Annotated in this window: 55 protein-coding genes (2 of these 55 only partly in view); 18 read left to right on the top strand and 37 right to left on the bottom strand. The window is 63.0% G+C overall.

Going from position 1 to position 56,639, the window contains the following annotated elements; translation table 11 throughout:
• A protein-coding gene (gene xseA, locus QTL95_RS14020) for an exodeoxyribonuclease VII large subunit (RefSeq protein ID WP_289720569.1) crosses the window boundary here: on the bottom strand, positions 1–275 show its beginning. 1,330 nt of this gene lie to the left of the window's left edge; 275 of the gene's 1,605 nt are visible here — the first part of the coding sequence; the start codon lies at positions 273–275; its stop codon lies off the left edge, out of view.
• 220 nt (positions 276–495) lie between these two features.
• Between xseA and QTL95_RS14015 the strand changes: the two genes are divergently transcribed.
• Positions 496–759, top strand: coding sequence for a spike base protein, RCAP_Rcc01079 family (locus QTL95_RS14015; protein WP_289720568.1), 264 nt, complete (start codon positions 496–498; stop codon positions 757–759).
• 95 nt (positions 760–854) lie between these two features.
• On the top strand, positions 855–1,097 hold the full coding sequence (locus QTL95_RS14010) for a hypothetical protein (protein WP_289720567.1): 243 nt from the start codon (positions 855–857) through the stop codon (positions 1,095–1,097).
• 2 nt (positions 1,098–1,099) lie between these two features.
• On the opposite strand, the gene QTL95_RS14005 is transcribed toward QTL95_RS14010, so the two are convergent.
• Positions 1,100–2,941, bottom strand: a complete 1,842-nt coding sequence (locus tag QTL95_RS14005; RefSeq protein ID WP_442981293.1) for a hypothetical protein — start codon at positions 2,939–2,941, stop codon at positions 1,100–1,102.
• Between the two features lie 155 nt (positions 2,942–3,096).
• Between QTL95_RS14005 and QTL95_RS14000 the strand changes: the two genes are divergently transcribed.
• Entirely contained in the window at positions 3,097–4,107 is a 1,011-nt protein-coding gene (locus QTL95_RS14000) for a glycosyltransferase (RefSeq protein WP_289720565.1), read from the top strand.
• Entirely contained in the window at positions 4,104–4,481 is a 378-nt protein-coding gene (locus QTL95_RS13995) for a GtrA family protein (protein ID WP_289720564.1), read from the top strand. Before QTL95_RS14000 ends, QTL95_RS13995 begins: the two co-directional genes overlap by 4 nt.
• Before the next feature lie 3 nt (positions 4,482–4,484).
• Here the strand turns inward: QTL95_RS13995 and QTL95_RS13990 are convergent, their stop codons facing one another.
• Positions 4,485–5,471 carry a Gfo/Idh/MocA family protein gene (locus QTL95_RS13990; RefSeq protein ID WP_289720615.1) on the bottom strand — a complete coding sequence of 329 codons (987 nt, stop codon included), beginning with the start codon at positions 5,469–5,471 and terminating at the stop codon, positions 4,485–4,487.
• Between the two features lie 193 nt (positions 5,472–5,664).
• Here QTL95_RS13990 and QTL95_RS13985 point away from each other — a divergent pair, with 193 nt between their 5' ends.
• Together QTL95_RS13985 and QTL95_RS13980 are read left to right on the top strand one after the other, a co-directional pair.
• The gene (locus QTL95_RS13985; RefSeq protein WP_289720563.1) at positions 5,665–6,615 is read left to right on the top strand and encodes an aldo/keto reductase; all 951 of its coding nucleotides are present in this window, start codon (positions 5,665–5,667) and stop codon (positions 6,613–6,615) included.
• A gap of 14 nt (positions 6,616–6,629) precedes the next feature.
• Positions 6,630–7,073: a GNAT family N-acetyltransferase gene (locus tag QTL95_RS13980; protein ID WP_289720562.1), complete on the top strand. Its 444-nt coding sequence runs from the start codon at positions 6,630–6,632 to the stop codon at positions 7,071–7,073.
• Here QTL95_RS13980 and QTL95_RS13975 read toward each other — a convergent pair.
• On the bottom strand, positions 7,063–7,680 hold the full coding sequence (locus QTL95_RS13975; protein ID WP_289720561.1) for a hypothetical protein: 618 nt from the start codon (positions 7,678–7,680) through the stop codon (positions 7,063–7,065). The two genes, QTL95_RS13980 and QTL95_RS13975, sit on opposite strands and share 11 nt — an antisense overlap.
• 144 nt (positions 7,681–7,824) lie before the next feature.
• On the opposite strand from QTL95_RS13975, the gene QTL95_RS13970 reads away from it, so the two are divergent.
• Positions 7,825–8,319, top strand: a complete 495-nt coding sequence (locus QTL95_RS13970) for a YciE/YciF ferroxidase family protein (RefSeq protein WP_289720560.1) — start codon at positions 7,825–7,827, stop codon at positions 8,317–8,319.
• 39 nt (positions 8,320–8,358) lie between these two features.
• On the opposite strand, the gene QTL95_RS13965 is transcribed toward QTL95_RS13970, so the two are convergent.
• Positions 8,359–9,249 carry a LysR family transcriptional regulator gene (locus QTL95_RS13965; protein ID WP_289720559.1) on the bottom strand — a complete coding sequence of 297 codons (891 nt, stop codon included), beginning with the start codon at positions 9,247–9,249 and terminating at the stop codon, positions 8,359–8,361.
• 122 nt (positions 9,250–9,371) lie between these two features.
• On the opposite strand from QTL95_RS13965, the gene QTL95_RS13960 reads away from it, so the two are divergent.
• Together QTL95_RS13960 and QTL95_RS13955 are read left to right on the top strand one after the other, a co-directional pair.
• Positions 9,372–10,367, top strand: a complete 996-nt coding sequence (locus QTL95_RS13960; RefSeq protein WP_289720558.1) for an aldo/keto reductase — start codon at positions 9,372–9,374, stop codon at positions 10,365–10,367.
• Between the two features lie 111 nt (positions 10,368–10,478).
• Positions 10,479–10,838 (top strand): nuclear transport factor 2 family protein, encoded by a 360-nt coding sequence (locus QTL95_RS13955; protein ID WP_037188264.1) that lies wholly within the window; start codon positions 10,479–10,481, stop codon positions 10,836–10,838.
• Positions 10,839–10,915: 77 nt separating this feature from the next.
• On the opposite strand, the gene pheT is transcribed toward QTL95_RS13955, so the two are convergent.
• The 12 genes from pheT to infC all read right to left on the bottom strand — a co-directional run bounded on the left by pheT (position 10,916) and on the right by infC (position 21,142).
• Entirely contained in the window at positions 10,916–13,351 is a 2,436-nt protein-coding gene (gene pheT / locus QTL95_RS13950) for a phenylalanine--tRNA ligase subunit beta (protein ID WP_289720557.1), read from the bottom strand.
• 44 nt (positions 13,352–13,395) lie between these two features.
• On the bottom strand, positions 13,396–14,004 hold the full coding sequence (locus QTL95_RS28570) for a BrnA antitoxin family protein (RefSeq protein WP_336622280.1): 609 nt from the start codon (positions 14,002–14,004) through the stop codon (positions 13,396–13,398).
• Positions 13,955–14,236 (bottom strand): BrnT family toxin, encoded by a 282-nt coding sequence (locus tag QTL95_RS28760; RefSeq protein WP_442981292.1) that lies wholly within the window; start codon positions 14,234–14,236, stop codon positions 13,955–13,957. The genes QTL95_RS28570 and QTL95_RS28760 overlap by 50 nt, the downstream gene beginning before the upstream one ends.
• A gap of 36 nt (positions 14,237–14,272) precedes the next feature.
• Positions 14,273–15,355: a phenylalanine--tRNA ligase subunit alpha gene (pheS, locus tag QTL95_RS13935; RefSeq protein ID WP_289720556.1), complete on the bottom strand. Its 1,083-nt coding sequence runs from the start codon at positions 15,353–15,355 to the stop codon at positions 14,273–14,275.
• A gap of 37 nt (positions 15,356–15,392) precedes the next feature.
• On the bottom strand, positions 15,393–16,229 hold the full coding sequence (locus QTL95_RS13930; protein WP_289720555.1) for a serine/threonine protein phosphatase: 837 nt from the start codon (positions 16,227–16,229) through the stop codon (positions 15,393–15,395).
• 100 nt (positions 16,230–16,329) lie between these two features.
• The gene (gene rplT / locus QTL95_RS13925; RefSeq protein ID WP_018899276.1) at positions 16,330–16,734 is read right to left on the bottom strand and encodes a 50S ribosomal protein L20; all 405 of its coding nucleotides are present in this window, start codon (positions 16,732–16,734) and stop codon (positions 16,330–16,332) included.
• 38 nt (positions 16,735–16,772) lie between these two features.
• Complete coding sequence (gene rpmI, locus QTL95_RS13920) at positions 16,773–16,976, bottom strand: 50S ribosomal protein L35 (protein ID WP_007813308.1); 204 nt, start codon at positions 16,974–16,976, stop codon at positions 16,773–16,775.
• Between the two features lie 252 nt (positions 16,977–17,228).
• Entirely contained in the window at positions 17,229–18,557 is a 1,329-nt protein-coding gene (locus QTL95_RS13915) for an ATP-binding protein (RefSeq protein ID WP_289720554.1), read from the bottom strand.
• Complete coding sequence (locus QTL95_RS13910) at positions 18,554–19,222, bottom strand: response regulator transcription factor (protein WP_289720553.1); 669 nt, start codon at positions 19,220–19,222, stop codon at positions 18,554–18,556. The genes QTL95_RS13915 and QTL95_RS13910 overlap by 4 nt, the downstream gene beginning before the upstream one ends.
• Before the next feature lie 3 nt (positions 19,223–19,225).
• Positions 19,226–19,747 (bottom strand): PepSY domain-containing protein, encoded by a 522-nt coding sequence (locus tag QTL95_RS13905; protein WP_289720552.1) that lies wholly within the window; start codon positions 19,745–19,747, stop codon positions 19,226–19,228.
• 139 nt (positions 19,748–19,886) lie between these two features.
• A complete protein-coding gene (locus tag QTL95_RS13900; protein WP_289720551.1) occupies positions 19,887–20,441 on the bottom strand; it encodes a hypothetical protein in 555 nt (184 codons plus the stop codon).
• A 164-nt stretch (positions 20,442–20,605) separates the two neighbouring features.
• Entirely contained in the window at positions 20,606–21,142 is a 537-nt protein-coding gene (infC, locus tag QTL95_RS13895) for a translation initiation factor IF-3 (RefSeq protein WP_289720613.1), read from the bottom strand.
• Positions 21,143–21,318: 176 nt separating this feature from the next.
• On the opposite strand from infC, the gene QTL95_RS13890 reads away from it, so the two are divergent.
• Together QTL95_RS13890 and QTL95_RS13885 are read left to right on the top strand one after the other, a co-directional pair.
• Positions 21,319–22,131: an alpha/beta hydrolase gene (locus QTL95_RS13890; protein ID WP_289720550.1), complete on the top strand. Its 813-nt coding sequence runs from the start codon at positions 21,319–21,321 to the stop codon at positions 22,129–22,131.
• 230 nt (positions 22,132–22,361) lie between these two features.
• On the top strand, positions 22,362–22,967 hold the full coding sequence (locus tag QTL95_RS13885; RefSeq protein ID WP_289720612.1) for a transglutaminase-like cysteine peptidase: 606 nt from the start codon (positions 22,362–22,364) through the stop codon (positions 22,965–22,967).
• 60 nt (positions 22,968–23,027) lie between these two features.
• Here QTL95_RS13885 and mbfA read toward each other — a convergent pair whose 3' ends face one another.
• Positions 23,028–24,011: an iron exporter MbfA gene (gene mbfA, locus QTL95_RS13880; protein ID WP_289720549.1), complete on the bottom strand. Its 984-nt coding sequence runs from the start codon at positions 24,009–24,011 to the stop codon at positions 23,028–23,030.
• Between the two features lie 333 nt (positions 24,012–24,344).
• Here mbfA and QTL95_RS13875 point away from each other — a divergent pair, with 333 nt between their 5' ends.
• Positions 24,345–24,701 carry a helix-turn-helix domain-containing protein gene (locus tag QTL95_RS13875; protein ID WP_289720548.1) on the top strand — a complete coding sequence of 119 codons (357 nt, stop codon included), beginning with the start codon at positions 24,345–24,347 and terminating at the stop codon, positions 24,699–24,701.
• Positions 24,702–24,832: 131 nt separating this feature from the next.
• Here the strand turns inward: QTL95_RS13875 and QTL95_RS13870 are convergent, their stop codons facing one another.
• The 5 genes from QTL95_RS13870 to QTL95_RS13850 all read right to left on the bottom strand — a co-directional run bounded on the left by QTL95_RS13870 (position 24,833) and on the right by QTL95_RS13850 (position 33,105).
• On the bottom strand, positions 24,833–25,036 hold the full coding sequence (locus tag QTL95_RS13870; protein WP_289720611.1) for a hypothetical protein: 204 nt from the start codon (positions 25,034–25,036) through the stop codon (positions 24,833–24,835).
• 150 nt (positions 25,037–25,186) lie between these two features.
• Positions 25,187–27,019 (bottom strand): TPR end-of-group domain-containing protein, encoded by a 1,833-nt coding sequence (locus tag QTL95_RS13865; RefSeq protein WP_442981294.1) that lies wholly within the window; start codon positions 27,017–27,019, stop codon positions 25,187–25,189.
• A 268-nt stretch (positions 27,020–27,287) separates the two neighbouring features.
• Positions 27,288–28,415: a molecular chaperone DnaJ gene (gene dnaJ, locus QTL95_RS13860; protein WP_289720546.1), complete on the bottom strand. Its 1,128-nt coding sequence runs from the start codon at positions 28,413–28,415 to the stop codon at positions 27,288–27,290.
• A gap of 85 nt (positions 28,416–28,500) precedes the next feature.
• Positions 28,501–30,417, bottom strand: a complete 1,917-nt coding sequence (gene dnaK / locus QTL95_RS13855) for a molecular chaperone DnaK (protein WP_289720545.1) — start codon at positions 30,415–30,417, stop codon at positions 28,501–28,503.
• Positions 30,418–30,654: 237 nt separating this feature from the next.
• Entirely contained in the window at positions 30,655–33,105 is a 2,451-nt protein-coding gene (locus QTL95_RS13850; protein WP_289720544.1) for a PBP1A family penicillin-binding protein, read from the bottom strand.
• 273 nt (positions 33,106–33,378) lie between these two features.
• On the opposite strand from QTL95_RS13850, the gene QTL95_RS13845 reads away from it, so the two are divergent.
• Entirely contained in the window at positions 33,379–33,612 is a 234-nt protein-coding gene (locus tag QTL95_RS13845; RefSeq protein WP_289720543.1) for a hypothetical protein, read from the top strand.
• Positions 33,613–33,642: 30 nt separating this feature from the next.
• Here the strand turns inward: QTL95_RS13845 and QTL95_RS13840 are convergent, their stop codons facing one another.
• A complete protein-coding gene (locus tag QTL95_RS13840; RefSeq protein ID WP_289720542.1) occupies positions 33,643–33,825 on the bottom strand; it encodes a hypothetical protein in 183 nt (60 codons plus the stop codon).
• Positions 33,826–34,038: 213 nt separating this feature from the next.
• On the opposite strand from QTL95_RS13840, the gene QTL95_RS13835 reads away from it, so the two are divergent.
• On the top strand, positions 34,039–34,347 hold the full coding sequence (locus QTL95_RS13835; RefSeq protein WP_289720541.1) for a GCG_CRPN prefix-to-repeats domain-containing protein: 309 nt from the start codon (positions 34,039–34,041) through the stop codon (positions 34,345–34,347).
• A 356-nt stretch (positions 34,348–34,703) separates the two neighbouring features.
• On the opposite strand, the gene QTL95_RS13830 is transcribed toward QTL95_RS13835, so the two are convergent.
• Entirely contained in the window at positions 34,704–35,534 is an 831-nt protein-coding gene (locus tag QTL95_RS13830) for an SH3 domain-containing protein (protein ID WP_442981291.1), read from the bottom strand.
• A 440-nt stretch (positions 35,535–35,974) separates the two neighbouring features.
• Positions 35,975–37,363 (bottom strand): M20/M25/M40 family metallo-hydrolase, encoded by a 1,389-nt coding sequence (locus tag QTL95_RS13825; RefSeq protein WP_289720540.1) that lies wholly within the window; start codon positions 37,361–37,363, stop codon positions 35,975–35,977.
• 205 nt (positions 37,364–37,568) lie between these two features.
• On the opposite strand from QTL95_RS13825, the gene QTL95_RS13820 reads away from it, so the two are divergent.
• Complete coding sequence (locus QTL95_RS13820) at positions 37,569–39,956, top strand: bifunctional diguanylate cyclase/phosphodiesterase (protein WP_289720539.1); 2,388 nt, start codon at positions 37,569–37,571, stop codon at positions 39,954–39,956.
• Positions 39,957–39,984: 28 nt separating this feature from the next.
• Here the strand turns inward: QTL95_RS13820 and QTL95_RS13815 are convergent, their stop codons facing one another.
• Both QTL95_RS13815 and QTL95_RS13810 read right to left on the bottom strand, forming a co-directional pair.
• Positions 39,985–40,401: a MarR family winged helix-turn-helix transcriptional regulator gene (locus QTL95_RS13815; RefSeq protein ID WP_289720538.1), complete on the bottom strand. Its 417-nt coding sequence runs from the start codon at positions 40,399–40,401 to the stop codon at positions 39,985–39,987.
• Positions 40,402–40,769: 368 nt separating this feature from the next.
• Positions 40,770–41,252, bottom strand: a complete 483-nt coding sequence (locus QTL95_RS13810; protein WP_289720537.1) for a hypothetical protein — start codon at positions 41,250–41,252, stop codon at positions 40,770–40,772.
• Between the two features lie 180 nt (positions 41,253–41,432).
• Between QTL95_RS13810 and polA the strand changes: the two genes are divergently transcribed.
• Both polA and QTL95_RS13800 read left to right on the top strand, forming a co-directional pair.
• Positions 41,433–44,429: a DNA polymerase I gene (gene polA, locus QTL95_RS13805; RefSeq protein WP_289720536.1), complete on the top strand. Its 2,997-nt coding sequence runs from the start codon at positions 41,433–41,435 to the stop codon at positions 44,427–44,429.
• Between the two features lie 173 nt (positions 44,430–44,602).
• A complete protein-coding gene (locus QTL95_RS13800; protein ID WP_289720535.1) occupies positions 44,603–47,176 on the top strand; it encodes a DNA translocase FtsK in 2,574 nt (857 codons plus the stop codon).
• A gap of 36 nt (positions 47,177–47,212) precedes the next feature.
• Here QTL95_RS13800 and QTL95_RS13795 read toward each other — a convergent pair whose 3' ends face one another.
• Both QTL95_RS13795 and QTL95_RS13790 read right to left on the bottom strand, forming a co-directional pair.
• Positions 47,213–47,617, bottom strand: a complete 405-nt coding sequence (locus tag QTL95_RS13795) for a type II toxin-antitoxin system VapC family toxin (protein ID WP_289720534.1) — start codon at positions 47,615–47,617, stop codon at positions 47,213–47,215.
• Complete coding sequence (locus QTL95_RS13790) at positions 47,617–47,847, bottom strand: AbrB/MazE/SpoVT family DNA-binding domain-containing protein (protein ID WP_289720533.1); 231 nt, start codon at positions 47,845–47,847, stop codon at positions 47,617–47,619. Before QTL95_RS13790 ends, QTL95_RS13795 begins: the two co-directional genes overlap by 1 nt.
• A 383-nt stretch (positions 47,848–48,230) precedes the next feature.
• On the opposite strand from QTL95_RS13790, the gene QTL95_RS13785 reads away from it, so the two are divergent.
• Complete coding sequence (locus tag QTL95_RS13785; RefSeq protein ID WP_289720532.1) at positions 48,231–49,601, top strand: MATE family efflux transporter; 1,371 nt, start codon at positions 48,231–48,233, stop codon at positions 49,599–49,601.
• A gap of 453 nt (positions 49,602–50,054) precedes the next feature.
• Here the strand turns inward: QTL95_RS13785 and phnN are convergent, their stop codons facing one another.
• The 7 genes from phnN to phnC all read right to left on the bottom strand — a co-directional run.
• On the bottom strand, positions 50,055–50,687 hold the full coding sequence (gene phnN, locus QTL95_RS13780; RefSeq protein ID WP_289720531.1) for a phosphonate metabolism protein/1,5-bisphosphokinase (PRPP-forming) PhnN: 633 nt from the start codon (positions 50,685–50,687) through the stop codon (positions 50,055–50,057).
• Positions 50,684–51,823, bottom strand: a complete 1,140-nt coding sequence (locus QTL95_RS13775) for an alpha-D-ribose 1-methylphosphonate 5-triphosphate diphosphatase (protein ID WP_289720530.1) — start codon at positions 51,821–51,823, stop codon at positions 50,684–50,686. The genes phnN and QTL95_RS13775 overlap by 4 nt, the downstream gene beginning before the upstream one ends.
• A 14-nt stretch (positions 51,824–51,837) precedes the next feature.
• Positions 51,838–52,533: a DUF1045 domain-containing protein gene (locus QTL95_RS13770; RefSeq protein WP_289720529.1), complete on the bottom strand. Its 696-nt coding sequence runs from the start codon at positions 52,531–52,533 to the stop codon at positions 51,838–51,840.
• 120 nt (positions 52,534–52,653) lie between these two features.
• Positions 52,654–54,000, bottom strand: coding sequence for a phosphonate ABC transporter, permease protein PhnE (gene phnE / locus QTL95_RS13765; protein WP_289720528.1), 1,347 nt, complete (start codon positions 53,998–54,000; stop codon positions 52,654–52,656).
• Positions 54,000–54,980, bottom strand: coding sequence for a phosphonate ABC transporter, permease protein PhnE (gene phnE / locus QTL95_RS13760; protein ID WP_289720527.1), 981 nt, complete (start codon positions 54,978–54,980; stop codon positions 54,000–54,002). The genes phnE (QTL95_RS13765) and phnE (QTL95_RS13760) overlap by 1 nt, the downstream gene beginning before the upstream one ends.
• A 71-nt stretch (positions 54,981–55,051) precedes the next feature.
• A complete protein-coding gene (gene phnD, locus QTL95_RS13755; RefSeq protein ID WP_289720526.1) occupies positions 55,052–55,963 on the bottom strand; it encodes a phosphonate ABC transporter substrate-binding protein in 912 nt (303 codons plus the stop codon).
• A 101-nt stretch (positions 55,964–56,064) separates the two neighbouring features.
• On the bottom strand, positions 56,065–56,639 hold the 3' portion of the coding sequence (phnC, locus tag QTL95_RS13750; RefSeq protein ID WP_289720525.1) for a phosphonate ABC transporter ATP-binding protein. Its footprint extends 274 nt past the window's final position; the window shows 575 of its 849 coding nt (coding positions 275–849); its start codon lies beyond the right edge, outside the window; its stop codon occupies positions 56,065–56,067.

Raw genomic sequence — 56,639 nt, 5'->3', positions numbered from 1 at the left:
TTGCCGGTCGCGATCACCTCCATCCCCTCTTCCGGGCGGAAGCGCAGGCGGGAGAAGGTGCCTTTCCAGATGACGGCGTCGATGCGCGAACGGTCGTCCTTCAGCGAGAAATAGGCGTGTCCCGAGGAATGCGGGCCACGATAACCCGAGATCTCGCCGCGCACCCGCACCTGGTCGAAAGCGGTCTCCACGGTGCGTTTGATAGAACCGGACAGTTCCGACACCGAGTATTCGGTGAGATTGCTCGGCGAATCATTCTCGAAGACGTTGCTCATGCTCCTCTTCTAGCGGAAGACGCGACAAAGATCAGCCCCGGACGCGGGGACGTTTTTTCTCGCTCCGTGTCGCTGATCAATTCTAGACAAGTTCATTTCGTCAGCATTCTGAACCGCTTAACGACATGGAAACAGTAGCGACGCTCACAAGATGGCGCGACGATTTTCCCCGCGCCCGGCTTGGCCTCCATGATGAAGCCCAACCCCGAAGGAGCTTCCCATGTCCGACCGTTTCGCCTCTCACACCCCTTCCCTCACCGGGCCCGCCAGCGCCGCCTTTTCCATCACCCCCAGCGATAGCGCCGACCTGCCGGAGACGACGCGGGCGCTCTATGTCGGCATCGGCGGCGATCTCAGGGTTGCCATGGCCTCGGGGCAGGTCGTCACCTTCGAGGGCGTCCCCGACGGGTGCCTGCTGCCGATCCGCGCTGTCAGGGTGCACGCGGCGGGCACGAGCGCGGGCGGCATCATCGGCCTAGCGTGAGTTATACCCTCATCCAAAAGGAGGAGGTTAAGGATGCCTTAATTGTTCCAAAGTAGTGACTGATATACACTCAACAGCGAATCAGGAGGCATGAAATGATTCCACTGACTGCCACCGCAATTGGATTCGCGACCGCGCCGATGCGCTCGGTCGTTGCGATGGCTGCCGTTGGCATCATGATCTGCCTCGCCTATCTGGCGGCTGCCTTCGTCTCTCCCGGCCCGACATCGCTGATCGAACTTGTCGTCGCCATCATCTCCTATGACGGCGGCCTGATTGCCTGCCTGCTCGGCCTTCACGCCATCCACCGCATCCGCGCCCGCGCCCAGACCGCCTGAGTTTACGAGCCTGTCGGCACGTAGCGGAAGAACCGTACAGGCGCGCCCTCCGGCTGTGTGATCGGCTGCAGGTAATCCGGAATGATCCCTTTTTCCAACTGCGCATAAAGACCATCCGGCTTCATACGGGCCAGTTCCTGCGTCTGCGGATTGCCGGGGCAGAAGGCCAGCAAGTTCACGCCGGCACCTTTAAGAAATGCCTCGGCCTCGGCCGGCTGCGCCAGGCCGATATGCAGTTCCGTCAACATGCCGCCCTGGTTGCGGTGATAAGGCGCCGTCAGGATGCGGTTGTCCGTGAAGCGCAGCAGGAAGACGCCCATATCCGTTGGCGCCGCGACGAGGCCGGGCGGCTGCCCACGGAGCGGCGCCAGCGCCTCTTCCGAGCCGCAGGATTGCGACGCGACCGGCTCGTCATCGGCGACCGCCGAGCGGTTCACATGCGTGCCGATGAAATCGCCGCCCAGCCCCCAGACGGCCGCGACGCTCATCAGCACGGTCGCGAAGTAGCAGAGCGCCGCCGAAGGATCCTCGGTATCGCCTGTCGAGATGCGGCGGACGTCGATGATAAGCAGCGCCAGCGGCGGAATAGCGAGCAGGTTGGAGAACATGGCGCCGCGCACCTGGATGGCGGCAATCCCCCAACTGACCAGAAGCAGCGCCAGCAGCACCAGATGGATGCGGACGCGATCGCGATAGACGATCCGGAAGACACAGACGGCGATGGCGAACAGGCCGGTCGCGTAGAACAGGCCGAGCGTATAGGGGTCCTGGCGATCGGTGCCGAAGATCGACTGCGCCTCCTGCACGCGGCTCAGCCAAAGCTCCACCAGCATGGGATCGAGATCGGCCAGCGGATTGTGCAGGCATTGCGGGGCGATGACCACGGCGGTTGCGAGAACCACGGCGCCGATGCCCGCGAGTGCCGCGAAACGCACCGCCCTGCCGGCCCGGCTGGTGAAGGCGGCGACGAAGAGCAGCAGGCCGCCGCCGATCGCGGCCAGGCTGTAGTAGCCGAGCGAAAGGTTGTCGCAGGTGACCGTCGAATAGAGCCGCGGCGGCACCGTGCCGAAGAAGAAGAGGCTGACAGACAGTGCCAGCGACAGCCCGAAGGCCTTGGCGGCGGGGGCGAAGCGGACACCTTCCACGGCCCAGTTGATCGATACGACGAGGCAGACGGCGGCCACCAGCGGCGTGGTCTCGGCGCCGATCGCAATGGCGAGCGCGGCGGCAAAGCCTGCCACGGCATAGCTCGAGGGGTGGCTATCCTCATCGAGCAGCATCGCCGCCATGATGGCGACCAGGGCGATCTGGACGTTGTGGTGGTCGATCGCGCCGGGCAGGAAGCGGTTGCTGGTCACCAGCAGCATGGCCGTGAGACCAAGGACGACATGCATGCCGGCGACGCCGCCGATGCGAAGCCCCGCCAGCCCCATCCCCCACAGGACTGGCACGGTCAGCGCCAGGGGCCAGACGGTGAGCGCGATCGCCTCCGCTGTCTTCTCGCTTGCAAACAATTCGAAGAAGCGGATCAGGGCCGCGATCGGAAAGTCGATCAGCCGCGACCAGTGCATGAGAGTGCCGTCGCCCAGCCCCATGCGATACTGCTTGAGATCGAACCAGCCCTGGCCGTTCAGGAAATCGCGCACCTCGACCAGGCGCATGGTGTCGTCGTTGTCGGCGCCAACGTAATCCATGGCGCCGGGCAGCTTCAGCGCCAGGATCGCGGCAATCAGGATCGCGCTGTAAAGAAGAACGGCCGGCCAGAGCGTGAGCAAGCGCGAGCGCAGCACGCCGATCGATAGTTTCGTGGTTGAATTTTCGATCATCGGCGCGGCATTCGTCATTGACAGGTCTCACCGTTGCGAGCGGCAAAACTCTAAGCGGCGCATATCAAGAAACCGTAAAGCTCCGAATGGGACGTTATTTCACCCTGTTGCATAGCGAGTTGTTAACGGCCGGCCGCTACACTTGCCATGGTTTCCTAATCAAGGGTTCGATCATGACCGGATCGCGTGGCGACAAGCTGAACATTGCCGTCCTTCTGCCCTGCTACAACGAAGCGTCGACGATCGGCGCCGTGGTGCGCGGTTTCAAAGCCGCCTTGCCGGATGCCCAGATCCACGTCTACGACAACAATTCCACCGACGGCACGGCGTTGCAGGCGATGCTGGCTGGCGCGCGGGTGATGCGCGAGCGGCGGCAGGGCAAGGGCCACGTTGTGCGCCGCATGTTCGCCGACATCGACGCCGACATCTACATCATGGCCGACGGCGACGGTACCTATTCGCCCGAGGATGCCGAGGAACTGATCCGCACGCTTCTCACCGAACGCGCCGACATGGTGGTCGGCACGCGACGCGGCGTGCACGAGGATGCGGGGCGGAACGGCCACGCCTTCGGCAACAAGATCTTCAACATTCTCTATCGCGGCATCTTCGGCCCGGATTTTACCGATATCTTCTCCGGCTACCGGGTGTTCTCGCGCCGCTTCGTGAAGAGCTTTCCGGCGGTCTCCGGCGGCTTCGAGATCGAGACGGAAATGTCGGTGCATGCCTCGCGGCTGAAGCTGCCGGTGGTCGAGCTCGAGCTCGATTACGGTCGCCGGCCGGAAGGCTCTCACTCCAAGCTCTCCACCTTCCGCGACGGCGCCAAAATCCTCTGGATGTTCGCCATGCTGATGAAGGAAACACGGCCCTTCGCCTTTTTCGGCCTGATCAGCGGTGTCTTCATGGCGGTAAGCCTCGGCTTCATGGCGCCCGTGCTTACCGAATATTTCCAGACCGGCCTCGTCTCGCGCATGCCGACCTGGGTACTCTCCATGGCGCTGATGATGATCTCTTTCATGATGTTCACCGCCGGCGTCATCCTCGATTCCGTCTCGCGCGCTCGCGCCGAGCAGTTGCGTATCCACTATATGAGCGTGATCGCGCCGCGCCTGCACGAGGGGCTGCCTGTCGTCGTCGAGGATATCGAGATCCGCCAGCCGCAACCCAAGGCGGGTGCGGCGTGAAGAAGCTCATCCGCTTCGGCATCGCCGGCGGCCTCGGCTTTCTGATCGATGCGTCGGTCCTTGCAGCACTTCTGCATCTGACGCCACTCGGCCCGTTCGTCGCCCGCGTGATCGCCATCGCACTCGCCATGCTGGCGACGTGGCTCTTCAACCGTACCTTCACCTTCGATCGCTCGCCGCATTCGCTGGCGGCCGAGGGCTTTCGCTATGGTTCGGTCGGGATCACCTCGGCGCTCGTCAACTACGCGCTCTACGCGGCGTTGCTGATTGCCCTTCCGGCGTTGCAGCCGCTGGCGGCGCTGGTGTTTGCCACCGCCGCATCGATGTTCTTCAGCTTCTTCGGCTACTCTCGCTTCGTCTTCCGCGAGAAATAAGCCTCAGACGTTTTCCCAGCCGTCCTTTTCGCTCGCCCGGTAAATGGCGTCGATGAATTTCTGGCTGAGCCTGGAGCTTTCGAGCGTCACGATTTCCTGGTCCTCGCCGTTGGCGGCGCGCGCGAAGGCTTCGGCCTCGCGCTTGTACTGCCGGCTATCCGGGAAGCGGAAGGTGGTGGATTCGTTGTGGCTGCGGTTGCTGAGCTCGATCTCTTCGGCGCCCCAACGATCGGCGTTGAAGGGCGACTTCACCTCGATGAAGCCCTCGGTGCCGTGGAACACCATGACCTGGCGGTTGGCCATCTGGGTGGAGATATAGAAGCTGAGCTCGAAGCCGCCGAAATCGGCCTTGATGCTGGAATAGATGTCGGTGCCGAAATCAGGATCGCGGCGGGTGACGGCCTGGACGCGGCGCGGCTCCTCGCCGGTGACGAAGCGCGTGGTGATGGTCGGATAGACGCCGATATCCGGCAGCGCGCCACCGCCGAGCTCGGGGATGTTGCGCATGTTGCCGGGGTCGCGGTTGAAATAGGTGAACGCGCCCTGCACGTGCAGCAGCGTGCCGATGGCGCCGTCCTTGATCAGCTGGCGCACCTTCAGCCAGACCGGTGCGTAGGCAACCATGTAGGCCTCGGAGACCAGCACCTCGTTGCGGTCGCGCGCGGCGATCAGGCTGTCGATCTCATCGGCCTTGAGCGCGATCGGCTTTTCGCAGAGCACATGCTTGCCCGCGTCCGCCGCCTTGATCGTCCATTCGACGTGCTGCGAGGTCGGCAGCGGGATATAGACGGCATCGATCTTGTCGGACGCCAGCATCTCCTCGTAGGAACCGAAGGCGTGCGGCACCGAGAAACGATCGGCCATCGCGCGCGCCTTCGAAAGATCGCGGCTGGCGATTGCCGTGACGACGCAGTTTTCCGCATCCTGAATGGCGGGTACGACGAGTTCGCGGCCGATCTTGGCGGTGGACATGATACCGAAGCGCAGCATGGTCATTTCCTCTCCTGACTTGATTTTGAGGGCAGATTAGAGACGGCCGGTCCGGGGCGCAATGGCGCGATCACGATTTGCGGCGTCGGCCGGAGCGCAGGTTTTCATCCACCATGATGCGCACTAGGTTAGATCGCAGCGGTGTCCTGCCGCGGTCCGAATTTCAATAGATTGAAGATTTCAGGAGCATCTGATGGAATTGCGTCGCCTTGGAAAAACCGGCCTTTCGGTCGCGCCGATCGTGTTCGGCGGCAATGTGTTCGGCTGGACGGCGGATGAGAAGACCTCGTTCAGCATCCTCGACGCCTTCTTCGACGCCGGCTTCAACACCATCGACACGGCGGATGTCTATTCCGCCTGGGTGCCGGGCAACAAGGGCGGGGATAGCGAGGAGATCATCGGCAAGTGGCTGAAGCAGGGCAAGGTCGCCCGCGACAAGGCCCTCATCATCACCAAGGTCGGCTCGGAAATGGGTCCGGGCAAGAAGGGGCTGAAGGAGCAGTACATCCTTCAGGCGGTCGAGGCCTCGCTGAAGCGGCTGCAGACCGACTATATCGATCTCTACCTCTCGCACTGGCCGGATGGCGAGACCCCTTACGAAGAAACGCTCGGCGCCTTCGCCAAGCTGAAGCAGCAGGGCAAGATCCGCGCAATCGGCTGCTCCAACCTCGACGCCTCGCAGCTGCAATCCTCCTTCGACGCCGCCGAGAAGGCCGGCCTGCCGCGCTACGACGTGATCCAGCCGGAATACAATCTCTACGACCGCGCTTCGTTCGAAGGGCCGCTGGCCGACCTCTGCGTGAAGGAGGATATCGGCGTCATCACCTATTTCAGCCTGGCGGCCGGCTTCCTTTCCGGCAAGTACCGCAGCAAGGCCGATACCGAAGGCAAAGCGCGTGGCGGCAAGGCGGAAGGCTATCTCGACGACAAGGGGATGAAGATTCTTGCGGCGCTCGATACGGTGGCCAAGGAGACAGGCGCCAAGCCGGCCGAGATCGCGCTTGCCTGGCTGCTTGGAAAGAAGAGCGTCACCGCGCCGATCGCCAGCGCCACCAGCCTTTCGCAGCTCGAAAGCCTGACGAAATCGGCGACGCTTGCGCTCAGCGACGAGGCCATGGCGTTGCTCGACAAGGCTGGCGCCTGAGTGGCGAAATGGCGATGACCGTGACGATCCGTGACCCGAGACCCGATGACGAAGCCCGCTGGCGCGCGCTTTGGGACGGCTATCTCGCGTTCTACGAGGTGACGGTCGCGCCTGACATTACCGACAACACCTGGCGCCGGGTCTTCGATCCGGTGTCAGCGATCGCCATGCGCGTCGCCGAGGTGGACGGCACCCTCATGGGCTTCGCGCTCTATCTCACCCATGAAGGCACGTGGATATCAGGCAAGGACTGTTATCTGGAAGATCTTTATGTCGATGGCGGTGCGCGCGGGAAGGGGATCGGCCGGGCGCTGCTCGACGATCTGGTGGCGCTCTGCAAGACAGAGGGCTGGTCGCGGCTCTACTGGCACACCAGCGAAAGCAACAAGCGCGCTCAGGCGCTCTACGACAGCTACGTGAAGAGCGACGGACACATCCGCTACCGGATCAATTTCTGAGCGGCGGAAACCCCTCGTACCAATCCGGATGATCGCCCTCCCAGTTGGCCATGCCCGGCTTGGTCAGGATGCCGCGCGGGCTGACGTAGCTCTGGATCACCCTTCTCGGGCGCTCATGCCACTGGATGTTGAAGGCCCATAATTTCGGGAAGAAGCAGAGCGAGGCGTAGGGCAAATGGTCGTGGATCCACCAGGCGAGACGCCGCCAGTCCTCGATCTCATGATAACGATCGATGACCCAGGGGACGACGACGCAGGCCGCAGCACCCATGTAGCCGTCGGCGTCGCGCATGTCCCAGATGTGGTGGGCGGCCGTCGAGGCATTGGTGGAGCAGTTGAGCTTGTTCAGATTGCCGAAGCGGTTGACCTCGGGCGAGCGATAGCCGGAGCGGATGTGCAGCCGCCCGAAGGTCTCCTGCAACGGCTCCAGCAGGTCCTCGCACAGCCTTTTGCCGGTTTCGATCGCGAAATCAGGATCCTCGGGGATATTCGGGATGCGATGGAAGTCGGCGATCTCGGAATGCAGGAAATCACGCAGGAAGAAATTCTTTGAAAGCCGCGCCCGACCCAAATCCTCCAACGCCTTCATCGATCCGGGTTTCTTCATGCTCGACCTCCCCTTGCGTGAAGCGGAGTTTGCCGGATTTCTGCGAAAGCACCACCCGAAATGACGGGAACCTTTGGCACGAAACGAGCTTCTGTTGGGGCAACCGCCTCGCGCGGCGTCCTCACCAAAGAAGGGAATAGGGAAATGCCAAAGGAAAAGACACTCGACGATCTGTTCTACGATACGCTGAAGGACATCTACTACGCGGAAAAGCAGATCCTGCGGGCGCTGCCTAAGATGGCGCGCGCGGCGCAATCGGAAGAACTCAAGGCCGGCTTCACCAAGCACAAGGAGCAGACGGAGGGCCATGTCGACCGGCTGCAGCAGGTGTTCGAGCTGATCGGCAAGCGGGCGCAGGGCAAGACCTGCGAGGCGATCCAGGGGATCATCGCGGAAGGCGAAGAGATCATCGAGGAATTCAAGGGCTCTCCGGCAATCGATGCCGGGCTGATCTCCTCGGCGCAGGCTGTCGAGCACTACGAAATGGCCCGCTACGGCACGCTGAAGACCTGGGCGCAGACGCTCGGCAAGAAGGATGTCGCGACGCTGCTCGACCAGACGCTGCAGGAAGAGGCGGATACCGACAAGACATTGTCCAAGCTCGCCACAACGGCGGCCAACCAGAAGGCAGCCGCCTGACCGGCGGCATGGGCGGGAGCGTTAATAGACGCTCCCGTCTCAGTCCGTATACCGGAAGAAATCGATGAAGGCCCGTAGTGCCGGGCGCATCTGGCGGCGGCTCGGATAGTAGATAAATGGCCCCGGATAGGGCGCGCACCAGTCTTCCAGCACCCGCACCAGCTTGCCGCTTGCAAGCTCGTCCTCGACGCGCAGATCGAAGAGATAGGCGAGACCGGCGCCGTTCAGTGCCGCGATCAGCGCCAGCCTGTCCTCGCTGACGATCAACGGACCATCGACAGGAACCACCAGTTCGCGGCCATCCTTCTCGAACTCCCAGCGGTAGATCGTGCCGTTGGTGAAGCGTCGCTTGATGCAGCGGTGATGAACGAGGTCCGAAGGATGCAGCGGTTTGGGATGGCGCACGAAATAATCGGGCGAACCGGCGATCACGGTCGTCAGATTGGGAGAGGCCCTCACCGCGATCATATCAGCCTCCAAGCTCTCCTCCAGGCGAATGCCGGCATCGAAGCCCTCGCGGACGATGTCGATGAAGCCATCCTCATTGGCGATCTCAAGCGTGATATCGGGGTAACGGTTGAGGAATTCGCCGAGGCGGGGCGCCAGAAGTATATCGGAGGCGAAGCGCGGGGCCGTAACCCGCAGCGTCCCGGCCGGCCTGCCGCCGGCCTCGCTGACGGCTTCGAGCGCGATGCCGATCTCATCCAGCGCCGGCTTCAGCCGCTGCAGCAGCAGACGCCCCTCCTCCGTCGGCGCGACGCTGCGCGTCGTACGCGCCAGAAGCCGGATCCCCAGGCTCTCCTCGAGACTGGAGACGGCATGGCTGACGGCCGAGGGCGCGATCTCCAGCTCCTTGGCGGCGGCGCGGAAGCTACGTCGCTCGGCGACGGCTGCGAGAACGGCAAGTTGGGCGAGCTGGGTCCTGTTCATTGATCTATCTTTTAGAACAGCCCGTACCGCATTGCATGTATTTTTTGAAAGCTCCTGGCGCGTTAGGTTTGCCTCGTGCCACCGCAATGGCGGCCGGATTATTCGCTCGAAAGGAGCCAGACATGAAAACCCGCACACTCGGACAGGACCTCGAGGTCTCCGCCGTCGGCCTCGGCTGCATGGGCATGAGCTTCGCCTATGGCGCCAGCGACGAGAATGAATCGATCCGCACGCTTCACCGCGCCGTCGATCTCGGCATCACCTTCTTCGACACGGCCGAAATCTACGGTCCTTACACCAACGAGGAACTGATCGGCCGCGCCCTGAAGCCGGTACGCGACCGCGTCGTCATCGCCACCAAGTTCGGCTTCAAGCTCGATCCGGAAAAATCCGGCGCGGCGGCGCTGACCGGCGTCGACAGTCGTCCGGAAAACGTCAAGCGCGTGGCCGAGGCATCGCTGAAGCGGCTCGGCACCGATGTCATCGACCTTTATTACCAGCACCGCGTCGATCCCAATGTTCCGATCGAGGAGACCGTGGGGGCCATGGCCGAGCTTGTGCGCGAGGGCAAGGTGCGTGCGCTCGGCCTGTCCGAGGCCGGCAGCGCCACGATCCGCCGGGCGCACGCGGTGCATCCGATATCAGCCGTGCAGAGCGAATATTCGCTCTGGTCGCGCGATCCGGAGACCGACGTGCTCGGCACCTGCCGGGAGCTTTCGATCGGCTTCGTGCCCTACAGCCCGCTCGGCCGCGGCTTCCTCACCGGCGCGATCCGCAAGCCGGAGGACCTCGGGACCGACGATTTCCGCAGCCAGCTGCCGCGCTTCCGGGCCGCCAATTTCGACGCCAACGCAGCATTGGTGGCGAAGCTCGAAGCGCTGGCGAAAGAGAAGGGCGTGACCACGGCGCAGCTGGCGCTCGCCTGGGTTCTCAATCAGAGCGAGCACATCGTGCCGATCCCGGGCGCCCGCAAGGTGAACCATCTGGAGCAGAACGCCGCTGCCGCCGATATCACTCTGTCGGCGCAAGAACTCGCGGAACTCGGCGCGATCATCCCGCTCGATCAGATCGCCGGCAAGCGCTACTCCGAGGCATCGCTGGCGATGACCAACCTCTGAAACCCAAGGGCCGCCCCTCGCCGAGGCGGCTCTACCCCCTCCCCGCTGCAAGTCTTGCCGCTTGGCCAAGGCGCGCTATATCGGCCTAACGATGCGATCGAGGGGCTAAGCATGGCCGACCGGCAGGCAGTCGAAGCAGTCGTTCATCTCTATGTCGAGGGCATGACCTTCGCCAACGAACCGGCGCTGCGCAAGGCGTTTCATCCGCAATGCGCCGTCATCGGCCATTACGAGAACGCGGTGGAATGGTCGACGCGCGACGAATTCATCGCCGCGATCGTTTCCGAAGGCGCCGCACCGCCGGGCACCCAGCCGCATATGGACATCCAGATGCTCGACGTCGTCGGCGACGCCGCCAGCGTCAAGGTCTGCGACGAATTCGCCGGCATGCGCTTCACCGACTATCTCTCGATGCTGAAGATCGACGGGCGCTGGAGCATCGTCAACAAGGTGTATTATCTGCACGCCTGACGGCATAAAAAATCCCCGCCACGTGGACGGGGATCGCGACGGGCCAATGGCCCGCCAATCTCTCGATGTCGACGCTATCAGCCGCGCAGGACACCGCCGGTGACCTTGGTGACGCTGGCGACGATCTTCTGCGTCAGGGCCTCGAAATCCTCGTCGGTCAACGTGCGCTCGACCGGTTGGATCTGCACCTCGATGGCAACGGACTTCTTGCCCTCGCCGACAGAGGCACCCTCGAAGATATCGAAGACATTCACGCCCGCGACCAGCTTGCGGTCGGCGCCCGTCGCCGCCTTGATGATGGCGCCGGCCTCGACCGTCTTGTCAACGACAAAGGCGAAGTCGCGCTTGACGGCCTGGAACTGCGAGAGCTCCAGCGCCGGCTTGGTGCGGGTCGCCTTCTTCTTCGGCTCGGGCATGGCGTCGAGATAGACCTCGAAGCCAGCGAGCGCGCCGGAGACATCGAGCGCTTCCAGCGTCGAGGGGTGGAACTCGCCGAAATAGCCGAGCACGACCTTCGGGCCCATCTTGATGGTGCCGGAGCGGCCGGGGTGGTACCATTCGGGACCGCCCTGCTCGACCTGGATATTGGTCATCGGCAGGCCGCAGGCCTCGATCACAGCAAGCGCATCGGCCTTTGCGTCGAAGACGTCGACCGGCTTGCCGCCGCCCTTTGCAGCATTCGACCACATGCGGCCGGAGCCCGCCATCGAGGCGGTGCCGCGACGGATGCCGCCGGCCACGCGGCGCTGGCCTTCCGGCCGGTCGTTCTCATAGGTGCCGGAGACTTCAAAGATCGCGACGTCGCCATAGCCCTTGTCGGCATTGCGCTGGGCAGCGGTCAGCAGGCCGGGCAGCAGCGAGGGGCGCATATCGGACATTTCGGCGGCGATCGGGTTGGCGAGCTTCAGCGAAGGTGCGCCGCCGCCGAAGAGCTTCGCCTGTTCCTCGGAGATGAAGGACCAGGTGACGGCCTCCAGCATGCCGCGCGAGGCGAGCGCACGCTTGGCAGTGCGGGTGCGGATCTGCAGCGTCGTCAGGATGCGGCCATTGACTTCAGTATGGCTTTCCAACGGCGCCGGCTTGATGTTGTCGACGCCATGGATACGCATGACTTCCTCGACCAGATCGGCCTTGCCGTCGACATCGGGACGCCAGGAGGGAACCGCGGCGGAGACGCGTTCGCCGGAGCCCGTGACCTTGAAGCCGAGCCGGGTGAGGATCTCGACGCTCTCCTGCGTGGAGACCTCGAGGCCGGTCAGGCGCTTCACTTCCGAGAAGGGGAAGTCGACGACCTTGGGCTCGTAGCCCTTGTAGCCCACGATCTCGGCCTTGGCTGCCGTGCCGCCGCAGAATTCGAGAACCAGCTCGGTGGTACGCTCGAGGCCGGGGACCATGTATTCGGGATCGACGCCGCGCTCGAAGCGGTAACGGGCATCGGTGATGATGCCGAGGCCGCGGCCGGACTTGGCGATGTTCATCGGATCCCACAGCGCTGATTCGATCAGCACGTCGGTCGTGTTTTCATCGCAGCCGGAGTGCTCGCCGCCCATGATGCCGCCGATCGACTCAATGCCGTTTTCGTCGGCGATGACGACGTTGTTCGGGCCGAGCTTGTATTCGCGCTGGTCGAGCGCCAGCACCGTCTCGCCGTCTTTGGCGCGGCGAACGGTGAGGTTGCCCTTCACCTTGGCGGCGTCGAAGACGTGCATCGGGCGACCCTGGTCGAAGGTCATGTAGTTGGTGATGTCGACGAGCGCGTTGATCGGGCGCAGACCGATCGCCGTCAGGCGCTGCTGCACCCACTTCGGGCTCGGGCCGTTCCTGACGCCGCGCACCAGGCGCAGGCCGAAGCCCGGGCAGAGCTTCTCGTCGTCGAGGTCGAGCGTCAGCTTGACCGGCGTTTCGCCTTCGACTGTGAAGGACGGCGCGGGGCGCGTCTTCAGCGTCCCGAGGCCGGAGGCGGCCAGATCGCGGGCGATGCCGTAGATCGAGGTGCAATCCGGACGGTTCGGCGTCAGGTTGATCTCGATGACAGGATCGTCGAGATGGGCATAGGCGGCGAACGAGCTGCCAACAGGCGCATCTTCAGGCAGGTCGATGATACCGTCGTGGTTGTCGGACATGTTCAGCTCCTTTTCGGAGCACATCATGCCGTGGCTTTCGACGCCGCGGATCTTGCCGACGCCGAGCGTGACATCGATACCCGGCACATAATCGCCCGGCCGCGCCAGCGCGCCGACCAGACCGGCGCGGGCATTCGGCGCACCGCAGACGATCTGCAACGGCTTGCCGCCGTTGACATCGGGACCGGCATCGACGGACAGCACCTTCAGACGATCGGCCTCCGGATGCTTTTCGGCCGAAAGCACGCGGGCGATGACGAAGGGCTTGTAGGCCGCCTTGTCGTCGACATCCTCGACCTCGAGGCCGATCTCGGTCAGGCGCTTGCAGATTTCATCCAGGGTGGCGTCGGTCTCAAGATGATCCTTGAGCCAGGAAAGCGTGAATTTCATTGTGTTGTTCTCGTCTCAAAAATCATCGAAAAAGTTCAGATTGTTCAGGCTGCGCGACCAGGCGCCTTGGCGCCGGGGGCTTTCCAGCCGAGAAGCAGCCCCTTAATGGAGACGCCTTCGTCCAGACCCGGCCACCAGACGCCGGAGAATTCCAGTTCAACATCGGCGCGCGCTTCGGAGGATGCCTTGGCCAGGAAGGGATACCACCACAGCGGCGTCCGGATCTGCCGGCCATCAGCGAGCGCGACATAGAGGAATTCGTCGTCGCAACGCGCGGCCACCGGACGCTGCTCGTCGTCCGCTGGCCCCAGGGCATGCAGCGCATCATTGATACGACCCTGCCAGCCCGGCCCCATGCTGCGGAAGTAATCGACGACGTCCTTGTCCAGCCGCAAACCGATGCGTTCCTTCACAGGTGCCTTTTGCGGACCGCGCTTGCCGCGAGCCTTTTCCAATACCGCGCCAAGTTCCGGGGTATCCGAGATTGACAAGGTCGCGACATCACCGGCGTCACCGAAGGCGGGCACATCTTCACCGTGGGCGATCTCATAGTCATCGAGCGAGACCAGACCTTTTTCGACATCGTCGAGCGTCGGGAGCGAACTACTCTTCGCCCCTCCGTCGCTCTTCGTAAATCTTCTGTTCGCGGTCATTCATCTTCCTCAGCGATATAACTCGAACCCGGCCCTCTCTTGGCGTCCAGCAAAAACAGCAGAGTGTGCCATCAAGCCGTCCATAGGAGTTGAAGCGATCCTCTCCATAGTCTGCTCTGAGGTCCGGTACCGTGACGATGCTGTCGGGATCGAAGCGTTCGACGTCGGCGAAATCCAGCCCCCGGTGCTGGAGGGTGATCTGACGTTTATCTTCATCCCACTCCAGCTCCATTCCTACCACACTCAGTTATTTGTGGCCACGATAAAATCAGCTGCTCAACCCGCCGAACAGCGTCGGCATGTCGAGTGGGCGGAAGCCGTAGTGGGTCATCCAGCGGACGTCGGCGTTGAAGAAGTCGCGCAGGTCGGGCATGCCGTATTTCAGCATGGCGATGCGGTCGAGGCCCATGCCCCAGGCAAAGCCCTGGTATTCGTCGGGATCGAGCCCGCCCGCGCGCAGCACGTTCGGGTGCACCATGCCGCAGCCCAGAATCTCCATCCAGTCGGTGCCTTCGCCGAACTTGACGATCGGGCCGGAGCGATCGCACTGGATGTCGACCTCGAAGGACGGTTCCGTGAAGGGGAAGAAGGACGGGCGGAAGCGCATGGTGACGCTGTCGACCTCGAAGAAGGTCTTGCAGAACTCTTCCAGCACCCAGCGGATGTTGGCGACGTTGGCCTTCTTGTCGACGACGAGGCCCTCGACCTGGTGGAACATCGGCGAGTGCGTGGCGTCCGAGTCCTGGCGATAGGTCTTGCCGGGGATGATGATGCGGATCGGCGGGCTCGAGGCTTCCATGGTACGCACCTGCACCGGCGAAGTGTGGGTGCGCAGTACCTTGCGTTCGCCGTTCTCGTCCGGATTGAAGAAGAAGGTGTCGTGCATCTCGCGGGCCGGATGGCCCTCGGGGAAGTTCAGCGCCGTGAAATTGTAATAATCGGTCTCGACGTCAGGACCTTCGGCGATCGAGAAGCCCATGTCGGCGAAGATCGCGGTGATCTCGTCGACGATCTGGCTGATCGGATGGATGCGGCCGCGCTCGGCGGGAGACGAGCGCACCGGCAGCGAGACGTCGACGGTCTCGGCCTTCAGGCGCTGATCGATCGCCGCCTTCTTGAGATCGGCCTTGCGGGCGTTGATCGCCTCGGTCACGACTGATTTCAGCGCGTTGATCTGGGCGCCGCGGGTCTGGCGCTCTTCAGGGGTCATCGAGCCCAGCGTCTTCAGGAGTTCGGAAACCGACCCCTTCTTGCCGAGGGCCGAGACGCGCACGGCTTCGATAGCCGGCTCATCGGCGGCAGCCGCGACGTCGGACAGGAGTTGTTTTTCCAGGGTTGCGAGTTCGGTCATCTTTTCCTGCCTTCAAGGCGCCAATCTTCAAAAGACATCAGTCTTGTCGATAATTCACGAAAACATGCATCAGATAGCTGGTCGCCACGATGAAACGTTGCAGATCACTACCCATGTGGATGCGGCCAATCAACCGGGCAGCCCATAAAAAGCCGCCGAGAAAGCCGGTAAGCTTGCGCAGTTCGGAAACGGCGGCGGGCGGGGCGACCGCCGCCCAGGCCTCGTAGGCCCGGTCGTGGGTCACCTTTCCCAATCTGGCGCGTTGCGCGACTTGCAGGAAGAGCAGCCAGATATCACGGGCCTGCGCCGTTTCGAGCGGCATCACCGTATCCGGCTCCTCCTCGAAATCCATGAAACCGATGCGACCGTCGCGCAGGAACATGTCCCTCGGAAAAGGGCGGCCGTGACACAGGCCTTTGGCGTGCAGGCGGCCGAGTTCCGCGCAGCAGCGGACCAGCATGTCGTCGCAGGCGACGGGATCGCCCTTCAGCACATGCTTCATGTAGCGATCGAGGGTCAGCCCGACATCGCTGAAGGCGACGGCGGCGCCGGAGGAATAGACGACGCGCGGCGTCGGGATGCCCTTTGCGGAGAACTGGGCGATGCGGCGCATCTCGCGCTCCGCCATGCCCTCGTCGCCGAGCACGGGCGACGGGCGCAGGAAGGGAGCGCGGATCAGGTTGGCGGCCAAGCGCTGGAGAATGACCCAGCGCGGCTTGCGCTCGGTGCCATAGCGCTTGATCCAGACGGCGCCGCCCGATAGCGCGACGCGCTGAACCCTTTCCTTGCCGCCGATCAGCGCGGCGAGCAGGACGGGCACGTCCTTTTCGCTCAGCCCCTTATCGGCTGCGAGAGATTGAAGTTCGCTGGTCACGTCTGTCGACGTCCTTTGTCGGTCAAAAACGAAGAAACCCGCGCAAGCCTTGCCAGCGCGGGTTTCAAATCATCGAAGCGAGGGTTCGAATAGCGCCGGCTTAGTTGACGGCTGCTTCAAACTCGTTCTTCGTGCCAGCGTCCTTCAGGTACTCGAGAGCCTTCTTGGAGGCTGCGACGAGCGCACCGAATGCTTCCGGCTCATGGATCGCCATGTCGGAGAGAACCTTACGGTCGACTTCGATGCCAGCCTTGTTCAGGCCGTCGATGAAGCGGCCGTAGGTCAGGCCGAATTCGCGGACAGCGGCGTTGATGCGCTGGATCCAGAGGGCGCGGAAGTTGCGCTTGTTGATCTTGCGGTCGCGGTAAGCGTACTGCTTCGAACGATCGACAGCAGCCTTGGCGGCGCGGATGGTGTTCTTGCGGCGGCCGTAGAAGCCCTTGGCCTGCTTCAGAACCTTCTTGTGCTTGGCGTGGGCGGTAACGCCTCTTTTTACACGTGCCATTTCATGATCTCCTTAATCTATACGTTCGCGGAATAGTCTTAGAGACCGTTCGGCAGGTAATTCTTCACGACCTTGCGGCCATCCGGTTCAGCCAGAACCATGGTGCCACGTGCATCGCGAATGAACTTGTTGGAACGCTTGATCATGCCATGGCGCTTGCCAGCGGCTGCAGCCTTGACCTTGCCGGTCGCGGTGATCTTGAACCGCTTCTTGGCGGAGGACTTCGTCTTCATCTTGGGCATTTTGCTACTCCGTTTCTGATCCCCCGCATGCTTCAAAAGAAGCCTTCTCGCGATGCCCGGTTTCCCAGGTTTCGCAACAAGTGCGGGAGCGTTTGTTGTTGATCTGCGGCTCCGGTGACGAACCGTTCCGCAAGCATTCGAAACCGCCACGGCATGCCCTGCCGGTCAGTTCGGACGCGCGCTTATAACCGCAGTGTCATGAAAGTGCAACGGGGCCGCTGATGAATCTTCGGCGCACGCACGACAGCGCTTTTATTGCGCCGGCAAGGTCAGCCTCACCGCGAGCCCGCCCAGTTCGGAGCGCGCCAGATCGAGCCTTCCGCCATAGGCTTCGACGATATCGGCGGAGATTGCAAGACCGAGGCCGGAGCCGAGGCCCTCGTCCTCGGACGTCATGCCGCGCTTCAGCATAAGGTCGTGCTGTTCTGGCGCGGCGCCGGGGCCGTCGTCCGAGATGGCGAGCGTGGTGTCGGTGCCCGCCCTGAAGCCCTTGAGCTCGATCCGCGAGCGGGCGAAGCGGACGGCATTGTCGAGCACGTTGCCGAGGGCTTCGGCAACGTCGGCGGGGTCGGCCTGGACTGTCAGCGAGGGGTCGATATCGACGTGCCAGTCGATGCCCCTTTCGGCGGTCACGGCGCTCAGAACATTGACCAGCTTGCCGGATATGCCGAGCAGCGAGGTCGTCGCCATCTGCTCGACCCCCATGCGGGCCGCCTGCAGTTGCCGGTCGGAGCGCTGGCGCACGAGTTCGATCTGCTGCAGCGCCGTATCGCGCTTGTCGGCAGGCAGGCTTTCGGCGAGGTGGGAGAGCACCGTCAGCGGCGTCTTCAACCCGTGCGCCAGATCGCTGGCGCGGGCGCGCGCCCGCTCGACGGCGGTTTCGCGCTCGGTGAGCAAGAGGTTGATCTCGCGCACCAGCGGCGTCACCTCTGTCGGCCCGCTCCAGCCGATATGGGCGATGCGGCCAGCACGGATGGCGGCGACGCTGTCGCGTAGGCGCGCCAGCGGCCGCAGGCCGAGCCAGCCCTGCAGAAAGGCCGCAAGCAACAACACGCCGCCGATTGAAAGCAGCATCAGCCGCAGCGGCCGGTGATACCCTTCCAGCACGCCATCCATTTCCGCCTTGGAGAAGCCCGCATAGACGGTGAAATCCCGCCGCGCCGCCCCCTCGCCCATGCTCATCTTCCTTTCGGAGACAAGCAGCGGCCGGCCATCCGGCCCGTCGACCTCGCGGAAGCCGCAATAGAGATCGTTGGACAGGCTATCGGCGGTGATCTCCTCGTCCCAGAGGGAGCGCGAGCGTAGCGGCGTGGCGCCATCGCCCGGCGATATCTGCCAGTAGCGCCCGCCCGCCGGCAGGTCGAAGCGGGTATCGGCCGGCTCGCCGCTCAAGACCAGCCGACCGTCCTCGATCGAAAGCCGTGCGGCGAGAGAATCCATGACGCCTGTCATCTCGAAGGAATACTGATCGGCCAGATAATCGGTGAAGAGATGGCTCAAGACGAACCAGACGATCGTCAACGCGACGACGATGGCAACCAAAGCGCCGGCGGCCAGCCGGAAACGAAGCGAGCCCATCATCGCTGGCGGCGCTCCGGCAGCACATAGCCGAAGCCGCGGCGCGTCTCGATGGCATCGCTGCCGGTCTTCTTTCTCAATCGGGCGACCATGGCCTCAACCGCGTTCTTGGCTGCATCGTCGTCGCGACCCTGGACCTGGCTCGCCAGCTCGGCGGAGGTCAGAACCGCGCCGGGACGGGCGATGAAGAGCGCCAGCATGCGGTATTCAAGGGGGCTCAGATCGAGCTCCCGGCCATCGAATGTGACGCGCCGGGCGCTTTCATCCAGCGTGAAGCGGTTGGCGGATTTGACGCGCGAGACGCCGAGCCCGGAGCGGCGCAGCAGGGCGCGCAGGCGGGCGATCAGTTCCTCGGTGCGGAAGGGTTTCGGCAGGTAGTCGTCGGCGCCTGCATCGAAGCCATCGACGCGCTCCATCCATGATCCGCGCGCCGTCAGTACCAGAACGGGCGTCGCGACACCGGCCGAGCGCCAGCGCTTGAGGATCGAGAGACCATCCATGCCGGGAAGGCCGAGATCGAGAATGATTGCGGAAAACGTGCCGGTCTCGGCCTCCTCCCAGACTTCCGGCCCGGTCGACAGCACGTCCACCCGGTAGCCCTCGCGCGCCAGCGTCTCTACCACATGGCCGGCAATATTGGCGTCGTCCTCCCCCAGCAGTATCCGCATCGATCAGGAGCCTCCCAGCAGCGCGCCGTTGCGGGCGTCGATACGCAGCGTCCTGATGGTGCCGGCGCTGTCCCTGAGCTTCAGCTGATAGGTATCGCTGAACATGGATCGCTTGAGCTGCACGTCGATCACCCGGCCATAGCGCTTGGCATCGACATTCTTCAGGACGCTCTTCAGCGGCAGCACCTTGCCGTCGCGTACGGCATCGCGGGCACGATCATAATCCGCACCGCGACCGCCACGGCGATCGCCGCCGTCGTCGTCATCGCTGCCATCATGATCGTCTCCGCCATGGTCGTCGCCACCGTGACCGCCGTCATCGCCGCCAGAACCAGAACTACCTGAGCCGGAACTGCCAGAGCCCGAACTGCCGGAGTTGGAGCCCGAGCCGCCCGAGCTGCCGCTTCCGCCGCTGGAGCCGCCACCACCACTGCCACCATCCTTCGCCACGGCGAGATCGCCCGTTGCCGCGAGGCAGCCCGCGAGCAGCAGAAGCGACAAAAGGGAGCGGCGGCGTGCGTTCATTATTGTTCCAGGTTTCAAGGTTGCCGCCAGATTGAACGGTTCCCGGCGGCGAGGCAAGCTTGCAAAATCCAAGAGACCCCGCCGCATCGCGACGAGGTCTCTCTCTCCCGCGGGGCGGACGGAAGATCCCCCGCACTGTCTATTGTGCGGTGGCGGGGATGATATCGACGCTGTCTATCGCGCCGGGAATGCGACGCGCATCCGATCCGTGAATCTTGGCGGTGACCACGCGCACGCCATGCTCGCGCTCGACTTCGATCTCCAGCACCCGGCCGAGCTGGTCTTTTGCGACAAGCGATCCGTCGAGCAGGCCGCGCAGGCTGGTGTCCGAAACCGTGAGCGTCACTTCCGGCCGCGCGGCGCGATCGCCGTTGCGACCGCGGTGCTGGCCGGGATTGTCGTCGTTGAGGTCGTGGTTGGGGCCATCGTCCTGGCCGCGTCCGCGGCCGTGGTCGTCCGCGCCGCGATCGTCATTGCCACCGCGCCCGCCATGATCGTCGCTACCGCCGCTGTGGCTGGAACCGGAGCCGGAGCTGCCGCTGCCCGAGGAACCGCCGCCATCATCACTGCCGCCACGCGCCAGGGCTGTCGCGCCCCAGCCTTGCGGACCGAACGACTGGGCGACCGGGATCGCTGCAGTGGCCGCCAGGGCGGCGACGGATGCGAACATCATGCCTTTGATATTGATTGCCATCTTTTCTCTCCCACTGATCCTTCGATGCGGGGAGAATCGCATGCACCGGCTGACAGTTCGTTGAGCCCGGCTGTCAGCGTCCTGTCAGCTTGGCGGGCCGAAGAACCTAAAAATACAAAAGCCGCCCTTGCGGACGGCTTTGATACGAACGGTGGCGACGCGCCTTACTTCGGCGCGAGCACCATCATCATCTGGCGACCTTCGAGCTTGGGCTCGGCTTCGACCTTGGCGAACTCCAGCGTATCGGCCTTGACCTGCTGCAGGAGCTTCATGCCGAGTTCCTGGTGGGCCATTTCGCGGCCACGGAACTTCAGGGTCACCTTGACCTTGTCGCCTTCTTCGAAGAAGCGGCCCATGGCCTTCATCTTCACATCGTAGTCATGCGTGTCGATATTCGGACGCATCTTGATTTCTTTGACTTCGACGATTTTCTGCTTCTTGCGCGCCTCGGCGGCCTTCTTCTGGTTGGCGTATTTCAGCTTGCCCAGATCGAGGATCTTGCACACAGGCGGTTCGGCATTAGGGGAAATTTCCACCAGGTCGAGACCGGCTTCCTCAGCCATCTTCAGTGCCTGGTCGGTCGCCACTACACCTAAATTCTGTCCTTCAGCATCGATCAGCTGGACCTTGGGAATGCGAATTTCCCGGTTCGAGCGCGGCCCTTCCTTTACGGGCGCGTCGTTTTTAAACGGTCTGCGAATGGTCGTATTCTCCTCGCGTTGTTCAAGATCGTCGCAGCCTGGCACCTCCAATCAGGAAGTACACCGTCGTTTTGCCATCGCTGCAGCGGAGTCAGTAACATGCTTTAGCGGAAAAATCACCTGCTGTCAGCCTGTCAAGAATCTGTTTTATAGGGCCCAACAACTGGAGTCAGGTCATGTCCGAAGCAATTTCCGCCCATAATCACCAAATCCTTAGCGTCGGCGACGGCGATGAGGCACGCGACATCGCCTATATGGTGCGCGAGCGCGCGGCGGACAATAGCGGGCCGGCGCTGGTGTGGCTCTCCGGCTACCGATCGGACATGGCGGGCACCAAGGCGGTCGAGCTCGACGCCTTGGCCGAGCGGAGCGGCCTCGCCTCGATCCGCTTCGATTATTCCGGTCACGGCATCTCTGGCGGCAAGTTCACAGATGGGACGATCTCGCGCTGGCTGGAAGAGGCGCTGGCGGTCATCCTGCACGTTGCGCCAGAGCGCGTGGTGCTGGTGGGGTCGTCGATGGGCGGCTGGATCGCGCTCCGGCTGGCGCAGGAGCTGGCCAAGCGCGCAGATGCGCCGAAGCTCGAGGGCATGGTGCTGATCGCGCCGGCACCGGATTTCACCTCGGTGCTGATCGAGCCGCACCTGACGAAGAAGGAGCGCGCCTCGCTGGAGGAGAAGGGCTATTTCGAGGAGAAATCCGAATACAGCCCCGAGCCCAACATCTATACCCGCGCGCTGATCGAGGACGGGCGCGACAACGCCGTGCTCAAGGGCATCATCGAGACCGGCTGCCCCGTTCATATCCTGCAAGGCATGAAGGACGCCGATGTTCCCTACAGCCACGCGATGACGCTGGTGGAGCACCTGCCGGCCGACGACGTGGTGCTGACCTTCGTGCGCGACGGCGACCACCGGCTGTCGCGGCCGCAGGACATCGAGCGGATGCTCAGCGCCGTGAGGGCTCTTGTGCACAGCCAAAAGGCGTAGGCTGCGGCTGCGGCCTCTTTAAATCCGCTCACGCGCGCTAGGGCCTTGTTTTATCTCTCGAAAGCGCTGGCCGCTTTCGAGAGGCGACTTCCGAGATGTGCCAATTCCTAACGGATTTTAACCATATTGACCGGTAGCGGCCGCCCCCTCAGAAGTAACGATTGACTCGCCAAGCCCCTCTCCGTTAACTTTTCGTTAACAAATGCAAGGGCGATGCAAGGGTGAGCGGCGTGCGGATCAAGGGTTTCTTGGTGGCCATTATGGCCATGTGTGCTATGTCTACGGCCGCCATACCGGCCCCCACTTCCAACACCACCGCTTCCATGGTCACCGGCGCCGCCACGTCGCAGCCGATCGGCCACTACGATTTCTGCCAGACGCATCGTGACGAATGCGGCGCAAACCGCAACACGGCGGTGCTCGAGATGACCGATGCCAAATGGGCACTGGTGCGTTCCGTCAACTCGACGGTCAACAACACCATCACGCCGATGACGGACAAGGAAATCTACGGCAAGGACGAAGTCTGGGCCTATCCGACGACCGCCGGCGACTGCGAGGATTTCGCGCTTCTGAAGCGCCGCATCCTGATCCAGCGCGGCTTTTCGCCGGCCAACCTTCTGATGACCGTGGTGCGCAAGCCTGATGGCGAAGGCCATGCGATCCTGACGCTGCGCACCACCGACGGCGACTTCGTGCTCGACAATCTGGCGAGCAACGTCAAGCCCTGGTACGAAACGCCCTATTCCTTCATCAAGCGCCAGTCGAGCTACAATGCGGGCCGTTGGGTCACCATCGAGAACGGCCGCGACGTTCTGGTCGGTGCGCTGAAGTAACGCTCACGAAAACCGAGATGTTCAATGGCCGGCGCGATGCCGGCCATTTTCGTTTCAACCTTACCCGTTGCCGATCAGGATGCCGGCGCCGAGCACGAGGCCGCCGCCGAGCACCACCTGGAAGGCGGCGCGCAGGAAGGGTGTTTCCATGTACCTGTTCTGGATGAAGGCGATGCTCCAGAGTTCAAGGATGGCGATCAGCACCGCCAGCGTCGTCGCCGTCCAGAAATTCGGAATGAGATAAGGCAGGGTGTGGCCGAGGCCGCCGAGCGCCGTCATGACGCCGCAGGCGATGCCGCGCTTGATCGGCGAGCCACGGCCGGAGATCTTGCCGTCGTCGTGGGCGGCTTCGGTGAAGCCCATGGAGATGCCGGCGCCGACGGAGGCCGACATGCCGACGAGGAAGGTCTGCCAGGTATCCTGCGTGGCGAAAGCGGCGGCGAAGATCGGCGCCAGCGTCGAGACAGAACCATCCATCAGGCCGGCGAGCCCGGGCTGGACATAGGTCAACACCAGTTGGCGTCGCGCCGCCTTGTCTTCCTCGCTCTTCACCTCGACCGGCGCGTGCTTTTCGCCGAGCATGTGGGCGATATCACTGTGTCCCTGCTCTGCGAGCGCCAGATCGCCCAGTAGCTGGCGGGTGCTCGCATCGCTGACGCGGCGGGCGGCCTCGACATAGAAGCGGTAAGCCTGCTCCTCCATCGCTTCGGCCTCGGCGCGGATCCTGTCCAGCGACAGGTTGCGGCGCAGCCAGTTCGGCTTGCGCTCGTAGAAGCCGTGCACATGCTCGCGGCGGATGAGCGTGATGCGCTCGCCGAAGCGCTGGCGATAGATCTCGATCAGGGACTTGCGATGCGTGCTCTCGACCTCGGCCATATCCTCGAAGACCTTGGCGGAGGCGGGGTAATCGGCGCGTAGCATGTCGGCATAGGCGAGATAGATGCGGGCGTCATCCTCTTCCGAGCCGATTGCCAGCGCGAGAATTTCCTGTTCGGACAATGAATCGAATGAACGTTTTGACGGATGGAGTAATCTTGCCAGCATGGCGGCCTCATTTTTAGAATAATTCTAAAAATAGAGAGCGCGATGCAGCAGGTCAAGGCTGCGCGGTCGAATCCGCTGCCGTCCGTCAACTGACGTAACGTAAATACGAGCGCGCGGAGAAACCTGCCGTCGGCACAACCCTACGTCATGACGTCCCTTAACTGGCATCCTGGAATAATACGCACGCATGAGTCTGCATAACCCCTGAAAACACAGGGTTCCGCCCCAAAACTGGGTAAAAATCAGGTTGAATTTTTCAACTCGGCGATTGAGATATTTGAAAAGGCGGGCATAGTAATAAGTGCGATTTATTGCGCGTGAGGGAACGTCAAAGTGCCAGATCCAGTGGATATCATCGTCGGCAGGAATGTGCGCGCGATTCGCTCGAAGCGTCGCATCTCGCAGCTAGAGCTCGGCGACGCGCTGGGGCTGACGTTCCAACAGATTCAGAAATACGAGAAGGGCACGAACCGCGTCTCGGCCAGCAAGCTGCACCAGATCGCGATGTTTCTGGGGGTCGATATTTCGGCCCTGTTCGAGGGTGCCGAGACGCCCGACGGCCCGGCCCGGCCCGGGCTCAGCGCCGAGGCCTACGAATTCGCCGTGCACTACGACAGGCTGCCATCGGCCGCAGGCAAGGAGGCCGTCAAGGTCATCCTGACGCTGATGAACGGCGAGGCCTACGCCTAGGTAGAGCAATTCCAGGAAAAGTGCGAAGCGGTTTTCCGTCCGGAATTGCGCGAAAACAAAAAGATAGAGCTCTTCCGCGATTCGAAGAAAAGCGGGATCGCTCCAGCGCCGTTCAAGACGGCATCACTGTTTCAATGGATTTCGCTGGCGTGGAGCGCGACCAGAAGGTCGTCCTGGGTCTGGTGTCCGGCGTGGTACAGGTCGATCGCCATGTTCGCCACGGACAGTCCCTGCTGGCTGCAGAGCTTGATATTGCGCTCGGCGCACCAAGCATAAACGGCGCCTGCCAGTACATCGACATCATCAGACTGCATCGACAAGGCGTCTGCTACCATCATGGACATTGCCCCTTTCTCGCGGTGGTCATTCCCCGGGATCATAATGCGTATTTTTCATGTTACTGAAAAGCGAGATCGCGAAGCGGCGTTAATACAAAACGGATGCCGGAAACGGCCTGTTTCATTTTGATGCAAAAAGCCCGCATTCTACTCCGAAGCCTCAAGAAATGGCGGCATGGAGCAGGCCTCGATCGCCTCCAGCATCTTGCCGAAGCGGGGATGGGCGCGCACCGCGTCGAGGTCGGAATCGTTCTTGAACCAGAGGATCTGGTAGCACGAGGACTGCGGCAGCAACGCTTCCAGAATATCGAGGGCCGTATCGCATTCGTTGAGCAGCGCGTAGACGCAGGCGATGTTATATTGCGCTACGACATCGTCGGGATCGATCGCCTGGGCACGTTGCAGCCATTCCTTGGCGCGCTTCTCATCGCCGAGATGGGCGAGCGCCAACGCGCCGCGATGGGCGGGGCCGGAATTCTCCGGGTGGCAATCGAGCGCGCGCTCGGAACGATCGACGCAGATGCGAGCCCATTCCAGCCGCTCCGTCTCGCGCCCGAGCGAGCGGCAGGCGCTCATCAGGTGGATCGGCGAGAGATAGTCGTCCGGGTGGATCTCGGTCGCGCGGGTAAAGAAGGTGATGGCGCTTTCGAACTTGCCCTGCATGAACAGGAAGCGGCCGTACTGGAAATTGACCTCGTAAAGATCGGGTTCCAGCGCCAGCGCCTTCTCGAACTCCTTCAGCGCCTCGTCGTCGCGCCCGTCCTGGTGCAGGGCAAGACCGCGCGAGGCATGCGCCTCGGCAAGGTTGGGATCGAGCGCCAGCGCCTTGGCGCTGAGCTTCAGGATGCCCTCAAGCGTGTACTCGCCGGCATGCCAGTCGCGCAGCGCCGCCTCGCAATCGGCCATGCCGGCATAGGCACGAGCGTAATTCGGATCGAGCGCCACGGCGGTCGCGAACATGCGCCGCGCCAGCACCAGATAGGATCGCGTCCAGGACTGGCTGAGCTGGCGACCACGCAGATAATAGGTGTAGGCCTCGACATTGCTGGTCGGCTCGGCATCGATCGCCTGCTTTTCGGCCGGCAGCAGCTTGACCTTCAATTGGTCGACGATGGCATGGGTGATCTCGTCCTGAATGGCGAAGATGTCGGTCAGGTCGCGGTCGAAACGATCAGCCCAGACATGGCCGCCGTTGCGGGCATCGATCAGCTGGCCGGTGATGCGCACCCGCTGGCCGACCTTGCGGACGCTGCCCTCGAGCACGAAATTGACCCCGAGCTCGGCCGCCACCTGTTTCACCTGCACCGACTTGCCCTTGTAGGTGAAGGCAGTGTTGCGGGCGACGACGTAGAGATTGGAGATCTTCGACAGATCCGTGATGATGTCCTCGGTAATGCCGTCGGAGAAATATTCCTGCTCGGGATCGCCGCTCATATTGGTGAAGGGCAGCACCGCCACCAGCTGCTTGTGCTTCTCGCGGGCCGCGAGCAGCGCCGCCTTGTTGACCTTGAGCGGCAGCGCGCGGCACGGCGAGATGGCATAGACCCGGACAGGCTGGCGGATGTTCTTCAGCGCATACTCGCCGCGATCCTCGAAGGAGAGATCGAGCCGGGTTCCGACATGATCCTTGACCGACGCCGAGACCGCTATACCGCCCGGCTCGGCGATCGCCTCCAGCCGCGCGGCGATGTTGACGCCGTCGCCGAAGATATCCTCGTTCTCGACGAGGACATCGCCGAGGTGGATGCCGATGCGGAACTCGATGCGCAACTCCTCGGGCACCGAATGATTGAGCCCGGCACTCGCCTTCTGCACCTCGTCGGCAAACGCCACGGCGTTCACGACGCTTGAAAACTCCGCCAGCATGCCGTCCCCCGTCAGCTTGACGATGCGGCCGTTGTGACGGGCGATCTTCGGGTCGAGAATCTCGACACGGCAACGCTTGACCGCGGCCAGCGTGCCGGACTCGTCCGAGCCCATCAACCGGCTGTAGCCTACGATATCGGCTGCGACGATGGCTGCGAGACGGCGTTCCAAGTGTCCCCCGGCAATGGGATGATGGTACGGCCAATTTAGCCGCTTATGCCCCGCATGTCGCGCGAAACATCCAAAACCATATCGCTAATAAAGCTCTTTTGAACACTAAAGTCGAGCCATGACAGCAACTTTGCGTTCCGATACATGGGGCTGAAACTATAAAGGCCCGGTTGAACCAACCGGGCCCCTGAAATCTTAAGGGTGATCTCGATCAGCCCTCGAAGAATTCCTTCATGCGGGCGAAGAAGCCTGTCGATTCCGGATTGTTTTCCTTCGACGACAGTTCCTCGAACTCCTGCAGCAGCTCGCGCTGGCGCTTGGTGAGCTTCTGCGGCGTTTCGATCTGGATCTGGATGTAGAGATCGCCGGTCTGGCTGGAGCGCAGCACCGGCATGCCCTTGCCCTTCAGACGGAACTGCTTGCCGGCCTGGGTGCCCTCGGGAACGGTGACGCGCGACTTGCTGCCGTCGAGCGTCGCCACATCGAAGGTGCCGCCGAGCGCCGCCGTCGTCATCGAGATCGGGATGGCGCAATAGAGATCGGCTCCATCGCGCTGGTAGAACTCGTGCGGCTTCACCGACAGGAAGATATAAAGGTCGCCCGCCGGACCGCCACGGGTGCCGGCCTCGCCCTCGCCCTGCAGGCGGATGCGGGTGCCGTCCTCGATGCCCGAGGGAATGTTGACCGAGAGCGAACGCTCTTCCGTGACGCGGCCCTGGCCGTGGCACTTGGTGCAGGGATCGGGAATGATCTGGCCGCGACCATGGCAGGTCGGGCAGGTGCGCTCGATCGAGAAGAAGCCCTGTGCGGCGCGCACGCGGCCGGAGCCCTGGCAGGTGCCGCAGGTCTTCGGCTGGGTGCCCGGCTTGGCGCCGGAGCCGGAACAGACGTCGCAGGTGATCGAGGTCGGAACCCTGATCTGCGCCGTCTTGCCGGAGAAGGACTCCTCCAGGGAAATTTCCATGTTGTAGCGAAGATCGGCACCGCGTTCGCGACCGCCCGACGAGCGCTGCCGCTGCCGGCCGCCGCCCATCATCTCGCCGAAAATGTCCTCGAAGATGTCGGAGAAGCCGCCGCCGGCGAAACCGCCGCCACCGCCGCCCATGCCGCCATGCTCGAAGGCCGCGTGGCCGTAACGATCATAGGCCGCGCGCTTCTGCGGGTCCTTCAGCGTCTCGTAGGCTTCGTTGATTTCCTTGAACTTCTGCTCGGCGGTATGATCATCGGGATTCTTGTCCGGATGGTATTTCATCGCCAGCTTGCGGAAAGCGCTCTTCAGCTCTTTTTCGTCAGCCGTCTTGGCGACACCCAGCGTTTCGTAAAAATCGGCTTTTGCCATTAAGGATCAGACCCCGGAAATGGATTTCCGGCTGCCATGGTGAGCAGCCGGAATGTCAGTTTCAAACGTGACCGTCTCGGCCCGCTTACGCGGACTTCTTGCGGTCGTCGTCCTTGACTTCTTCGTAGTCGGCATCGACGACATTGTCGTCGCCGGCTTCGGCGGAAGCGTCTTCCGCGCCGCCTTCAGCCTGCTGCGCTTCGTAGATCGCCTGACCGAGCTTCATGGAAACTTCCATGAGGGTCTGGGTCTTCGCCTTGATGTCGTCTGCGTCCGGCTCGGTTGCCTCGACGGAGGTCTTCAGAGCGGCGATCGCGTCGGAGATCGCGGTGCGATCGGCCTCGGTGACCTTGTCGCCATAATCCTTCAGCGACTTCTCGCTGGAGTGGATCAGGCTTTCGGCCTGGTTCTTGGCTTCAACGCCTTCGCGACGCTTCTTGTCGGCTTCGGCATTGGCTTCGGCGTCCTTGACCATCTTTTCGATGTCGGCGTCGGAGAGACCACCGGAGGCCTGGATGCGGATCTGCTGTTCCTTGCCGGTGCCCTTGTCCTTGGCCGAAACCTGGACGATGCCGTTGGCGTCGATATCGAAGGTGACTTCGATCTGGGGAACGCCACGCGGTGCCGGCGGCAGGCCGACGAGGTCGAACTGGCCGAGCAGCTTGTTGTCGGCAGCCATTTCGCGCTCGCCCTGCGAAACGCGGATGGTGACGGCGGACTGGTTGTCGTCGGCGGTCGAGAAGGTCTGCGACTTCTTCGTCGGGATCGTCGTGTTACGCTCGATCAGACGGGTGAAGACGCCACCCAGCGTTTCGATGCCGAGAGACAGCGGGGTCACGTCGAGAAGCAGAACGTCCTTGACGTCGCCCTGGAGAACGCCGGCCTGGATAGCTGCGCCGAGGGCTACGACTTCATCCGGGTTGACGCCCTTGTGCGGCTCCTTGCCGAACAGCTGCTTGACGACTTCCTGCACCTTCGGCATGCGGCTCATGCCGCCGACCAGAACGACTTCATCGATCTCGGCAGGGGTGACACCTGCATCCTTGAGGGCTGCCTTGCACGGCGCGATGGTGCGCTGGACGAGATCGTCGACCAGGCTTTCGAGCTTGGCGCGGGTCAGCTTCAGCGTCAGGTGCTTCGGACCGGTCGCATCGGCAGTGATGAACGGCAGGTTGATTTCGGTCTGCTGCGACGAGGACAGTTCGATCTTGGCCTTTTCAGCAGCTTCCTTGAGGCGCTGCAGAGCAAGCTTGTCGCCCTTCAGATCGATGCCGTTGTCCTTCTTGAACTCGGCAACGAGGTATTCGACGAGACGCATGTCGAAGTCTTCACCGCCGAGGAAGGTATCGCCGTTGGTGGACTTCACTTCGAAGACGCCGTCGCCGATCTCGAGGATCGAGATATCGAAGGTACCGCCACCCAAGTCGTAAACGGCGATGGTCTTGCCGTCCTTCTTGTCGAGACCGTAGGCCAGCGCTGCCGCCGTCGGCTCGTTGATGATGCGGAGAACTTCGAGGCCAGCGATCTTGCCGGCATCCTTGGTTGCCTGGCGCTGTGCGTCGTTGAAGTATGCGGGAACGGTGATGACGGCCTTTTCGACCTTTTCACCGAGATAGGATTCGGCGGTTTCCTTCATCTTCTGAAGGATCATCGCGGAGATCTGGGCAGGCGAATAGCCGGTGCCGCGGGCCTTGACCCATGCGTCGCCATTGTCGCCCTTGGTGATCTCGAAGGGAACGAGGCCCTTGTCCTTTTCAACCGTCGGATCGTCGTAGCGGCGGCCGATGAGGCGCTTCACTGCGAACAGCGTGTCCGTGGGGTTGGTGACTGCCTGGCGCTTGGCCGGCTGACCGACGAGGCGTTCGCCATCTTCGGAAAATGCAACGATCGAAGGCGTGGTGCGCGCACCTTCGGCGTTCTCAATGACCTTTGCGTCCTTGCCGTCCATGACAGCGACGCAGGAATTTGTCGTTCCGAGGTCGATACCAATTACTTTTGCCATGTCATTCTCTCCTTGAAGCAAGCTGTCTGAACCCCGGGAAGGCATTTCGATGACAGCCCCTTACGGGATGGGTCCTTAAGATTAACGCAATCGTGATTGCGGTGATGCGGCGTATATAAGGAGCGGTTTTCGCGACTGCAAGGCGGGAAATCGCCTGCGATCCAGCAAAAAGAGCGCGCACCAATTAATTTTTACGGGCGCGCTGCGGCCGGCTTTCGCCAGTACCCTGCGGCGGCGCTATTGCCCCATTATGAGATCGAGAAGCGTGGTGCGGCGCGGCCGCTCAACCACGCGGGGCTGGTCGTCGCCGATGTCGCCCGGCGGCATCGCCTCGCCATAACCGTAACCGTCACCCTCGGCGATATCGCCCGGAGGGACCGGGCCGCCGTTCGCGGGCGGCAACGGCTGGCGTTGCGGGCGTCCCGGTGCCTGCGGATAACGCTGCGGCGCGTCGGAATTGCCGCCGAAGACGCCGGAGATGATGCTGCCGATGGTCGTCGGCTCCTCAAGCGGCGGCGCGGTGGCGGTGGCCGGCGGATAGCCTTGATCTGCCGGGTATCCCTGGTCCGCTGAGGCCATCGGTTGGTCGCCCGGTGCGGCAGGCACATTCGGATCCTGGATGAACTGGCCGTTGCCGAACAGCGGCGCCGGCGCCAGGCCCTTGTGGGCGGCGACCATGAACTGCTGCCAGGCCTTGGCCGGCAGACCGCCGCCGGTGACCTTCTTCATCGAATGGCCGTCATCGTTGCCGAACCAGACACCGGTCGTCAGGTTGCTGGTAAAGCCGACGAAGAGAGCGTCGCGGGAATTCTGCGTCGTGCCGCTCTTGCCGGCGACCTGCCAGCCGGGAATGCGCGCGGCCCTGCCCGTTCCCTGCTCGACGACACCCATCATCATGGCGTTCATGTTGGCGGCGACGGCTTCGGACAGAACGCGCGGCGGGTTGTCGTAGGTGTTTTCGTAGAGCACCTTGCTGCCGTCTGCCGTCGTCACGCGGCGGATGACATGCGGCGTCGCCTTGTAACCGCCGTTCATGAAGGCGGCATAGGCGCCGGTCAGTTCCATCAGCGACACTTCAGAGGTGCCGAGCGCGATCGAGGCGTTGGACTGGAGCTCGGACTGGATGCCGAGGCGATGGGCGAGCTTGATCACCTGATCGGGGCCGTCATACATGACGAGCTGGGCGGCAACGGTGTTCAGCGACTTCGACAGTGCCGTCGCCAACGTCACATCACCATTGTACTTCTTTTCGTAGTTCTCCGGCGTCCAGTTGCCGATGCGGATGGGTGCATCGTTGAAAACCGAATAAGGCGTCAGGCCCTTTTCCAGCGCCGCGGCGTAGACGAAGGGCTTGAAGGACGAGCCCGGCTGGCGCTTGGCCTTGACGGCCCGGTTGAACTGGCTGTCGGCATAGTCGCGGCCACCGACCAAAGCGCGGATGGCGCCGGTGCCGTCGAGCGACACGAGTGCCGCCTGCGAGGCGTCGAGCTTGCCGCCCTCCTTGGAGAGCACGTCGTTCAGCGCCTGCTCGGCGCGCTTTTCGAGGTTCTTGTCGATGGTGGTATCGACGACGATGTCTTTCTTGACGTCGCCGATCAGGCCGGGAAGCTCGTCCATGACCATATCGGCGACATAATGGCCGGCGCCCGACCAGTAGCGCTTGGCCTTGGCCGGCGTCTGTGCCGAGGCGGTCTTGACCTCGTCGTCGGTGATCATGCCCTGGTCGCGCATGGCCTGCAGCACCACCTGGGCGCGGGCATTGGCGGCTTCGGGATCGCGCGCCGGCGACAGGCGCGACGGCGCCTTGACGAGGCCGGCCAGAAGTGCCGCCTCACCTAGGTTCACGTCACGCGCCGACTTGTTGAAATAGCGCCGAGAGGCTGCCTCGACGCCATAGGCGTTGGAACCGAAGAAGACACGGTTGAGGTACATCGCAAGGATCTGGTCCTTGGTGTATTTCTGCTCGAGCCAGAAGGACAAGAGCACTTCCTGGACCTTGCGCTCCAGCGTGCGGTCGGGCGAAAGAAACAGGTTCTTGGCGAGCTGCTGCGTGAGCGTCGAACCGCCCTGCACCATGTGGCCCGACGTCAGGTTGGTTATGAAGGCGCGGGCAAGGCCGAGCGGATCGACACCGTAGTGAGAATAGAAGCGCCGGTCCTCGATGGCGACGATCGCCTCGGGGATGTAGGGCGACATGTCTTCCAGCGCGAGTGCCTCGCCGCCCGTCGTGCCGCGATTGGCCATGACGCTGCCATCGACCGAGGTGATCTTGACGTTGGGCGGGCGGTCGGGGATCGCCCAGGTGCTGGCGCTCGGCATGCGCGAACCGTAGTAGAAGACCAGACCGGCCACGCCGATGCCGGCCCAGATGCCGAGCACGATGCACCAGTAGATCAGCCTTCGGATAAGGCCGAAGAAGCCGAGACCCTCGCGTTCCGGTGCTGCGCGCTTGCGACGCTTCGGGGCCCGCGAACGCGGCGGCTCTCGAAAGTCGTCGTCTTCTTCTTCGTCACGATAGCGGGAGACCTGCGGCTCGCGGCGAAGGGGCTTGGATGCGGCGCGCTTGACGCTGCGGCCACCGGCGACGCGATCATCGGCATCAAGCGAGAAATCGTCATCATCGCCGCGTCTGTCGCGGCCGTTGAAGGACGGTTCTATTCTGTCGCGTGATCTGCCTCTGCCTGCCATCTAGGACCGGTTGCACCCCATGTTTGACCTCATGCGAACCTCAGCGCCGCGCCTGGCGCGTGTCGCAAATGAGTTCTTCACCCGGTTTAACTTTAAATGCGGCGATTTAAGGGGGCGTTAAGAACGTTTGGGACCGCGCCAGCGCAAGTCCGAGCAGGGTCCTTCGCGCGGAAGTCGATGCCAGAGGACCGGCGCCTCGCCGCTGTGTCAATTCGGAGCGCGTTCGGAACATCCGTCGTCGCCGGGGGTTTTACCCGGTTAAAGGAGACCGGTATGCCCAACTACACATTGCATATCAGCGACGGCAAGGAGGCGGAGATCGACATCGATTGCGACAATAATCACGTCGCCATCAACGAGGCGCTGAACGCGCTCTCGAAGTTCGCCTGCTCCCGGTTTCCGCCACCGGCCAACGTCTCGATTGCCATTGCGGACGCCCTGAAGGCCCCGGTAGCGACCGTCAGCCTCGAGTTCCGGATCGACCTCGCGCCCGGCGTCAGAATGTGACGTCGGAGGCCCGCCTGTCCATACAAAGCGTCAATAGCTGCAGGAGCGGCCGTCGTTCGGGCGGAAACCGTCGGAGCAGGCGCGGTTCAGGGAGTCGCCGGGAACATAGCCGGACGCATTGCCTGCCGAGCGCGGGACGCTCTGGCACGCGGTTGCAACCGCCGAGAGCGCGATCAGCATTCCTACCAGTGCGATTTTGCGAAAGCGGTTCATCTCTTCAATCCCCCTGCCGTGTTCAAGCGTCGTGGACGCGTCCTGTGAGAAATGAGGATATCGGCAAGAAGTTGCAAGTGCCGCAATCCTAGATATCGCCCCGTCGCCGGCCTTCGCGTCTGCCGCAATAATGCCTTGGTTGGTTCAGCCCGCATTCACCTGAACCGCTCTCTAATCCTGATGCAAGGGACTTGCAGAACATGAGGTGCAGAGATGCGCAAGACTATGATCGCAATCGCGATTGCCATGAGCGGCTTTGGTATTTCAGCCGCCGAAGCCATGCCGATCGCCGCCGCTCCCGGTGGCGTGACGAACAACGTGCAGCAGGTCGACTATGCCTGCGGTCGCGGCTTTCACCTGACCCGCTGGGGCGAGTGCAGGCCGAACTGGCGCCGCCCGCCGCCACCGCGCTACTACGGATGGGGCCATCGCCCGCCACCGCCGCGCTACTACGGTTGGCGTGAAGACCGTCGCGGCTACCGCCCGCCGCCATGGCGCGGAGGCGGCTACTACCGCTACTGAGACGGCATCAGACATCATCGCGTTGCAAAGGCCCGTGCGTCCGCCCGGGCCTTTTTCGACGACCGAACGGGCTGTGTCGGCGGCTGCCTTGACGCTCGCCATTGCAATCTCACCGACGTTCCGTGGGGCCAGCCCGTTTTATTGGCCGCCCGGGGAACCATTAGCGAGCTAGCGTATTATCCGAGTGCGGAACAAGCCCTCACGTTCCGCCACTGATCGGTCGTCTCCCCTCAAACGTCCGATCAAGATCAGGCCCGGCGTCTCTCTCAGAGCGTCGGGCTTTTCCTTGTCCTGCCGTGTGATCTGGCGTGTTTCCGCATGCGAAAAGGGCGGCCTCGCGGCCGCCCTCCATATGGTTACTGACGATTTGCGCAACTCGGATCGCCAGGCTGGCAAGCCGGGGGCCTGCGGCGATCGTTGCCGTTCTGCGGCGGGTTGTTGCGGTTCTGCCCGCGGTCGAAGTTCGGCCGCCTGTTATCATTCTGCTGCTGCGCATCCGGGCGACGATCGGGACCGCGCCCCATGTTCGGGCCGGGACCGCGGTCGGGCTGGCGATCGAAGCCGGGCTGGCGACCGGGACCCCGATTGTCGTCCGGACGACCGGGACGGCCGAAATCTGGCTGGCCGGGGCGGCGATCCGGGCGGTCGAAGTCGGGTCTGCCCGGCCCACGATCGGGACGGTCGAAACCGGGCTGCGGGCGAGGACGCGGATCGTAGCCGGGACGCGGACGAGGTCCGGGACCGTTGTCGAAGCCGGGACCGGGGCGAACGGGCCGGACGACCGGCGGGCGGTCGCGCCAACGGTCACGCTCGCGGTAGAAATCGCGATGGCGATAGTAGCGGTCCCAGTAGTTGTTGACGCTGAAGACGACTGTCGGGATGCCGAGCGGGCGATAATATTCCGGGCCGACGTAGACGCGGCGCGACTGGTAGAGCGCCTGGACGTAGGCGCCGGCGACCCAACCGCGGCCGCCGTAGAATTCCACGTCGCACCAGGGGACATCGGCCAGACAGCCGTGGATCTCGACGGATTCACCGGCGGGAATGACCGTGACGGCGGGATACTGTGTGCTCGGGCCGGCACGCATGTTGACATTGGCGGTGGCATAGCCCTCCGCCGCTTCGGCGATTGCCGGAGCCAGCAAAAGTGCCGCGACGGCAGCGGCCTTCATGACGATCTTCTTCACTTGCAACTCCCTTGAGAACGCCATTCATCATATGGGTCAGCCCCCTGATGGCGTCGAGACGCAGCGCCGAAATCTCACGATCCCGACGGTATTCACTTTCAGTTTCAATAGGTTATATCCATGACTGGATGAACCGGGCTTGAACGGCATGTTCATCTGCCCTTGAAACGGCGCTCGGCAATTCCGATATAGGGTTCATCGATTGCAGCCGTTGAACGGCATCGCCCGCCATGGCATGGGCGCTCTCATCAGACAATCTCGATATGCGTTAACGCTTCGTTAACCTTTGCGGATCAGTCTGGCTGCAATATTCGCTTCCTCCTTGACCACGGATGTACTGGCACTGATGCGAAGCGAATGACGAAAGGCCGGTTCAACCCGGCCTTTTTGTTCATCTGGCGCACCCGTATCAACGGGCGCGCCTTTTTCATTTTGAGGCCCTACTTGGCGAGCGCCTCCAGGATGCGGATCCAGGAGCGGATGCCCTTGTGGTACGATGTGAGCTCGTATTTCTCGTTGGGCGAGTGGATGCGGTCGTCGCTGAGGCCGAAGCCGACCAGCAGCGATTCCATGCCGAGCATCTTCTGGAAGTCGCCGACGATCGGGATCGAGCCGCCCATGCCGATGACGACGGCGGGCTTCGGCCACTCGTCGGAGAGCGCCGTCTTGGCTTTCGTCAACGCCGGCGAATCATAGGCGAGATGAATCGCCGGCGAGCCGCCATGCGGGTGGAACTCGACCGAGCAATCTCCGGGGATCTTCGACTTCACATAGGAGCGGAAGCTTTCGCGGATGGCGGCCGGATCCTGCGTGCCGACGAGGCGAAAAGAGACCTTGGCGGAGGCCTTGGCGGCGATGACGGTCTTGAAGCCCTCGCCGGTATAGCCGCCCCAGATACCGTTGATCTCGGCGGTCGGGCGTGCCCAGGTCAGTTCCAGCACCGAGCGGCCCTTTTCGCCCGAGGGGATCGACAGGCCGACTTCGCCGAGGAAGCTTTCCGCCGTCGTGCCCAGCGTCTCCCAGGACGCCTTGACGTTTTCCGGTGTTTCCTCGACGCCGTCATAGAAGCCATCGAGCGTGATGCGGCCGGTCTCGTCGTGCAAGCCGGCGAGGATGGACGTCAGAATGTGGATCGGGTTGGCGGCCGCGCCGCCGAACAGGCCGGAGTGCAGGTCACGGTCGGCGGCCGAGATCACAACTTCCTCGCCGACCAGGCCGCGCAGCGCCGAGGCGACAGCGGGCGTGTCGCGGTCCCACATGCTGGTATCGCAGACCAGAGCGTAATCGGCGCGCAGCTCCTCGGCATTGGCTTCGAGGAACGGCTTCAGCGACGGTGAGCCGGATTCCTCCTCGCCCTCGAACAGGATGGTGATGCGGCAGGGCAGCGATCCCATAACGTCCTTGTAGGCGCGGCAGGCCTCGACGAAGGTCATCAGCTGGCCTTTGTCGTCGGCGGTGCCGCGGCCGGTGAGGATCTTGCGGCCGTTGCCGGCATCCTTGACCGCCGGCTCGAAGGGATCGTTTTCCCAGAGTTCGATCGGATCGACCGGCTGCACGTCATAGTGGCCATAAAACAAGAGATGCGGCGCATCGGCGGTGGCGCCGTCGTGGTGGGCGACGACCATCGGGTGGCCGGGAGTATCACGCACCGACGCGTCGAAACCGAGCGTGCGCAGATATTCGGTAAGCCACTCCGCACCCTTGCGGCACTCGCCCTTGAAGGCCGGATCGGTCGAGATCGACTTGATCCGCAGAAGCTCGAACAGCTTGTCCAGGCTCGATGGCAAATTCTCGTCCGCGCGCGCAAGCACCGGCGTAATGTCAGTCATTTCCGACTCCTTTCGAAATTCGCGCGGACGATAGACCAAACGCCCGACGCTTTCGAGCCGAAAAAGACGTTTAGGCTTATCGGGAGCTTACCCGGCGCAGCATCGATCACCGCATCAATTCAGAGAGTAAAGAATCGCTAATGCAATTTACGGTTATTTAGGAAGCGGTCGAATAGCCTTGTCGCGTAACTGTCGGAGGTGGCTTATGTTTTCGGTCCTCGCCTGTATACGTGACAACCATGACTGGCGCCTGATCGTGGCTGCCGTCATCGTCTGCCTGATCGGCAATCTCGCCGCCATGCTGCTTCTGTTCCGCGCCGGGGAGTGCGACCCCGGCCAGCAGCGCAGCTGGATGGCGGCCTCGGCTCTCGCCTGCGGCGTTGGCATATGGGCCACGCACTTCATCGCCATGCTCGCCTATGACGGCGCGTTCCCGATCTCCTATGGCGTCGGCATGACGGCGCTCTCGGTCGTACTTTCCATCGGCGCCTCCTGGCTGGCGATCCTCGTCGCCACCGAATGGGAAAGCCCTTACGCCTTTGCCGGCGGCGGCCTGATCATGGCGATCGGCATCTGCTCGATGCACATGACGGGGATGCAGGCGATCGAAGAAACCGTCGACATCGTCTACAACCCCACGTCGACAATGATTGCGCTTCTCATCGGCATGGCGCTGGCAAGCGCGGCCTTCTTCGCCTTTCGCGAACTGAAGGGGACGCGGCGCGTACTGGTTGCGGCCGTCATCATGGTGCTGGCGATCGCGGCGATCCACTTCACCTCGATGAGTACGATCATGCTGGTGCCGCAGCCGGGACGGCTGGTGACCGCGACGCTGCTCGAAACCAAGACGCTCGCCGGCATCGTCATGGCGGTGTCGACCGCCCTCATCCTGGCGGCGCTGAGTGCCGTCTTCCTTGCCAGCCACCTTACGGATCTGCGCGGCCTCGCCAATGCGTCGATGGAGGGGCTGCTGGTTCTCCACGAAGGCCGGATCATGGATGCCAACGAACGGTTCCAGGAGATGTCCGGCTGGTCGCTGGCGGAGCTGCGCGGCAACCTGCCGAGCTCGGTGCTGGCGCTTGCCGAAAGCGGTGGCGAGACACGACACCAGGAAGCCTCGCTGACGGCGCGCGACGAAACGGAAATCCCGGTCGACATCATGACGCGGCGGATGATCTATCGCGGCCGCAACTGCCAGGTGCTCGTGGTGCGCGACCTGACCGAGCGCAAGCGCGCCGAGGAGATGATCGAGCATCTCGCCCATCACGACGTGCTGACGGGGCTGACCAACCGCTCGCTCTACGACACGCGACTGCGTCACGCGCTGCAGATGGCCGAGCGCAAGCGTTCACAGATCGCGATCTTCTGCCTCGACCTCGATCGTTTCAAGGCCGTGAACGACATCTTCGGCCATGCCGAGGGCGACCGTATCCTCTGCAGGGTGGCGGCGATCCTGAAACGGGTCGCCGGCGACGGCGACACGGTGGCGCGGCTGGGCGGCGACGAGTTCGCGATCATCCAGACCGGCAAGCCGCAGCCGGAAGCGGCGCAGAAGCTCGCCGGACAGATCCTCGACGGGCTGGCAGCGGAAATGGACGTCGCTCGTGATCCGACGGCCGTCGGCGCCAGCCTCGGCATCGCCGTCTATCCGATAGACGGGCGCACGGCGGAAGAGCTTTGCGACAATGCCGATACGGCGCTCTACCGCGCCAAGCATGCCGGTCGCGGCAAGGCCTGTTTCTTCGATGCCGAAATGGACGAGGCGGTGCGGGCGCGCCGGCAGATCGAGGCGGAACTGCGCCATGCGATCACCCGCAACCAGCTCTACGTCAACTACCAGCCGATCCTCGACAGCGGCAGCGGCGCCATCACCGGCTACGAGGCGCTGATACGCTGGAACCGCCCGGGCCACGGCATCAGCGAGCCTGAGGTGTTCATCGCCATCGCCGAGGAGAGCGGCGCGATCGTGCAGCTCGGAGAGTGGGTACTGCGTCAGGCCTGCGCGGAGGCGGCACTCTGGCCGAAGCCGCTCACGATCGCCGTCAATGTCTCGCCGGTGCAGTTCATGCTGCCCAATCTGTGCGAGCGGATCACGGCCATTCTCGACGAGACGGGGCTGCCGCCGCAGCGGCTGGAACTGGAGGTGACGGAAGCCGCCTTCATGCGCGACCGAAACGGCGTGATCGCCACCCTGATGCGGCTGCACAAGCTCGGGGTGCGGATCGTCATGGACGATTTCGGCACCGGCTTCTGCTCGCTATCGAACCTGCGCGCGCTGCCGTTCGACAAGATCAAGGTGGACCGCAGCTTTACCGGCGTGCTCGAGCACGACGCCGCCGCGCGCTCGATCGTGCGCGCCATCATCGGCCTCGGCCACAGCCTCGGCATCCAGGTGGTAACGGAAGGCGTGGAGACCGAACTGCAGCGGCAGATCGTGGTGGAGGAAGGCTGCGGGCAGATGCAGGGGTTGTTGTTCGGCAAGCCCGATATCGAGCCGAGCGTCAAGCTCGCGGCGCGCGCCAACTTTCTCTCCGTGCACGGTGGGGAGCGCGGTGCTGCGCAGGTGTTGGCGATGAAGGCACCAGCGAAGTAGCGTTCGTCGGCCTCAAAGCTTCTTGGTCTCAAAGCTTCTTGGCATTGTCGAGAAGGCGGCGGATATATTCCAGCGTCAGCTCGCGCTCGAAGCTCTTGAAGCCCTCGAACAGCGCGTGATCGGCCTCGCGCGAGGCCTCGACGGCATCCTCGCGCATGACCCTCGCCTTCTCGGTCAGGAAGATCAGCTGCGCGCGCTTGTCCGACGGGTGCGGGCGGCGGTCTATCAGACCGTCGCGGACCATGCGCGAAAGCGTATTGGCCATCGTCGCCTGTTCGATATCGACGCGCGCCAGAAGCTGCTTTTGCGTCAGGCCGTCCTCGGCCCATAGTTCGAGCAGGATCGGAAACTGGCCGGGAGAAAAGCCGAGCCGCGCCGCGCGCTGCTGCAGCGAACGGGCAAAGCCCTTGGCCAGCTGGCTGGCGAGGTAGGCTCCGGAATCCATTCTCTTCAATCCCATCTGAGCAATTAGGCGCAAAACCCGATCCCGAACAATGCAACAATTCGTAAGCGAGGCATCAAAAGACATGCCGAAGGCCCGAATTTGGAGACATAGAGCAGAAAAACAAAGCCGCCATAGCCTGGAGGTTGGCTATGGCGGCTTGAATTGGGGACAAAGGCCCGGAGAGGGGGTTAGGCCTTTGTCCAAGTCCGACGCGGCGGGGGACGAGCCGGCTATCAGACCCTCGGCGCGACCAAATTGATCAGTCGCCGGTGAGTATCATTTGTGAATCCGAATGTGGCTTTTCAAGGGAAAGAAAAGAATTGACTATTACATTTTAGTAACAGTCTGGTGAGCGCGCTTCGCCGGACTCACGCCACCGGTGGCGGACGCAGGCCGACAAGGCGTTCAAGCTCGGCGACACGGTCTTCAAGGTTGTTCAGGGACATCCGGTTCCGATGACTGTCCTGCACGGCGTTGATCACTTCATTGTACTGGCGCAGGCTGTCGGAACGCAGTTCCTGGACATGATCGGCGATGTCATGCGTGCGACCATCCAAGTCGTCTATGCGCTTCAGGATCGCGTCGAGCCGAGCTTGCATCTCCGAACGAAACTCACCCACCTCCGTCCGTAACCGGCCAACTTCCAGCTTCACCTTTCCCATATCAACCCTGAGATCGATCAGCTCGCTCTCGAACCTGGCCATGGAACGCCCGAGCTTGGTGAACTCGACGTCGTACCTTCCCATCGCATCGACCTGCCGGGCGATCTGAGTATTCAACCCCTTCATGCCGTCGATCAGCATGGAGATCTGGTTGAATAAATATCTCTGAGATTCAGGTTCTCCAGACATCGCGGGCTCTCGTTCAACGCGAGCCTAATGTATGGGCGAAAAACGCGCGAAACAAGCCGCAGCCATCGAGGGGTTACAGCTGTTTCTCGTAGTTTTCCGGCGCGTTCAAGCATGTGCGCAAAGGCTTTGTGCGCTAACTTTATATGGACCTCGCCCGGCCGTCGCGCTATCCATGCGACCATGAAAAAAGGCGATCATCTCTTTCTTGTCGACGGCTCCGGATTCATCTTTCGAGCCTTCCATGCCCTGCCGCCGCTGACGCGCAAATCCGATGGCTTGCCTGTCGGCGCCGTCTCGGGTTTCTGCAACATGCTGTGGAAGCTCCTGACCGAGGCGCGCGACACATCGGTGGGCGTGACGCCGACGCATCTGGCGGTCATCTTCGACTATTCGTCGAAGACCTTCCGCAAGGACCTCTACGACGCCTACAAGGCAAACCGCTCGGCGCCGCCGGAAGAGCTGATCCCGCAGTTCGGGCTGATCCGCCAGGCGACGCGCGCCTTCAACCTGCCCTGCATCGAAACCGAGGGCTTCGAGGCCGACGACATCATCGCCACCTATGCGCGGCAGGCGGAAGCCACCGGCGCCGACGTGACGATCGTCTCCTCCGACAAGGACCTGATGCAGCTCGTCACCCCCAATGTCCACATGTACGACAGCATGAAGGACAAGCAGATCGGCGTTCCCGATGTGATCGAGAAATGGGGCGTGCCGCCGGAAAAGATGATCGACCTGCAAGCGATGACCGGCGATTCCGTCGACAATGTCCCTGGTATCCCCGGCATCGGTCCGAAGACAGCGGCGACGCTGCTGGCCGAATATGGCGACCTCGACACGCTGCTCGAGCGCGCCACCGAGATCAAGCAGGAGAAGCGCCGGCAGACGATCATCGAGAATGCCGACAAGGCGCGGCTGTCGCGCGAGCTGGTTCGCCTTAGAACCGATGTGCCGCTGGAGCTTGCCCTGGAGAATCTCGTACTGGAGAACCAGGACGGGCCGAAGCTGATCGGCTTCCTGAAAGCTATGCAGTTCACCAGCCTGACGCGGCGCGTCGCCGATGCCTGCAACTGTGATGCGAGCGCGATCGACGCCGTGGACGTGCCGGTCGAGTGGGGCGCCAATGCGCATGGCCCTGATCTCGACGTCGCCGAGCCTGCGCCGGTTGCCGGCGGAACGCCTGATATCGTCGGCGACGCCGTGGCCGTCCCTGCCAAGGTGAACGGCACCGCCCCCGAGGGCAGCTTCACGCCATCCGATTTCGCCAATTCGCGCGCAGACGCCTTCGCCAACCTGCCCTTCGACCATTCGCGCTACGTGACGATCCGCGATGTCGCGACGCTCGACAAATGGATCGCCGATGCGCGCGAGACCGGCGTGATCGGTTTCGACACCGAGACGACCTCGCTCGACGCCATGCAGGCCGAGCTCGTCGGCTTCTCGATGGCGATCGCCGATAACGCGAAGAGCCCGACGGGTATCAACATCCGCGCCGCCTATGTGCCGCTCGGCCACAAGACCGGCGTCGGCGACCTGCTCGGTGGCGGCATGGCCGAAAACCAGATCCCGATGCGCGACGCGCTGCCGCGACTGAAGGCGCTGCTCGAGGACCAGTCGGTGCTCAAGGTCGCGCAGAACCTGAAATACGACTACCTCTTGATGAAGCGCTACGGCGTCGAGACGAAGAACTTCGACGACACTATGCTGATCTCCTACGTGCTCGACGCCGGCACCGGCGCGCATGGCATGGATCCGCTGTCGGAGAAGTTTCTCAACCACAAGCCGATCGCCTACAAGGACGTGGCCGGCAGCGGCAAGTCGAACGTCTCCTTCGACCTCGTCGATATCGACCGCGCAACGCATTACGCGGCCGAGGATGCCGATGTGACGCTCAGGCTCTGGATGGTGCTGAAGCCCAGACTGGCGGCGGAGAAGCTGACATCGGTCTACGAGCGGCTGGAGCGGCCGCTGCTGCCTGTTCTGGCGCACATGGAAGAGCGTGGGATCACCGTCGACCGGCAGATCCTGTCGCGTCTCTCGGGCGAGCTGGCGCAGGGCGCGGCGCGGCTGGAGGACGAGATCTACCAGCTGGCCGGCGAGCGCTTCAACATCGGCTCGCCGAAGCAGCTGGGCGACATTTTGTTTGGCAAGATGGGCCTTGCCGGCGGCTCGAAGACCAAGACCGGGCAATGGTCGACCTCGGCCAGCGTGCTGGAGGATCTGGCGGCGGCCGGGCTGGAACTGCCGCGCAAGATCGTCGACTGGCGGCAGCTGACCAAGCTGAAATCCACCTACACCGACGCGCTGCCGGGCTATGTGCACCCGCAGACGAAACGGGTGCATACCTCCTACTCGCTGGCATCGACGACGACGGGGCGGCTTTCCTCTTCCGAGCCCAACCTGCAGAACATTCCTGTGCGTACCGCCGAAGGCCGCAAGATTCGCACCGCCTTCATCTCGACGCCGGGCCACAAGCTGATCTCGGCCGACTACAGCCAGATCGAGCTGCGCGTGCTCGCCCACGTCGCCGAAATCCCGCAGCTGACGCAGGCGTTTGCCGACGGGATCGACATTCACGCGATGACGGCCTCGGAGATGTTCGGGGTTCCCGTCGAGGGGATGCCATCCGAGGTGCGTCGCCGCGCCAAGGCGATCAACTTCGGCATCATCTACGGCATCTCCGCGTTCGGCCTAGCCAACCAGCTCTCCATCGAGCGCTCGGAAGCGGGCGACTATATCAAGCGCTATTTCGAGCGCTTCCCCGGCATTCGCGACTACATGGACAGCACCAAGCAGCAGGCGCGCGACAAGGGCTATGTCGAGACGATCTTCGGGCGGCGAATCAACTATCCGGAGATTCGCTCCTCGAACCCCTCGGTGCGCGCCTTCAACGAGCGCGCGGCGATCAACGCGCCGATCCAGGGCTCGGCAGCGGACGTGATCCGCCGGGCGATGATCAAGATCGAGCCGGCGCTTGCCGAATCGGGGCTTGGCGACCGGGTGCGGATGCTGCTGCAGGTACACGACGAACTGATCTTCGAGGTCGAGGACGCCGATGTCGACAAGGCCATGCCCACGATCGTTTCGGTGATGGAAAACGCCACCATGCCGGCACTCGAAATGCGTGTGCCGCTGAAGGTCGATGCGCGCGCGGCCACCAACTGGGACGAGGCGCACTAGAGCGCCTCGTCGAAAAATCGCTAAAATTTTCTTTATCACACAAGCTACTGAAAAGGCTCTCTTATCTCACTACTCCGCATGTCGAACGAGGGCGCGGAGAAGGAACTTATTAACCTTCATTTCCTAAGCCGGAAGCGGATAATAGTTGCTAATCATGAGTGAGTAGCGGTCGTATGCGCTTTCCTAGAACCAATCTAACGGATGCCGGCGAAGTTATCGCCGACATCGATGGCGAACAGCCGCAGGAACAGGCCGGCGAGAAGCCGGTACCGCCGATCTGGCAGAACAATTTCTCGCTGGCGCCGAATGTCCGCTTTACCCGCACGCCGGAAAGCCAGATCAACCCGCGCAAGCAGCCGCCCGAGCCGGTGCGCCAGCGGGTGGTCGAGCCCGAACAATTGATGACGCCCGCGCCCATGACGGTGCCGGACGCGCAGGCGATCCATGTGCCGCAAGCGGCGGTGACGCAGCCGCGCCAGGGCTTCGTTGCGCGACAGCCAGCCAGCCAGCCGGTAGCCGCACCCCAGGCCGTAGCGCCGCAGGTGCAGGTGCAGGCATCGCGCCCGACGTTTGCGCCGCAGCCGCGCGCGCCTCTCGTCGTCAACGTGCCCTTCGACGTCTACCAGCCGGAACCCACCGTCGAGCCGGAGGCAATCGTGATCGCCGCCAATGACGATGCCGCCGAGACGCATTTCCGCGCCGCCTCCACACTTGCCTCGATCTCCGACTTCGCCTTCTTCGAGGTCATGTCCTTCGAGGAGAGCGACGAGCCCACGACGCAGACGCAGCCTGTCCAGGCGCAGATCGTGCTGCCGCAGACGACGGTGAGCCCCGATACGATCATCAGCCAGTTCCGCATCATGGAATGGCGCCCGGGCAAGCAGCCCGTGGTCGCCGCGCCCTATGCAGCGCCGGCGCCGGTCGAAACGCCGGCCCCTGCCCCCGTGGTCGTGGCACCCGCGCCGGGCGTCGCCCGCGCCGCCATTCGCCCGCCGATGGCCGCCATGATGAGACAGAAGGCCGCCGCTGCCATCCCGGTTACGCAGCCTGCCGTTGAACCGCAGCCCGTGGTCGAACCGGCGCCGCAGCCGATCGTCCAGGCCGCAAACCAGGCAGTCGCACAGCCGATCGCGCCGATGCCGGTGCGTGTCGCAGCCGTCACGCCACTGGCGCCTGCCGCACGGATGGCGGGTCACAAGTTCGTGCCCTCGAAGGTCGATGCCTCGGGCTACGAATTCCCCTCCAACTCGCTCTTGCAGGAGCCGCCGGAACGCGTCGGCGAGATCATGTCGCAGGAGGCGCTGGAGCAGAATGCCGGGCTTCTCGAAAGCGTTCTCGAAGATTTCGGCATCAAGGGCGAGATCATCCATGTGCGCCCCGGCCCCGTCGTCACGCTCTATGAATTCGAGCCGGCGCCGGGCGTGAAATCCTCGCGCGTCATCGGCCTCGCCGACGATATCGCCCGCTCGATGTCGGCCTTGTCTGCCCGCGTCGCCGTCGTGCCCGGCCGCAACGTCATCGGCATCGAACTGCCGAACGCGCTGCGCGAAACCGTCTATTTCCGCGAAATGATCGAAAGCGCCGATTTCGAGAAAAGCAGCTTCAAGCTGGCGCTCGGGCTTGGCAAGACGATCGGCGGCGAACCCGTCATCGCCGAGCTGGCGAAGATGCCGCATCTGCTCGTTGCCGGCACCACCGGCTCGGGCAAGTCGGTCGCCGTCAACACGATGATCCTGTCGCTGCTCTACCGGATGACGCCGGAACAGTGCCGCCTGATCATGATCGATCCGAAGATGCTGGAACTGTCGATCTATGACGGCATCCCGCATCTGCTCACTCCCGTCGTGACCGACCCGAAGAAAGCCGTGATGGCGCTGAAGTGGGCGGTGCGCGAGATGGAAGAGCGCTACCGCAAGATGTCGCGCCTCGGCGTGCGCAATATCGACGGCTATAACGGCCGCGTGGCGCAGGCCAAGGAGAAGGGCGAGACGATCCACATCATGGTGCAGACCGGCTTCGACCGCAGCACCGGAGCGCCGATCGAAGAACAACAGGAACTCGACCTGACGCCGATGCCATACATCGTCGTCATCGTCGACGAGATGGCCGACCTGATGATGGTGGCCGGAAAAGAGATCGAAGGCGCGATCCAGCGTCTGGCGCAGATGGCGCGTGCCGCCGGCATCCACCTGATCATGGCGACGCAGCGCCCCTCGGTCGACGTCATCACCGGCACGATCAAGGCCAACTTCCCGACCCGTATCTCCTTCCAGGTGACGTCGAAGATCGACAGCCGCACCATCCTTGGCGAACAGGGCGCCGAACAGCTGCTCGGCCAAGGCGACATGCTGCACATGCAGGGCGGCGGACGCATCTCGCGCGTCCACGGTCCGTTCGTCTCCGACGCCGAGGTCGAAAAGGTCGTGGCGCATCTGAAGACACAGGGCCGCCCGGAATATCTCGACACGGTCACGGCCGACGAGGAAGAAGACGGCGAAGAGGAAGACAGCGCCGTGTTCGACAAGGGCGACATGGCCGCCGAGGACGGCAACGACCTCTACGACAAGGCGGTGAAGGTCGTGCTGCGCGACAAGAAGTGCTCGACCTCCTATATCCAGCGCCGGCTGGGGATCGGCTACAACCGCGCCGCCTCGCTGGTCGAGCGGATGGAGAAGGAAGGGCTCGTCGGCCCCGCCAACCATGTGGGCAAGCGCGAGATCGTCAATGGGCGTGGCGAGGGGGATTGAGCTCCCGTTGCGGGGTAGCCGGTGTCCGTTCCCGATCTACGCCGTTGGCGATATCAGCGTGATGGTCGGGAAATAGGTTCGATACCGACCGACATCGCGTGTCAGGATTGGCAAATTCTGAACCGCCGCTTGCGCGCCGATCATGAAATCCGGAAGAACGCCGGTGCGCGAACCGCCAGCCCGACGGTATTCGGTGAAGGCCTTGCCAGCCAGAAACAACGCGGCGCGCGGGATGGGGAGCCAGACAAGTTCAGCTGAATCTATGAACGCATCGAGCTCTTCAATGCGTTCATAGCGAACCGCGAGTTCGACATAGATGACGTCGTTGATCAGTAAGGGGCCTTCCACGCTCGCCGTCTCAAGCTGGCTTACCGACCAGCTGGCCCAGATCGGATCGTTCGTAACCAAATCAAGCAGGACGTTAGTATCGACAAGCGTCATCACTCACCACGGGTGAGCGCCATGATCGCATCAGTATCAAGGCCGGCGCCGGCGTGTCCTCGAAGCTTCTCGAAACGGCTGACATGCTTCTTCTTGTCCGTCCTTGCGAGCACGATACTGCCGTCCTCGGCGCGGCGAAAATCGACCTGGCTTCCGGGCGTGATGCCGAGTAAATCGCGCACCGCCTTGGGAATCGTCACCTGCCCTTTGGATGTGACCGTTGTCGACAAGCGCGCGTCCTCGTAATACCTGCTTTCCTCAAGGTAATGCGACTGTCGATAAAGATCAACTATCGTGCGCGCCCACACGCCTTCTCAAGCCTGACCGCCGGCATTGGATTGATGGGTTAGACCGTTGATAACCGGGACCTCGTCAACGTCGAAAGGCTGGCACCCTTGATGAGCTCGACATTGGCGAGATTGGGCGAGACGGTTTTCCAATTGACAGACCCGAGTCAAAATGATTGATCCGGTTCAGGTTTCGAGTGCCTGCCGCCTGCGGACGCAAGTCACGGTAAAAGCTCGACGTCGACATCATCTCACCCTCGAAGCATTTCGTTGGTGGCAATGCAGGCTCCCTCCTCAATCGAAATGCCTCATTTGAGGAGTGCGTGATGTCTGCGAGACAATCACCCGACAATCGATTCCTGACCGCGCCCGTGGGCCGGATCTTTGTCACGACCGCCTTGCCGATGATAACAATCATGACGCTGAACGGCCTGCTCGGTATCGTCGATGCCGCCTTTCTTGGACGATTTGTCGGGGAAGAGGCCATAGCGGCAATCAGTATCGCTTTTCCCATGCTGCTGCTGACCATCGCGCTTTCGACGCTTGTCGGCAGCGGCATGTCCAGCCTGCTTGCCAGACAGCTCGGCGCCGGTGCGCACGAAGAAGCGGGCTCCACCTTTGCCAGAGCACATGGTCTGGCCGTCATGATCGGCCTGGCGCTGATCCTGCTCTTCCTCGTCGGCGGCTGGACGTTTGCAACACGGATGGCCGGAACGGCGGAGCCGGTTGCGAGGATGGCGTGGGTTTTCCTGATGATTACCCTGTTGGGCACGCCGCTGCAGTTCCTGCTCGGTATCCATGCGGATGCCTGGCGCAACGAAGGTCGGGCGGGCAGCATGGCGCTGATGTCTCTCGGCGTGACGTCGATCAACATCCTCTTCAACTACATCCTGATCGTGCCGCTTGCGATGGGCGTTGCGGGGTCGGCGTTGAGCACCGTGCTGGCGCAAGGGGCGGGCCTCGCTCTCCTCATCGAGGGTCGGCGGCGGTCCCGGGAGATGATGCCACTTGGCGGTCTGCGGCGGAACGCATGGTACGGCCAATGGGGGCTGATCGCGGCACTCGGCGCTCCCGTCAGCCTCACTTTCATAGGGATGGCGCTGACGGCGACCTGCGTGGTTCTTGCGCTGCCGGCCTCAGGCGAAGGCCGTTCGCAGGCTATCGCGGCCTATGGCATCATCACGCGTATTCTCGGCTTTGCCTTCCTGCCGCCCATGGCCGCAGCGCTCGCCATGCAGAGCATCGTCGGCAACAATGTCGGAGCCGGACGCTGGCAGCGCGCCGACCAGGCTTTGCGGATCGCCGCAGGAACTGCCTTCATCTACGGCGCCGCCGTCGAACTGCTGCTTCTGACACAAGGCCGGCTGATCGCCTCCGCCTTCATCGCCGATACCGGCGTTATCGAGGAGGTCGCCAGAATTCTCAAGCCGATGGCGGCGCTCTATCTGTTTTCGGGACCGGTGCTGGTGCTCGCGCTATACTTCCAAGCGATCGGCCGACCTCTGCAGGCCGGGCTTCTGACGCTGATGAAGTCGTTCGTGCTTCTTCCAGTCGCCATCATTGTCATCGCCGCTTTCCTCGACCGAACGGCCATCTGGTTCGCCTTCCCGATCGCGGACGGGTTGACCGTGGCGATCGCTACCGTGGTTCTCGGCGCGGTTGCTATACGCGTTGAGCAGCGGATGAGACACGGGTGATTGAGGCAAAGCGCGGCACGAACGAACGTCCACCAAACACCACAAAACCCCGCGCCGGAGACCTCTCCGCGACGGCATGCGAGCTGGGAATGGGCAGGCGACGTTCGGTATAGGGTAGTGTTGTCAGGCACTGTCGCCTGCCCGATCGCATCAAGGCTTCCGGATATCCAGGCCGACAGGAGCGTCTCTCGGCCTTTCGCTTCCGGATGGACGAGAGATCCTGACGACCCGATCATCCACCTTTCAACAACCATCACCGGACGCCGGGCTCATCGCCCCGGACTTGTCAGTTCCGGTTCGCGACCCGGCTCCCTGTCCAATGACCTGATTAGTATGGGAGCACCGACAGACACGAGGATGGGCGGGGACGATGCAATCGGCAAGTCGCTGAGATCGCTGCGATATCTTTCACCGCGCAAGATTATTATCCCCGCGATGCGGGCCGCATCGTCGTCAGCCGATTTCCTGGAGGAAGCCCTCGAGCACCTCGACCATGCGGCGTTCGCCCTGTTCCAAGGACCCGCTATTGTCGAGATCGACGACGTCGTAATCGCCGCGCACGGTGAGCGGGCCGCGCGCCAGGCGGGCCATGATGTCCTCGTGGGTCTCGCGGCCGCGGGCCTCGAGCCGGCTTGCCAGCACGTCTGCGCGGGCGGTGACGTTGATCACCTTCAGGCGCGGGAAGACGGCGTGGAAATGGTGCAGCGCCGAGCGCGAGCCGTTTGCGATGACGAGGCTTCCGGCTGACAGCGACACCGAGACTTCCGAGGGGATGCCGTATTTCAGGCCATGCGCCTCCCACCAGACGGAGAAGCTGCCGGCCTGCTCCATCGAGGCGAAGCCTTGAGGCGAGACGGCGAGATGATCCTCGCCGCCGGCATCATGATCGCGGGTGATGACGCGGCGGACGAAATGCACGTCCTGCCGCTCCCTGAAATGCCGGGCGGCGGCCGCCATCAGCGTGTCCTTGCCGGCGCCGGAGGGGCCGACCACGACCACCATGATGCCGCGCTCGGTGCCGGGAACGATGTGGGGCTCGTGCGACGGGTGCGACCCGTGCGAGGGGTGCGGCTCGCGCGCGGTCATGCGACCCGGCGTCCTTCGCGCCAGACGGAGCGGGTGACGGGAACGCCCTCGTCGCGGAAGACGCGGACGAGATCGGCGCGCAGGCCGGTGGCGATGCGGCCGCGATCGTTGAGGCTGACCGTGCGGGCCGGGGTCGCGGTGACCATGGCGATCGCCTTCGGCAGCGAGATGCTCTCGACCTCGTCTGCGATCAGGAAGGGCGCATAGAGCAGGCTGAGCGGCACGTAGTCGGAGGAAAGAACATCGAGTACGCCGCGCTCGGCGAGATCGCGGGCGGCGATGTTGCCGGAGTGTGACTTGCCGCGCACGATGTTGGGCGCGCCCATCAGCACGCTCATGCCGTTTTCATGCGAGGCCTTGGCGGCGTCGAAGCTGGTCGGGAACTCGGCGAGACGGACGCCGTTCTCTATGGCCTCGTCGACATGGGCGAGCGTGGCGTCGTCGTGGCTGGCGACCGTGATGCCGCGCTCGGCGCAGACCTTCGAGATCGCGAGGCGGTGCGGCGTCGAGTTGCGCTCGGATTCCGACACGCGGCGATCGACGAACTCGGCGAACTGGGCGTCGGTGAGGCCGCGCTTCTTCTGGTAGTAGAAGATGTACTGGTCCATGGTCTGGAACTGGCGCTGGCCCGGCGCGTGGTCCATCAGCGAGACGAGGCGGACATAGGGGTCGTTTTCGAAATCGGCGAAGTGCTGCAGCACGTTGTCGGCGGAGACCTCGCAGCGCAGGTGGATCAGGTGCTCGGCGCGCAGCCGCCCTTCCTGCTCGGCCTTCTGGATGGCGTCGGCCATCTCGCGCATCTCGCCATGCTCGAAGCCGCCGTCTTCGTCGGCGCCCATGCGCAGGCAGTCGAAGACCGTGGTGATGCCAGAGGTGACGATCTGGGCGTCGTGCGCCTGGATCGCCGCCGTCTTGTTCCAGCGCAGGCCGGGACGCGGCGAATAGTGGCCTTCGAGATGGTCGGTATGCAGTTCTACGAGACCCGGGATCAGGTAATCGCCTTCGAAATCCTCGCCGAGGCGGGAGCTGCCGCTCGCGATATCCTCGATCTTGCCGTCGCGGACGAGGATCGATCCCTCGACGATTTCATCCTCGAGGACGATGCGGGCGTTGGAGAAGACGGTTTCTTTGGTCATGGGCGTCGGATCTTTCAAGGTTTGGCGGCGGCAAGCGGCCACCAGGAATGGGCTGTGAACGGGGCGCCACGCGCCTCCTCGACGAAAACGGCAAGGCCGGAAACCAGGAGCGGCCGACCGGTGAAGGCGGCGAAACGCTCGGTCAGGATAGCCTTCATCACCTCGGCGCGCTCCTCCGGCACCTGGCCGGAGAGCGTCATGTGGAAGCCGAAGTCATCCATCACATACGGGTAGCCCCAGCGCAACAGATTGGCCTTCTGGCTGTCGCTCAGCCTGTCTGGATTGCGGCGGGCGATATCGGCTTCCGACAAGGCGGCGCGGAACGGTTCGAATGACTTTACCACGCTTGCCGCGAATTGCTGTAGCGGCGGATGCAGCGAGCCGGGGACCAGCGCGAAGAACTTGCCGAGCTGGCCGAGCACCAGCTCGGGGATCTCGAAGGCAGACGTGCGGGCGGCGAAATCCTCGACGGCCTCGATCAGGTCCTTTTCGGTGACCGATCCGGCCAGATGAAACGGCGCCTTGATGGTGGCGTGGAAAGCGTAGCGGCGCGGGTCGGCGGTCAGTTCGAACTGCTCGGCAGCCGGCAGATCAGGAGAATCGGGAGCCGGGTAAGTTTCGCCTGTGAAGGCGTCGCGGCCGAGCCAGCGGGCGGCCGCCACGTTCAAGGGATCACCCTTCGGCGGCGTGAAATAGAGTGCGTATCGCAAGGCCAGTATCCCGGAAATCTATGTGGATGCGGGAGGCAGTCTGCCGTGATTTGACCGCCCGCTGCAAGCTTGCTCCCGGCTAAAAGATTTCCGTGACAGAATGATGATGATCAAGACCCATCAATGGGTCTTTTTGCCCATCACGCGCGAACGCAGCGCGTTGGAGATATTGTCGAAGACGAACACGACGATGAGGATGAGGAGCACCATGTAGGCGACCTTGTCCCAGTCGGCATTGGTCTTCATCGATTCCAGCAGCTTCAGGCCGATACCGCCGGCGCCGACGGCGCCGATGACGGTGGCTGAGCGGGTGTTGGATTCCCAGAAATACAGCGACTGCGAGATGAAGATCGGCAGCACCTGCGGCACGACGCCGAAGCGCTGCACGACGACCGGGGCAGCACCCACCGACTTTACGCCCTCGCGCTGCTTGTCATCGACATTCTCCAGCGCCTCGGCATAGACCTTGCCGAGCGCGCCGGTGTCGGTGAAGAAGATCGCGGCGATGCCGGGGATCGGCCCGGGGCCGAAGGCGCGGGTGAAGAACAGCGCCCAGATCAGCATGTCGATCGAGCGCAGGAAATCGAACAGGCGCTTTGTCAGCCAGTTGGCCGGGCGGCTGCGGGTGATATTGCGCGCGGCGATGAAGGCGATCGGGAAGGCGAAGAGCGAGGCGAGCAGCGTGCCGACGAAAGCCATGACCAGCGTCTGCATCAGCTTCGACAGGATATCGCCATGCTGCCAGCTAGCATTGTTGAGGAAATTGTCGAGCGCGAGCGAGGCGTTGGATTGCTTCGGATCGATGCGATCGCCAGACAGCATCAGGCCGCCGACATCGACGAGGCTCTTGCCCCAGAAGGGCGACTGCGTGTCGAAAAAGAAATTGGCCCAGCCGAGGAAGCGGCGCTGGACGTAGACCTGTGTGGAGCGGATTTCGGCCTGGCCCTCGAAGCCGAAGGAGACGGTTACCTTGCTGTCGTCCTGCTTCATGACAGCTGGCGCGCCCGGCGGCAGGATGGCGCGGTCACCTGATATTTCGACCGGATAGAGCGTGCCGCCAAGATAGACGTCGACACGCTCGGGCGTCACTTCCATACGGTCGGCATCGCTGCCGTAGGTGACCGTGTAGCCGCCCGTGGCAGTCGGGCGCATCCAGTCGATGACGGCGTCCTTGGGGTATTGACCGCGGCTCGTCCATTGCGGCGTCACCTTGCCATCGACGAAACGCAGGCGCGGCTGGGCGCGCCAGGAATACCAGTCCTGAACATAGATCGAGGCGCGGTCCCAGTTGCCATTGGCGAAAGTCGGGATGACCTTGAAGAAATTGAAGCAGAGCGCGAGGTAGACGAGCACGATCACCGCGCCCAGCAACAGGCCCCAGCGCTGCAGGAAGCTGCGGTGGAAGACATCAGGATAGCTGTCGAGCAGGCGCTGGCGATCGGCGGCGTTGACTGTGAGAGAGGACATCAGGCTGCTCCCCGACCGAATTCGAAGGATTGCTTGCCGATCATCCGGCGGCGCAGCCAGGCGGAGAACTGGTCGACGCAGACGACGGTGATCAGAAGCAGGATGATGATGGCATAGGTCTTGGCGGCATGATCGCGGCCGATCGCCAGGCTGAAGACCTCGCCGATGCCGCCGCCGCCGACGGCGCCGATGATGGTGGAGGCGCGCACGTTGATCTCGAGGCGCAGCAGCGTGTAGGAGACGAAATTCGGCATGACCTGCGGCAGGATGGCGAAGCGGACGCGCTCGAGCCAGCTGGCGCCGGAGGCGCGCAGCCCCTCGTCCGGCTTCATGTCGGCATTCTCGACCACTTCGAAGAACAGCTTGCCGAGGGCGCCGATGGTGTGGATCGACACGGCGATCATTGCCGAGATCGGGCCGATCGACAGGATGGCGGCAAGCAAGCCGGCGATGACGATCTCCGGGAAGGCGCGCAGGATTTCCATGACGCGGCGCACGAACCAGCGGGTGGCGCCGGCGCCGACCAGATTGGTGGAGGCGAAGAAGCAGAGCACGAAGGCGCCGGTCGCGCCAATGATCGTCGAGACGATGGCGACATTGACTGTAATGGCGAGCTGGTAGAAGAAATTCGGGATGTAGAACGTGTCGGTGATATAGACGCGGTCGCTGACGTAATCATACTTGATCGAGCCGTCGGCATAGGGCGACGGCAGGTCGAACATGGCCCTGAAAATCTCCAGCGGGCTATCAGGCACGAAGTGCTTCATGAAATCGAAGAGATAGGGAAGGCGTTCGAAGAACTTGCCCGAATTGGCGCTGTTGGCGAAATCGAGCGAGGCGCCGAGCACGATCAGGAAGACGACGATCGAGATCGCGGTGTAGATACGCCGCGTCCGGACCTGGCTCTGATAGTGATCGAGAATGGTGCGGGAGCCTTGCTGCAGTCCGCCCAGGTGGTCGGTATCGGCCACGTGCGCCATGTGGAAGCATCCTTCTTGAAGAAACGGCGGCACCGAGATGATGCCGCCGCAGAACTATTCAGGCGTTGGGATCAACCGCCGATAACCGACTTACGAGCGTCGATGATCGTCTGGTAGAAGGACTGGTCGACCGGGGTCCAATCGACATAGCCGCCGCCGGTGAAGCTTTCGAAGCAACCCTTGTCGGTCTTCGGCAGCTCGGCGAAGTAGGCGGTAACCTTCTTCTGGATATCGGACGGCAGCTTGTTGGAAACCATCAGCGGGCCGTTCGGGATCAGCGGCGACTTCCAGACCTGGACGATATCGTCCATGTCGAGCAGGCCCTTGCTGACCATGATGTGCAGGTTGCCGGAGGTATAGCCCTGGGCCCAGTCGCCGGTGGCCGAACCGAAGGTGGTGCCGACGTCGAACTTCTTGTCGAGAACGCCGAGAACGAGGTTCTCATGGCCGCCGCCGAAGCCGGTTTCGGAGAAGAACTGCTTGACCGGCATGCCGATGTCCTTCGGCAGCGAGACGTTCGGGACGAGGTAGCCCGAGGTCGAGTCCGGATCGGCGAAGCCGAGCTTCTTGCCCTTGGCGTCTTCGAGCGTCTTGATGCCCGAATCCTTGCGGGCGACCATGATCGAGTAGTAGCCGTTCGAGCCGTCTTCCTGCTTGGTGGTCAGAACCGGCGTAACGGCGTTCGGATCCTTGAGGTAGATCGAGGCGTAGGAGGAAGCGCCCATCATCGCGAGGTCGATGGTGCCGCCCAGCAGGCCCTGGATAACGCCGTTGTAGTTCGGCGACGGGAAGATCTGGACTTCCGATACGCCGGTGGCGGCGATCAGGCCCGGCTTGACGCATTCGGTGCGGCGAACCTGGTCGGCTTCGTTTTCACCGCCGTCGAGGCCGATACGCAGGACCTTGACGTCCTGGGCGTAGGCCTGGCCTGCAACGGTGGCGATGGCGATCGTAGCCATCAGGATCTTGCGGAACGCAGACATGGTAGTCTCCTTTGGTGACGTTTTCAGTGACTTTGAGTTACTGTCTTCAGAGAGATTGGGGATCTTTGCTTTTCCGGCTTTGTCCCCCGGCCGGAAACTGGTCAGCGCATGACGGCGGAGGCGGCCATCACGCGGGATACGGCGTCGGGCTGCTTGCCCTTGACTGTGTTGTCTAGGCTGGTCGACGTCATGCTCTCATCGATGCCGGCGCCGTTCTTGTCGGTGCCGTAGATTTCGTTGACGGCATCGGCCGTCAGTTCCGACGGCTTGCCGTCGAAGACGACGCGGCCGTGGGCCATGCCGACGATGCGCTCGCAATAGCTGCGGGCGGTGTCGAGCGTGTGCAGGTTGGTGATGACGGTGATGCCTTCGCGCTCGTTGATATCCCGCAGCGCGTCCATGACGATCTTGGCGTTCAACGGGTCGAGCGAGGCGATCGGCTCGTCGGCAAGCAGCATCTTCGGCGCCTGCATGAGGGCGCGGGCGATGGCCACGCGCTGCTGCTGGCCGCCGGACAGCGTGCCCGCCATCTGCAAGGCCGTCTGCTCGATGCCGAGACGCTCGAGCGCGGCGATCGCCTGGATCCGCTCCTCGCGGGTGAAGATGCCGAGCAGGCTGAGCGCGGTGGAACGGTGGTTGAGGCGGCCGAGGATGACATTGGTCATGACGTCGAGGC

Origin of the sequence: Rhizobium sp. S152 (assembly GCF_030380735.1) — a bacterium.
Taxonomy (GTDB): Bacteria; Pseudomonadota; Alphaproteobacteria; order Rhizobiales; family Rhizobiaceae; genus Rhizobium.
The sequence above is the reverse complement of the archived record's forward strand: the minus strand, read 5'-3'. Positions and strand labels throughout refer to the sequence as shown.

Bases quoted from the DNA above. Each gene is read 5' to 3' on its own strand.
- QTL95_RS14015 (WP_289720568.1), top strand. From the start codon at position 496: ATGTCCGACCGTTTCGCCTCTCACACCCCTTCCCTCACCGGGCCCGCC.
- QTL95_RS14010 (WP_289720567.1), top strand. From the start codon at position 855: ATGATTCCACTGACTGCCACCGCAATTGGATTCGCGACCGCGCCGATG.
- QTL95_RS14005 (WP_442981293.1), bottom strand. From the start codon at position 2,941: ATGACGAATGCCGCGCCGATGATCGAAAATTCAACCACGAAACTATCG.
- QTL95_RS14000 (WP_289720565.1), top strand. From the start codon at position 3,097: ATGACCGGATCGCGTGGCGACAAGCTGAACATTGCCGTCCTTCTGCCC.
- QTL95_RS13990 (WP_289720615.1), bottom strand. From the start codon at position 5,471: ATGCTGCGCTTCGGTATCATGTCCACCGCCAAGATCGGCCGCGAACTC.
- QTL95_RS13985 (WP_289720563.1), top strand. From the start codon at position 5,665: ATGGAATTGCGTCGCCTTGGAAAAACCGGCCTTTCGGTCGCGCCGATC.
- QTL95_RS13980 (WP_289720562.1), top strand. From the start codon at position 6,630: ATGACCGTGACGATCCGTGACCCGAGACCCGATGACGAAGCCCGCTGG.
- QTL95_RS13975 (WP_289720561.1), bottom strand. From the start codon at position 7,680: ATGAAGAAACCCGGATCGATGAAGGCGTTGGAGGATTTGGGTCGGGCG.
- QTL95_RS13970 (WP_289720560.1), top strand. From the start codon at position 7,825: ATGCCAAAGGAAAAGACACTCGACGATCTGTTCTACGATACGCTGAAG.
- QTL95_RS13965 (WP_289720559.1), bottom strand. From the start codon at position 9,249: ATGAACAGGACCCAGCTCGCCCAACTTGCCGTTCTCGCAGCCGTCGCC.
- QTL95_RS13960 (WP_289720558.1), top strand. From the start codon at position 9,372: ATGAAAACCCGCACACTCGGACAGGACCTCGAGGTCTCCGCCGTCGGC.
- QTL95_RS13955 (WP_037188264.1), top strand. From the start codon at position 10,479: ATGGCCGACCGGCAGGCAGTCGAAGCAGTCGTTCATCTCTATGTCGAG.
- pheT (WP_289720557.1), bottom strand. From the start codon at position 13,351: ATGAAATTCACGCTTTCCTGGCTCAAGGATCATCTTGAGACCGACGCC.
- QTL95_RS28570 (WP_336622280.1), bottom strand. From the start codon at position 14,004: ATGACCGCGAACAGAAGATTTACGAAGAGCGACGGAGGGGCGAAGAGT.
- QTL95_RS28760 (WP_442981292.1), bottom strand. From the start codon at position 14,236: ATGGAGCTGGAGTGGGATGAAGATAAACGTCAGATCACCCTCCAGCAC.
- pheS (WP_289720556.1), bottom strand. From the start codon at position 15,355: ATGACCGAACTCGCAACCCTGGAAAAACAACTCCTGTCCGACGTCGCG.
- rplT (WP_018899276.1), bottom strand. From the start codon at position 16,734: ATGGCACGTGTAAAAAGAGGCGTTACCGCCCACGCCAAGCACAAGAAG.
- rpmI (WP_007813308.1), bottom strand. From the start codon at position 16,976: ATGCCCAAGATGAAGACGAAGTCCTCCGCCAAGAAGCGGTTCAAGATC.
- QTL95_RS13915 (WP_289720554.1), bottom strand. From the start codon at position 18,557: ATGATGGGCTCGCTTCGTTTCCGGCTGGCCGCCGGCGCTTTGGTTGCC.
- QTL95_RS13910 (WP_289720553.1), bottom strand. From the start codon at position 19,222: ATGCGGATACTGCTGGGGGAGGACGACGCCAATATTGCCGGCCATGTG.
- QTL95_RS13905 (WP_289720552.1), bottom strand. From the start codon at position 19,747: ATGAACGCACGCCGCCGCTCCCTTTTGTCGCTTCTGCTGCTCGCGGGC.
- QTL95_RS13900 (WP_289720551.1), bottom strand. From the start codon at position 20,441: ATGGCAATCAATATCAAAGGCATGATGTTCGCATCCGTCGCCGCCCTG.
- QTL95_RS13890 (WP_289720550.1), top strand. From the start codon at position 21,319: ATGTCCGAAGCAATTTCCGCCCATAATCACCAAATCCTTAGCGTCGGC.
- mbfA (WP_289720549.1), bottom strand. From the start codon at position 24,011: ATGCTGGCAAGATTACTCCATCCGTCAAAACGTTCATTCGATTCATTG.
- QTL95_RS13870 (WP_289720611.1), bottom strand. From the start codon at position 25,036: ATGGTAGCAGACGCCTTGTCGATGCAGTCTGATGATGTCGATGTACTG.
- QTL95_RS13865 (WP_442981294.1), bottom strand. From the start codon at position 27,019: ATGGGCTCGGACGAGTCCGGCACGCTGGCCGCGGTCAAGCGTTGCCGT.
- dnaJ (WP_289720546.1), bottom strand. From the start codon at position 28,415: ATGGCAAAAGCCGATTTTTACGAAACGCTGGGTGTCGCCAAGACGGCT.
- dnaK (WP_289720545.1), bottom strand. From the start codon at position 30,417: ATGGCAAAAGTAATTGGTATCGACCTCGGAACGACAAATTCCTGCGTC.
- QTL95_RS13850 (WP_289720544.1), bottom strand. From the start codon at position 33,105: ATGGCAGGCAGAGGCAGATCACGCGACAGAATAGAACCGTCCTTCAAC.
- QTL95_RS13845 (WP_289720543.1), top strand. From the start codon at position 33,379: ATGCCCAACTACACATTGCATATCAGCGACGGCAAGGAGGCGGAGATC.
- QTL95_RS13840 (WP_289720542.1), bottom strand. From the start codon at position 33,825: ATGAACCGCTTTCGCAAAATCGCACTGGTAGGAATGCTGATCGCGCTC.
- QTL95_RS13835 (WP_289720541.1), top strand. From the start codon at position 34,039: ATGCGCAAGACTATGATCGCAATCGCGATTGCCATGAGCGGCTTTGGT.
- QTL95_RS13825 (WP_289720540.1), bottom strand. From the start codon at position 37,363: ATGACTGACATTACGCCGGTGCTTGCGCGCGCGGACGAGAATTTGCCA.
- QTL95_RS13820 (WP_289720539.1), top strand. From the start codon at position 37,569: ATGTTTTCGGTCCTCGCCTGTATACGTGACAACCATGACTGGCGCCTG.
- QTL95_RS13815 (WP_289720538.1), bottom strand. From the start codon at position 40,401: ATGGATTCCGGAGCCTACCTCGCCAGCCAGCTGGCCAAGGGCTTTGCC.
- QTL95_RS13810 (WP_289720537.1), bottom strand. From the start codon at position 41,252: ATGTCTGGAGAACCTGAATCTCAGAGATATTTATTCAACCAGATCTCC.
- polA (WP_289720536.1), top strand. From the start codon at position 41,433: ATGAAAAAAGGCGATCATCTCTTTCTTGTCGACGGCTCCGGATTCATC.
- QTL95_RS13800 (WP_289720535.1), top strand. From the start codon at position 44,603: ATGCGCTTTCCTAGAACCAATCTAACGGATGCCGGCGAAGTTATCGCC.
- QTL95_RS13795 (WP_289720534.1), bottom strand. From the start codon at position 47,617: ATGACGCTTGTCGATACTAACGTCCTGCTTGATTTGGTTACGAACGAT.
- QTL95_RS13785 (WP_289720532.1), top strand. From the start codon at position 48,231: ATGTCTGCGAGACAATCACCCGACAATCGATTCCTGACCGCGCCCGTG.
- phnN (WP_289720531.1), bottom strand. From the start codon at position 50,687: ATGACCGCGCGCGAGCCGCACCCCTCGCACGGGTCGCACCCGTCGCAC.
- QTL95_RS13775 (WP_289720530.1), bottom strand. From the start codon at position 51,823: ATGACCAAAGAAACCGTCTTCTCCAACGCCCGCATCGTCCTCGAGGAT.
- phnE (WP_289720528.1), bottom strand. From the start codon at position 54,000: ATGTCCTCTCTCACAGTCAACGCCGCCGATCGCCAGCGCCTGCTCGAC.
- phnE (WP_289720527.1), bottom strand. From the start codon at position 54,980: ATGGCGCACGTGGCCGATACCGACCACCTGGGCGGACTGCAGCAAGGC.
- phnD (WP_289720526.1), bottom strand. From the start codon at position 55,963: ATGTCTGCGTTCCGCAAGATCCTGATGGCTACGATCGCCATCGCCACC.